The sequence below is a fragment of the Aquimarina macrocephali JAMB N27 genome (genome assembly GCF_000520995.1).
GTDB lineage: Bacteria > Bacteroidota > Bacteroidia > Flavobacteriales > Flavobacteriaceae > Aquimarina > Aquimarina macrocephali.
In genome coordinates, this window is record NZ_JACA01000053.1 from 1 (window position 1) to 57,671 (window position 57,671).

Sequence of the window (57,671 nt, forward strand, 5' to 3'; positions counted from 1 at the left end):
TTAAGATATTTATTCCCGTGAAGACGGGAATTTCCTAGCCAAGGTTAGCGAATCTGTTAAAAAGATTCCTTCCCTACGCAGGAATAAGCTTAAGGTGGTTATAGCATCGGGGCTCACCTCTTACCATTCCGAACAGAGAAGTTAAGCCCGTTAGCGCCAATGGTACTACAATCGTGGGAGAGTAGGTCGCCGCCTTCCTTGAAAACCCTTCATAATATTATGAAGGGTTTTTTTTATGCAATTTAAGAAGCTTTTGAAATTGTACTAGAAATATTTAATTCAATTTTTCGAAAAAACTCTTCGCTTTTGTAAGGCTTTCTCATGAAATCACTAAAACCAGAATCTGAATTAAGTATTGCTTTTATAGTATCTTGTGTATCTGAGGCCGTCAATGCTATAATAGGTACGTGAGAGTTAAATTCTCTAATTATTTTAGTAGATTCCATTCCACCCATGTTTGGCATATTTAAATCCATTAATATAAGGTCATACTTTTTTTCTTTCACCATTTCGATAGCTATAAGTCCATCATCAGCAATTTCAGAATAGTATCCCTTTGTTTTAAGAATGTTTTGTGTAACTATTTGATTTATTTTATTATCCTCAACAATTAGAATATTATAATCTTTAGTGTTTAATAATGAGATACAGTTTTTGGTGTTATTTGTTTTATTGTTTATCTCACTTACAGTATCAATTTCAAAAGAGATAGTGAAATAAAATGTAGAACCTTGTCCTGGAAAACTTTTTATTTTGATATCTCCTCCGTGTAAATTAACTAAGTTCTTAACTATATGTAATCCAAGACCAGTTCCTGTAGTATGATCTTTGGAATTGGCTTGAGAAAATTTATCAAAGATTATTTTTTGTTTCTCTAAAGGAATTCCTCTTCCATCATCTTTTATTTCAAAAGTGATTTCGACCATGCCATCAGTAATAATTGGGTTTATAAAATTCAACCAAATATTTCCTTTTTTGGTAAATTTGTTAGCATTACTGATAAGATTAATAAAAATCTGAGATAATCTCACGGAATCGCCAATAAGCAAATTTGGAATATTTGGATCAAAATTAAGATGCAAAGTATTGCCATTTTTATCAGCTTGATATTCGAATGAATTTTTAATATCATCTGCTAGATTTTTAATATCATAAGTGGATTTGTCAAGACGTATCTCATAAGACTCCATTTTAGAAACTTGAAGTACATCATTAATAAGATTTAATAGGTGATCTGCCGAAAATTTCATCAGTTTTATAAACTTATGATTTTCTTCATCTTTAATTCGTTCCATTAGAATTGATGATAGCCCTACAACTCCATATAACGGAGTTCTGAGTTCATGACTAACAGTAGATATGAATTTTGTTTTTACCGCCGCTAAGTGGTCAGATTTTTCTTTTGAAATTTTAAGTTGTTTATTTCGTAGAGCAAGAGATTTTCCAAGAATTTTTGTTTTTCTATGGTTGTAAATAAAGAAACAAAAGAGGATTAAACATAATAGAAGTAGAGAGACCGTAAAAATAGATATGGTCTTTGATTGTTGTGCTTTTTGAGTTTCTATAGTATTTTTTTCCTCACTTACAATTAATTGTTTTTTATATTGTTCGGCTTCTAATTTTTCTATATCAAGTGCTGTTTGGTGATGTTTAGTGTACTTTTTTAGAATTAAATAAGCCTTATCTTCTTTTCCGATTTTAACCAATAAATTTTCATATTTTTTGTAAATAGTCATCGCTTGTCTAAATAGTTGGTTTTTTTCAGCAATGGTAGCAGCTAATTCATAATACTTTATAGCAGTATTATACCTTTTATTATGATAATAATATTCACCATAACTGGTATATGTAGTGGCTAGTTTTGAAGGGTGTTGTTGTTGATTAATAAAATATTTCTTGCACTTTTCTAATAGATGATAAGCTTTATTGTAATTCTTTGTTTTTATATAAATATTCGCCAGGTTTAAAGCTAAAATATGTTGAGAGTTTTCATTTAGATCATCAGATTTTTCATAGATATGCTTTATTCTTCTAAGAGCTTTTTTGGGTTTATTAAACCCATTTATGTAAACCAGGGCAATGTTGTTATTTATATCTATGGCTAGTTCAGGGAAGCCTTCAAGTTCTTTTATGAATAATTCGGCAATTTTATAGTTTCTAAGTGCTTCTTTATAATCTTTAGTCGAAAAGTGAATTTTTCCAAGTAAATTGTATGAGTATCCTTTTAGATAATATTCTTGCTTAGGATTAAATTTTTCTGAAATATCAATTATTGTCTCAATAATCATGATGCCATTGGCTCTTCTTATTGTTGAATTTAAATGGTCTTCAGTGTGGATAATTGCATTTTCTAATTCCGAAAAAGACATTTCTTCATATTGTTGAGTATATGCAATAGAATAAAGCAAACTCATACATAATAAACATATGTAATGCTTCTTAATTTTGACAGTCTTCATTGTTCAACATAGATTAGGGGTGCTTAAATATATCAAAAAATTAACAAATAATCGGTTTAAATGCATAAAATCATGATTAAATAATAATATTCATTGATTTTTAAGATATAATTGTAGTCCTAAACTTACTTTTTATTAAAATAACCTGATTAAACTCTTGGAAAGGCTATAATTATAGTCTACCAGTCTGTATATCAGTTTTTAATTAAAAAGAGATAGGCTTTATATATAATGAATCAACTGATTTTAATCTTTTGGTAAGATATAGTGGTTATAAGGAAGGATTATGTATCAGATAAATTGATTGCCGAATATTTTTAGTCACTAATATATTTTTTATATCCCAAGAAGAATTCTTCAAGTTTATCCATGTTTTTTGATAAAAAAACCATAGTTTCTTCCCAGGTGCTTTTATTATGAATACTCACATTATCTATCTCTACATATATGCGAGATACAATTTTACCGTTATCAAGTTCATAGAATTGTTCATAGATAATGTCTTCTAAAAATTCAGTGGTAAGAATGTTTTTTAAACTAATGAGTTTGTCATAATAATATGCCTTGATTATCTCATCATAGGGTTCAATATCAATAGATACTTGAGCTTTTTTTGTTGTAAATGTAAATTTAAGAGTTACATCTTTAATTTTGGTATTATACAAAAGCCACTTACGAGGGTATCCTTTACCAAAGCTGGTCCAGAATTCCTGACGTATTTGTTTTGATTCTGATTTGCTAAACATTATATAAGATATGCTGTAATGGTAGCTATAAGAATAACCATAAGCTTTGTAATATTAAATTTATGGCCTTCATTGCTTTCAAAAAGAATTGTGGTCGATACATGTAGAAATATACCAATAACCAATGCAGTAATTTCTTTATAGTAATTCTGAACTGCAGTGAAATTTTCAGCAATAAAAGTTCCAAGAGGTGTCATTAGCGCAAATAACGTCAATGATATGATAATAACACTTTTTTTGATTTTGGTATTTAATAAAAAAGTAGTCAAAATCATTGCAATCGGAATTTTATGTATAATTATACCTAACAGAATCCCATCTGTATGATGTATCGGAAACCCTTCAAGTATAGCATGTAAACCTAAACTAATAAATAATAATTTTGGAATCTGATGAGTCTCTTCATTAAGGTGTATGTGTCCATGTTCTGCTCCTTTAGAGAAATATTCTAGAACTTTTTGAAGAAGAATACCAATCATAATCCAAACACCAGTACGTTTTGCAAAGAGGTTATCCTCAAATACCTCTGGTAATAAATCAAAAATGGTAATTGCAAGAAGGAAAGCACCACTAAAAGCTAAAAGTAGTTTTAAACTCTTTTGATTAGAAGTTTTAAAAATAAAAACTAATAAAGCTCCTATAAATACAGCAGTTATGGATAATATATAGTTGTACACTATTTAAAAATTAATATGAGTCTTGGCGAAGTAGTTTTATCAAATTTTTGAAGTTGGTAATTGCCAAAAATATCCAACAAGTTTACATTGGCATTTGCAAAATAATTTTCAAAATCACTTAGTGTAATGCTCTTAACACGTTCTGTAAATAAAAAATCCTCGTTATTATCCCTAAATCTAATTTCTTTAAAGATATATCCATCTTGAAAGTATCTCTTAATATTAAATGAGATGTTATTAACTACTTTTGTTTCTTCGGCGATGAGATTTTGAATGATATAATCAACATTCATAAAATCAATAACACCAAATCCTTTTTCATTTAAATCTGATTTAATTGCCTTAATCGTATTTAGATTATCTTCTTCTTTGTCAAAATAGCCAAAGCTGGTAAAAAGATTAAAAACAGCAGAGAATTTCTCAGAATATGGTTGGCACATATCGTGAACCTTAAATTTTAAGGTCTCATTTTCAAATTGTGAAGCATATTCAATACTGTTTTTAGAGAGATCTACACCAGTTACATCATAACCTAATGTATTTAAATAGATACTATGTCTACCTTTACCACAAGCTAAATCCAAAATTTTTTCACCAGTTTCTAAACTTAGATACTTAGTGATGTTATCCATAAAGTCTTTAGCCTCAGTGTGATTTCTATCTTTATATAAGATATGATAGTATGGTGTGTCAAACCATGATGCATACCACATTGTTGAATCTTTTAGCATAGGGCGCAAAATTAGTGTATTTTTACGGTTTAATTATAGAAGTCGTTTAAAGTTTTAAACCTTTACACTTAAAAATTTAAATACCTTCGTGTCGAAAATAAGAATAGTGAGTAATTCGTTTAAAATGGTAGCCAAAACCCTTTATGGTTTTGAAGAAGTTCTTGCAAATGAACTTAGAAAAATAGGTGCTCAAAAAGTAGAAATTGGAAACCGTATGGTTAGTTTTTACGGCGATACAGGTTTTATGTATAAGGCAAATTTGTGTTTAAGAACTGCAGTAAAAATTTTAAAACCAATTACTTCCCAAAAGGTAAGAAACGAAAAGGATATATATGATTTTATTCAAAGTATACGATGGCAAGAGTATTTAGGTTTAGAAGACACTTTTGCTATTTCTACTACAGTTAATTCTACCATTTTTAGTCATTCTAAGTTCATTGCATTAAAGACAAAAGATGCAATTGTAGATCAGTTTAGAGAAGAAACAGGTGAGAGACCAAATGTAGATACAGAACATCCTGATCTTTCGATTGATATTCATATCCAACGTGATCTATGTACAGTATCATTAGACAGTTCTGGTGGTTCATTGCATCATAGAGGATATCGCACAGCAACTAATATTGCTCCGATTAATGAAGTCTTGGCAGCTGGCTTGTTATTACTTTCTGGTTGGGATGGACAAAGCGATTTTCTAGATCCTATGTGTGGTAGTGGTACTATGGCTATCGAAGCAGCTATGATTGCTTGTAATATTCCTGCAAATATAAATCGTAAAGAGTTTGCTTTCGAAAAATGGTTGGATTGGGATTTAGACCTGTTTGAAAAAATAGAAGAAGCCTGTCTGAATAAAACAAGAGATTTCCATCATTCAATAATTGGAATAGATAAAGAATACTCTGCTGTTAGAAAGGCAAATGTTAATATAGAAAACGCTAATCTTACTGATTTTGTAAAAATAAAAGAAGGAGACTTCTTTGAATCTGAAAAAGAAGTCGAAGGACCACTTCATATTGTATTTAATCCTCCTTATGACGAACGATTAGAAATTAATATAGAAGAGTTTTATTCTCAAATAGGGGACACATTGAAACGAAATTACCCAGGTACCAACGCGTGGTTTATTACTGCAAATCTTGAAGCGTTAAAACATGTAGGACTTCGACCATCCCGAAAAATAAAAGTCTTTAACGGAAAATTAGAAGCCAGATTAGTTAAGTATGAAATGTATGCTGGAAGTAAAAAGGCAAAATATCAGAATTAAGCACTCTAATCTATGCACGCATCACAAATTCCTATCATTAGGAATTGAGTTTCTTGTATTTTAAAATCTTTAAGTTCTGGAACCTCTATTTTATGAGGTAGACAAGTTACTTTGTTACAAGATTTACATTGAAAATGGATATGATTATGCATTTCGTGTTTGATATCACAATCATTACAAAGTGCATAATAAGCTTTTCCATCCTCTCCTGTTACAAAATGTACTTTACCCTTTTCGGCAAACCGCTCTAAGATTCTATATACAGTAGTTTTATTGACTTTTATAGGCATTGCTTTTAAAATAGCCTCTACAGACATAGTATGCTTCGCATCTGTAAGTATATCAATAACAAAATCCTGTTTCTGTGTATTTCTTGTTTTTTTCATTCCCAAAATATAATTGAAAACTATATTTTTTGTATTATTGCAACACTGTTGCTTTAGCATAGTTTACTATTGAAAATTACAAAAAAAATCTGATTGCCACTGTACGAATTTTTAATTCAGATAAAAAAATAGTATTTAATATTAGAGTTAATAATAAAGTAGAGTTAAGAAGCTCTTGTTCTAAAAAATAAGGATAGGATTTATAACAATTGATCAATTTTATATTACTATGATACAAAAAACAATACGTATAAATTGGGATTTCATTGGGTTTTCTGCATCATTTTTGTGTATGCTTCATTGTATACTTTTACCAATATGTATAACTCTTTTTCCTTTGATGGGTATTGTTTTTCTGACTGATGATTTCTACGAATTTTTTTTAATAGGAGCCAGTTTGATGATTGCAATGTTTGCAATATATAATGGATATAGGAAATACCATGGTAAACCATTACCTGTTTTTTTGTACCTAGCAACATTAGCTTTTTTTAGTATTGGGTTTTTAATAGAAAACCATTTGGTAGAAAGGGTGTTACATTTTTTAGGAACGTTTTTTTTGATACTTGCACATTATTATAATTGGAAATTCACGAGAGATTATAAAAGTTGTAAGATTAAACAAATGCATCGATAGAATAGAATCATTATTACCTATGGTTTATTTATTCTCTTTTAAAACTTTGATATCTAAGTGATAAGGCTAAAAATAGGAAAATGTAAACCTGTAAAGTTTTATTTATACACTTTTATGTTTTTGTTAAGAGATTATTATTGAAATAACAATAATTTTCTATTTCTTTTTGAAGCTAACCATCAATTATACTCTCATGAAAACAAAATTCACACAATTCTTTTTCATAATATTTTTACTTGCATTTACTTTTTCAGTTTATGGGCAACGAGTTAAAGCAAAACAAGAAGCATCGACAGTACTCTCTGATTCAATATTCTCTGGATTAAAATTAAGAAACATAGGCCCGGCTTTTATGTCCGGTAGGATCGCTGATGTTGCTATTCACCCCAAAAACGAAAGTATTTGGTATGTAGCTGTTGCTTCGGGGGGAGTATGGAAAACTGTAAATTCAGGAACTACCTGGAAACCAATATTTGATGATCAAACATCATATTCTATTGGTTGTGTAACTATAGACCCCATTAATCATAATACTATATGGGTGGGTACCGGAGAGAATGTAGGAGGACGTCATATGGGATATGGTGATGGTATCTACCGTAGTAATGATGGAGGAGCTTCATGGACCAATATGGGATTAAAGACATCAGAACATATTTCTAAAATTATTATACACCCAGAAAATTCTAATGTACTTTGGGTGGCTGTTCAAGGTCCTCTATGGAAAAAAGGAGGAGATAGAGGGTTATATAAATCTAACGATGGGGGAAAAACATGGAAAAAAACCTTAGGAGACGATACTTGGGTTGGTGTTACCGATTTGGTAATAGATCCAAGAAATCCAGATCGACTCTATGCGGCTACATGGCAAAGGCATCGTACAGTTGCAGCTTATATGGGTGGAGGCCCGGGATCTGGTTTACATCGCAGTACAGATGGTGGGGAAACATGGGAAAAACTCAAAAATGGACTTCCCAAGTCCTGGATGGGCAAAATAGGGTTAACCATTTCACCACAACAGCCTGATATTTTATATGCGGCTATTGAACTGGATCGAAGAACTGGGGGAGTATATCGTTCTGCAGATCGTGGCACCACTTGGGAAAAACAATCTAATGCCGTTGCCGGTGCTACCGGACCGCACTATTATCAAGAATTATATGCATCTCCACATCATTTTGAAAGATTATACTTGGTAGATAATACGATGCAAATTTCTGAAGATGGTGGGAAGACGTTTAAAAGGATGAATGAAGAACATAAACATGGAGATAATCATGCTATAGCTTTTAAGAAAGAAGATCCTGATTACCTTTTGGTAGGAACAGATGGAGGACTATATGAAACTTTTGATCTTACTAAAAATTGGAGGTTTATAGAGAACCTTCCTGTAACACAATATTATAAAGTAGCTGTAGATGATTCTGAGCCTTTTTACAATATTTATGGCGGAACCCAGGATAATAGCACACAAGGTGGACCATCAAGAACTGATAACTTACATGGAATTCAAAATTCTGATTGGAAGATTGTACTAAATTGGGATGGCCATCAACCTGCTACAGAACCAGGAAACCCTAACATTATGTATGCAGAGCGACAAGAGGGGAATTTAACTCGTGTAGATTTAAGTACAGGAGAAGTGATTGATATCCAACCCCAGCCCGCAGCAGAAGAGAATTTTGAACGCTTTAATTGGGATGCTCCTATTTTGGTAAGTGCTCATGATCCTGCCCGTATCTATTTTGCTTCTCATCGTGTATGGAGATCTGATAATAGGGGAGATAAATGGACGACTATATCTGGTGACTTAACCAAAAACCAGGAAAGAATAGAATTGTCTATTATGGGCAAAAAACAATCATGGGATTCGCCCTGGGATTTCTTGGCCATGTCTAATTATAATACAATCACTTCGATAGCAGAATCTCCAAAACAAGAAGGTGTTCTTTATGCAGGAACTGATGATGGAATTATTCAAGCGACAGAAGATGGAGGAAAGAATTGGCGAAAAATTAATGTTGGTACACTCCCGGGAGTTCCGGCAACAGCTTTTGTTAATGATATTAAGGCAGATCTTTTTGATACAAACACAGTATATGTCGCTCTTGATAATCATAAATATGGAGATTTTAATCCCTATTTGGTAAAAAGTACAGATAATGGTAGAACTTGGAAATCTATTAAAGGAAATCTTCCGAAAAGAACATTGGTATGGAGAATTGTACAAGATCATATACAACCTAACCTTTTATTTGCTGCCACAGAATTTGGAATTTATTTCACAATAAATGGTGGCAGTCGTTGGGTAAAATTGAAAGGAGGTATACCTACAATTTCATTTCGAGATTTGGTAATTCAACGTAAAGAGAATGATTTAGTAGGAGCTTCTTTTGGGAGAGGCTTTTTTATATTTGATGATTTTTCTCTTTTGAGAAGTGTTTCTGAAGCTAAGCTGAAAGAAGAAGCTGTACTATTTCCAACACGAGATGCATGGTGGTATATTCCAAGACCTAGTTTAAGTTTTGATGATAAAAAAGGAAGTCAGGGAGCATCACATTATGTAGCTCCTAATCCTGATTTCGGAGCTGTATTAACATACTATTTAAAGGATGGATTAAAAACCAGCAAAGAAAACCGACAGGAAATAGAGAAAAAGAATAAAGGAAAAGATATTGTTTTTCCTGGTTGGGATAATGTAGAAGCAGAACGAACAGAAAGTAAACCTCGTATACTATTGGCAATAACAAATAGTGTGGGAAAGACTATTCGTAGAATTGAAGGACCTGTTAAATCAGGTTTTCATAGAGTGGCATGGGATTTACGATATCCAGCTACGGATGCAATTTCTTTAGAAAAACAAGAAAACTCATTTGGGCCGCCTAGAGGGTTTATGGTTGCACCAGGAAAATATACAGCCACACTATCCAAAGTTGTAAATGGAAAAGTGACTCAACTTTCAAATCCTGTTTCTTTTATGGTTAAGCGTATGTATAATGGTGCATTAAAAGGAGCTACACTTGAAAAAGTGACAACATTCTGGAGAAGTTATGAAAATACAATTGGTAGAGTTTCTACTCTAAATATGCAAGTGAACAAAGCAGGAAAACGTATTAAAGCCATGAAAGCAGCTTTGCAAAGAACAAATAGTGCTCCTGGAGATTTAGATAATCGCTTAAATACTTTAGAGGGAAGTATGGCAGATCTGAATAAGGAATTCTTTGGAAATAATTCTAAACAGCGAGTGGGCGAGAAGACAAAGCCTACCATTGAAAATAGAATGTTTTCTATTTATAAAGGCGTAGATAGATCTACCTATGGACCGACCAGTACACATTTGGAAACAATGAAAATAATTGATGATCAATTAAAAGTTATCACTTCTAAGTTTACTGTTTTGAACAATGAAATGAACTCATTTTCAAAAGCACTAAAGGAAGCAGGTGCTCCGTTTATTGAGGAGTAATTACTAGAAGTTTGTTATTAGGTTAATACCCAGCTGCCTGGCCATCTTTGCGAGATTCAGAAGCTCCATAGTAGACACCATCTTTTATCATAATGGCCTGGTAGCCACCATAAGGACCTAAAGCATACGATACGTTATGACCTTTAGAAAGCAGCCCTCTAATTGTCTCATAAGAAATTCCAGATTCAATATGTAATGTTCCTCCACTGGTCATTTCTTCTCCTGTGGGTTGAGACGATCCCATATGGTTTATTCTAGGAGCATCGCCAGCTTCTTGTAGATTCATTCCAAAATCAACCATATTAACAATAATCTGTACATGACCTTGGGGTTGCATACCTCCACCCATAAGTCCAAAACTCATAAAAGGTTTTCCGTCTTTAGTAACAAATGCAGGAATTATGGTATGAAAAGGTCTTTTTTTAGGCTCATAGGTATTAAAATGTCCTTCTTTCAACGAAAATAATTCACCTCTGTCTTGTAAAATAAAACCAAGTTCGGTTGGTGTCATTCCAGACCCCATACCTCTATAATTACTTTGTATTAAGGATACCATATTGCCTTCTTCATCTGCCACAGTGAGATATATGGTATCTCCATTATTAAGATTCCCGGCATCATATGTTTTTGCAGCTTTATTTTCATCAATAAGTTTTCGTCTTTTTGTGGCGTAGTCTTTAGAAACAAGCTGTTTTACAGGAATAGTATTAAAATCTGGATCTGCATAAAATTTTGCCCGGTCTTCATAGGCTAGTTTTTTAGCTTCAGTCAGTACATGTAGATATTCTGTTGTGCCAAATCCCATAGATTTTAAATCATATTCTTCGAGAATGTTTAGCATTTGCAGGGCAGCTATCCCTTGTCCGTTAGGAGGTAATTCCCATACATCGTATCCTCGATAGTTTGTAGATACAGGTTCTACCCATTCTGAAGTATGATTTTTTAGATCATCATAGCTAAGAAACCCACCATTTTCTTTCACATACTTTGCAATAATTCTAGCAATATCTCCTTTGTAGAAAGTATCTCTACCCTCATTTGCAATTTTTTCTAGTGTATTCGCTAAAAAAAGATTTTTAAAAACCTCTCCTTTTTTTGGAGCAGAACCCTTAGGCATATATGTTGTTTCAAAACCTGGATATTTTGATAAAAACTTAGCACTTAATTGCATATAATATGCAACCAATTCGGTTACAGGAAAACCTTCGCGAGCATAATTAATAGTTGGTTGTAAAATCTTTTTCATATCTAATTTACCAAACTTACCGTGTAGTTGATACCACCCATCTACACAGCCGGGAACAGAAACAGGAAGAGGACCATGAGATGGTATTTTAGTATGGTTGTTTTTCTTGAAATATTCTAAAGTTAACTTTTCGGGAGATCGCCCACTAGCATTTAATCCATATAATTTTTTTGTTTTAGCATCCCACACAATAGCAAACAAATCACCGCCTATACCATTTCCTGTTGGTTCCATTAATCCAAGCATTGCATTGGCCGCAATTGCTGCATCAATTGCATTACCTCCTTGTTTTAAAATATCAAGAGCAGTTTGTGTAGCCAGTGGATGACTGGTAGCTGCCATTCCGTGGGTGGCAATTACTTCAGATCGTGTGGCAAAATTTTTACCGGTAATTCGATCTTGGGAGAAAACAATACTTATAGGTACCAAAAATAGAATGCAAAGAGTATTAAATGATTTCATGTGAATGATTATGAGATGATAAAATATCCAAACAAGATAAGCAATACCCCATAATAATTGATAAGATACCTAGCAAAATGATTAATTGCAAGTTTATTATGAAGTGAGGCTATTGTGAAATATAGCCAAATGAATAACTAAAGTGAGAAGGAAGAACGGTTATTACTACTACTTTCTTTTCTTAAAAAACGGAATCAAATAACTTATAGAATATCCATAGCCTACACCGATACTACTGTAATCATTAGTACGACCAAATCCAGGAATATATAAATTATCGAATCTATCAGGTTTTTTTTCACTAACAAGACTTCTAAGAGATACATTAGCTCCCAGATATAGATTACTTATAAGTTCTACTTTAATACCAAGAACTAATTCTATCCAGCTGGCATTTAAGCCATCAGATTTGATGCTTCCGGTTATTTGATTTGGTCCAAAATAATCTGTGCTTGTAAAAATAGAATAATCATTCAGTGTTTGATCAAAAGTAGAAAACCCATACCGTAGCCCTACGTAGATGCTGTTTTGCATTCCGTACCAATTGTCATATATGTTATAATCTATACCTACTCTTGCATAGCTTCCAGAGCCTTTTGTGTTAATGTTTTCTTCATCTCTTATTAAGGATTCATTACCTATTTCGGCGGCGAGATAGAATTTTTTATAAAATCTATAATCCCCAACAATTTCGAATCCAGAATAGTTGTCATCAACTGCTGTTCGGATTAATCGACCGAGGTCAACTCCTGCTCTAAAACCATACTTTTCTGAGGGAGGAAGAGTGTCTTTTACACTAACCTTTGGTTCTTCTTGCCCATAGAAATAGCCGGTGATCAAGATGCTAATGAAAAATAAATACGTGTGCAGTTGTTTCATCGGTTACGTTCTCTCTTTGTATTGTTATATTTTTGATCCAACTCCCATCATCTCCAGCTTCTACGGGAGATACCGTTAGACCTTTGTAATTGATCTTAAATCCACAAGCACTACTTACATATTCTTCTTCTGTTGTGTATTGAAAACTTACAGTATCTTTATTAGGAAGGGGATCAGTATCACTATTATTAGTAATGTCAGAATTTATAGTAAATTCATAATCAGTAATAGATACATTATTTCTTAGCGGTATTAGAATAGAATCTGTTACTGTACCTAAAGTAAATGGAGTTTCTATACCAACTGCTTTTACCTGTAGCTCTAATGGAGCTTTTACTTGTGTACTTGTGTCAAAGTCAATAAATTTTATAACCAGAAAAGGTGTAGTAGGAGTACCTTCTGCACATATATCGTCTCGTTCACAACTTAAGTTTGAATATAAAACCAAGACTCCAATTAATATAAATAACGAATATTTGTATACTCTCATATAATATTTTTTTCTATCTCAACCACATTTTGATAAACATGGTTTTTCGCAACTATCCACAATATTACGAGAATAAAAATACGATTAGATGAATGCAAAAATATTGAAACAAAATAAGTTTCAAATTGCTATTTGCGTGACCAAAAATAAAAAAGATAAACCAATTCGTACTGGTTATTTCTCAAAAATAAAGGACTGGAATAAAGAGGGTGTGTTGCTACTTAAGCCATATTTGGATTTTAGTAATGGTTTTGATGATTATTATTTTGTTTTAAAAACCGGGAACCTTTGACAGCTCCCGGCCACCGCAATAGAAAATGTAGAAGATTGCTACATCAAGTTGCCATAATCTAAAGGGTGTAATTATTCCATAAAAACTAAATTCTGGGCTTTTGCCTTGCAGTTGTGGTTAAAAGTCACTGTACAACAGTAATAGTTTCTTCTATTTTCGCCTTTTTGGTTTATCCAATCCACATAATTGATAACGGTAAATGTAGAATCATTAACGATCCTAACATCTTTATCACTTTCTCCAAAAGAAATAATAGTTGATGATCGTAATCTTTTGTTGATTATAGAGTGTGATGCTGTTAATGCCTCGGATTTGTGAAAAAGAAATGTGTTTTTGTTGGTTTTTTTAGAATTTGTAATTTGACTGGTGTCGTTAAGATGTTGGGTGTAAAAAATAGCCCCGATTACTATTGTAATACACATAATTGGTATTACGAAGAGTTTTATTATAAACTCTCCTTTTTTAAAGTCTAATATCATGATTGTAAGCCTTGGTGGTAGTGAGATGGTTTGTGTGTGAAATATTATGGTAAGTTAACGTTAGCATTTTTTGCATCCCGTTCTTCTTGTTCTTTTATTTTTGTCCATCTAGCATAATTTTCTTTATCTCCACTTTGAAGAAAAGCTTCTGCAACGAATCCAGCATGTAATGATGCCTCTATTCCTGGGCCATTTCGCTTAACAATATTGTATTGTTTTATGGCTTCTTGCGCAACTTGATTTTTGGTTTCGTTAATTTGATGTTGACCAGTATCACTGGAACCGGTAGTAAATAAAAAATAAATTAAAATAAGAAGAATGAAGATCAGGGGTATTTTTACTACATTTCTCATAACTGTTAGTTTTGATAAACTTAGGTTTGACTATAAAATTTATTGTAGTAGCAATCTTCGGGTACAAATGTAGGAAATAACTCATGATATTAAATATGGTTTTTGAGTTAACTTTTTATGGTTTAACCGTAATTATTTTGATTTTACAAAACAAGATAAATCCTTGATATGTAGTGTTTAATGACTTTTTTGTTAAAAGGATTGGTTATGTGCTAATAAAGCATTTGAAGTTGATGAATTTATTGCGAATTGAATGCTTGAATATGTAATGAATAAAAAAATCGATGAAATACATAATAGTGTTATGTTTCATCGATTTTATTTATTATTGAATCAAATTTCTGGTTATCTGCAGATATACAAGTTTAATGCAGACTCATGTTTTGTCAGAAATTGATCATGAATCTATCTTTTTTCAAGTAATACAACGTTCTCTACGTGATATGTTTGCGGGAACATATCAACGGGTTGAACTTTACTTACTTTATACATCTCATCTAATAATGAAAGATCACGTGCTTGTGTTGCACTATTACAACTTACATACACTATTTTTTGAGGAGAAATGTTTAATAATTGCCCAACAACATCTTTATGCATTCCATCTCTTGGTGGATCTGTAATTACCACTTCGGGTTGACCATGTAGGGAAATAAAATCTTTGGTGAATACCTTTTTCATGTCACCAACGTAGAATTCTACATTATCAATATTATTACGTTTTGCATTTTCTTTTGCATCTTCTATAGCTTCGGGAACTGCCTCTACGCCGATTACTTTCTTTGCTTTTTTTGCAACAAACTGTGCTATAGTACCGGTTCCTGTATATAGATCATATACTAATTCTTCTCCTGTAAGATTGGCAAAATCTCGAGTTACTTTATATAATTCGTATGCTTGTTTAGAATTTGTTTGATAGAAAGACTTGGCATTAATTCTAAACCGCAATCCTTCCATTTCTTCTTCGATGTAATCTTTTCCTTTGTAACAAATAACCTCTTGATCATAAATTGTATCATTACCTTTAGGGTTAATTGTATACTGCAGAGAAGTGATTTCTGGAAATTCTGAAACCATATAATCTAATAATAGCGTTCTTTTTTCTACATCTTCATGAAAAAATTGAAACAAAACCATAATTTCTCCTGTAGATGCAATTCTAATCATCAATGTACGCAAAAAACCATGCTGATTCCTTGCGTTATAAAAAGAAAGGTTGTTTTCTGTGGCAAAAGCTTTTACTTTATTTCGAATATCATTACTTGGATCTTCCTGTAGATGACATTTGTTGATGTCCAGAATTTTATCCCACATTCCTGGAATATGGAAGCCCAATGCGTTTCTATTTTGAATTTCAGAATCACTTCTAATCTCATCTAGAGTTAGCCATCTGCTATCACTAAAAGAAAATTCCATTTTATTTCTATAGAAAAATTGATCTTCTGAGCCAAGTATCGAACTTACCTCTGGTAGCTCAATTTTACCTAATCGAGTTAGGTTATTTACAATTTCTTGTTGTTTATAAGCTAGTTGATGCTCATAACCCATAAACTGCCATTTACAACCTCCACAAGTTCCAAAATGCTCACAAGTGGGCTCAACACGTTTGTCTGATAGTTTGTGAAAAGTAGTAGCAGAACCTTCATAAAAGGCTTTACGTTTTTTGGTAGTTTGGATATCTGCTACATCTCCAGGAACTGCATTGTTAACAAAAATTACTTTCCCATCGGGGGCTTTAGCAATACTTTTTCCCTTTGCACCTGCATCAATAACTTCGATATTCTCAAAGATTTGTCTTCTGTTTTTCCTTGCCATAGCGCAAAAATAACAATAGAAAGCATATACTTATTAAATTTTCAATATATCTTAGAAAAAGAAATAAAAAAATGAACCTATTTATTATTTCTACGTCTATACTATAAAGGCCAATATGACAAACACCAATAAAACAATTGACTCTTTGTTGGTATTACAATGCCAATCAGGAAGTAAGAAAGCAGTAACTCTTCTTGTTAAAAGATGGCATACAAAACTATGTAAACAGGCGTATTGGTACACTCGAGATATGGAAATTTCAAAAGATATTGCTCAAGATAGCTGGAGTACTATTTTTTTAAAAATCAATAGTCTAAAAGATTCTAATAGTTTTGGGAGTTGGGCGTTAACTATTGTGACCAGAAATGCAATTAATTGGTTACGGAAACATAAAAAGGAAGTAGAACATTTACAAGCATATAAGGATTGTAATACAAATCGTATTGAGGATGATGTTCAAAATAACCAAAATACAATGGTGTTATTAAAGAGCTCTATTAAAAAATTACCTTATAATCAACAATTAGTACTTAACCTTTTTTACATAGAGGAGTATAGCATTAAACAAATAAGTGATATTATAAACGTTTCGACTGGTACTGTTAAATCACGTTTGTTTACAGCTAGAGAAAAACTGAAATTAATTTTAAAAAATAGAAATTATGGAAAATAAAATGAAAGATATCGATCAATTGATTAAAGAAACATTGAGCCAGGAAGAAGCAAAATTTTATGATGATCTAGATGAACAAAATCTTTTCGAAATGTTAGGAGGGCTTTTTAACACTAAACACAGATGGATTATTGTATTGATGAATATAGCAACTGTAATAGCTTTTGGTTTTTTTATCTATTGTATTATTCAATTTTTGAATACTGATAATACTAACGAACTTATAAAATGGTTTGCAGGAGGAGCGATCTGTATAATGATTATAGGAATGACCAAATTATTTGCCTGGATGCAAATGGATAAAAATGCAGTATTAAGAGAAATTAAAAGGCTAGAACTACAAGTATCTTCTATAGCTGGAAAAATATCACAATAAGATTTTAGAAAGAAGCTTATATTTAGTAATTTGCAACCAACTTCAGTAGGATGATTTCTCTCCCGAACTTTATGTCAAAGTAGGAATTGTAAAGTTTTATTTTTAATACGTGAATAATGGCAATCTTAGAGAAAAAGTCATCACAGCATTTAATTGAATTAGAAGACAAGTACGGAGCTCATAACTATCATCCACTACCGGTTGTTTTAAACAAAGGAGAAGGTGTATATGTTTGGGATGTAGAAGGAAAAAAGTATTATGATTTTTTAAGTGCATATTCTGCAGTGAATCAAGGACATTGTCATCCTAAAATAGTAGGAGCAATGGTTAATCAAGCACAAACATTAACGCTAACCTCACGAGCCTTTTATAATGATAAATTAGGTGAATATGAGAAGTTTGCGACTGAGTTTTTTGGTTTTGATAAAATATTACCAATGAATACCGGTGCTGAAGCTGTAGAAACAGCATTGAAACTTTGTAGAAAATGGGCATATGAGAAGAAAGGTATACCAGAAAATGAAGCACAGATTATTGTGTGTGAAAATAATTTTCATGGAAGAACAACAACAATCATATCATTTTCGAATGATGAAGTAGCCAGAAAAAACTTTGGGCCATATACTGCAGGATTTATAAAAATTGAATATGATAACTTATCTGCTTTAGAACAAGCTTTAGAAAGTAATGCTAATGTTGCAGGATTTTTGGTAGAGCCTATACAAGGAGAAGCTGGTGTGTATGTTCCTTCTGAAGGATTTTTGGCCAAAGCCAAAGCACTTTGCGAAAAACATAATGTACTATTTCTTGCAGATGAAGTTCAAACAGGGATCGCGCGTACAGGAAAATTATTAGCGGTAGACCATGAAAATGTTAAACCAGATATTTTGATTCTAGGAAAAGCATTAAGTGGAGGAGCATATCCTGTATCAGGAGTTTTGGCTAATGACACAATAATGAGTGTTATAAGACCAGGAAATCACGGTAGTACTTTTGGAGGTAACCCAGTAGCAGCAGCGGTAGCTATAGCTGCTTTAGAAGTGGTAAGAGATGAAAAATTAGCTGAAAATGCAGAAGAGTTAGGTCAGTTATTTAGATCAGAATTAAGTAAATATATTGAGGAGTCTAAAATAGCGAATTTAGTTCGTGGTAAAGGACTGTTAAATGCGATTGTAATCAACGATTCTGAGGATAGTGATACTGCCTGGAATATCTGTGTAGCACTTAAGGAAAATGGTCTTTTGGCTAAACCAACCCATGGTAATATTATTCGTTTTGCACCACCTCTGGTAATGGATAAAGAACAATTACTGGATTGTGTAAATATTATTATCAAGACCTTAAAAGAGTTTGAAAAATAGTGAAATACTATTCAAAATCTATATGAATAAAAAAAGGAGGCTATCATGCCTCCTTTTTTTATTTTATGTGAAAAAATTATTGATTTAGTATTTCAGACCAAGGCATTAGAGCGCCCATAAATATAATATACCCAATAATGATTAATAGGTACAAAGAACTTAATATAGTACCAATTATAGCACAAATTCTACCTGCATTTAGATTTTCATAACCTATGTATAATTCGGGGTTTGCTAGATATTGTTCTTTAGCTTTCTTAGCTAATACTAATGCAATGATACCAAATACCAATCCAAGAAATCCATAACAAAAACAGGTTACTATTGATGCGATTCCGAATATTAATACCAATGTAGCATTTGGTAATTGTTGTTTGTTTTCCATATAATGTATTAGAATTTTATAATATAATTTGTAATGATAAGTATACTATTTAAGATATAAAAATATTGAAGGGTTTTAGCTCCTTTTTTAAATTTTAGAAAAAGATGGGCAATTAAATATCCAAACATTAATAGTAATGGTATAAGTGCAGGATACATTAGAAATGACTCTATTAAATTACCATTAATAAGTAATAAAAAACTTCGTTGAAAACCACAGCCCAGACAATCAATACCAATTAGTTTTTTAGTTGGGCATTGTAATAGATTAGATTCAATATAATTAATAAACTGTTCCAAATTATAGTAGCAATAAATTTACCCTAAATAAAAGCTGTTCGAAATATAATTCCGAACAGCTTTTAAAAATTAAATTATTTACAGATTATCCTCCGTACTGTTCCATCATTCCTCTTTGCATCTCTAGGATACCATCATATCCTACTGTTGCAAATATGAAGATAACATAGACTAAATAGATAATACTTAATATTAGACCTACAATTGCTAGTATCTTACCTGTTTTAACATTTTGATATCCAGTATATAATTCTGGGTTTTCATTGTATAATGCAGTAGCTTTTTTTGCAAGTACTATAGCTACAATAGCCAGAATGATTCCTAGTACACCATAACAACAGCATCCTAAGATTGATAGAATACCAAAAACCAAGATTAGGGTAGAATTAGGTAATGTTTGTTTTTCCATAATTTAGATTGATTAGTTAAAAATAATTTTCATTTTGATTACATAACTTATAATGATAGTAAGTATGGCAGTGGCCATAAGACTCATTCTTATAAGTCTGTCATATTTAAATTTGATAAAAAAGTTGAATCCCAAAAATATAAGTAATAATAAAAGAGGATAAATTGCAGGATACATATAAAATGCCGCAACAAAATCTCCTTTAAATAAGAGAGAAATAGATCTTTGCATTCCACAGCCTAAACAATCAACGCCAAAAATTTTTTTGTTTAAACAAGGTAACATATAGGTCTCCAAAAGCGAAAATCTTTATAATTATTAATTGCAATATACATAATTAAGTTATTTAAAATATTTGGAGGTTCAAAAATCTATTATTTAATACTTTTGTAGCTGTAAAGAAAATGTCTTGAAGTTATTATTAGAAAAGAAATCAATTCTTATATATTAGATCGATATATTATTAATGATTAGGGATAATACTATCAGGTTAATAAAAAAAGGTTTAGGTAAATGAATTATAACAGGGTCAAAAAAATCATAAGTATACTTTTGGTAATTATAGGAGCTATTGCAATGATAAGTGAAATTTCTTCGGTAACTAAAAACTATTATATCCAGAGTGTTGGAGTGATTTTTTTAATGTTAGGAGTATTTCTGATTAACACTAAAGTGAAATCGAAGACGAAAATTGATTCTGATCCATACCTTGAAGAAGAAGAATAATTATGATTAAAATAGGGGATACTGTATCTGTTTTGGATGAACCAATTACAGGTAAAGTTATAGCAGTTACTGCAGATGAAGTAACAATTGAAACAGAAGATGGGTTTGATATGACATTTTTTATTCGCGAAGTGGTAAAAATTGAATCCGGAGAGCTTATTATACCTTCTTATGAAGAGATAAATAAAAACTTAAAGGATAAGGAGGTTTTTAAAAAGAAACCCAAAAGACCTATCGTTAAACCAAAAGAACGAGATGTACCACCAATGGAAGTTGATTTACATATTAATAAATTAGTAAAATCGGCAAAGAGAATGACAAATCATGATATGATAACTTTGCAATTGGATACGGCAAAAAGGCAATTGGATTTTGCAATTAGCAAACGTATTCCCAATGTGATTTTTATTCATGGGGTAGGGCAGGGAATTTTAAAAGAAGAACTCAAATACCTATTTGGGAGGTATGATAATATAAGAATATCTGAAGGTGATTATAAAAAATATGGGCTAGGGGCGATGGAGGTGTATATTGTTCAGAATCCAAAATAGTTATTTCAAAACAGTAATCTCGTCTTCACCTAGTTCTAATAACTCTTGTCGTATTGAAATCCCAGCTCCTTCAAGAGTGATATCGGTAAGAGTTATTGTTCTTGTATAGACGATTTCTGTGGCAGTGTCACTCTTTACAACATATTTTATTACAGCATTTCCATTAGAGCTTTTTAGCTCTTGAGTGATTGTAATGCCACTAGGAGGAACGCTACTACAAAAATATGCCGAGCCATCGATTTGAGCATTAAACTGTCTATACACTAAAGTATTTGTAGTGTTATTAAGCTCTATGGTTTGAGTAAGGCCCTCTGGAGCTGTATTTAATTCAAAAGTAGTACTTGTAAAACTAAGAGAAAGAGATTGATTAATTTGAGAATCAATTTTGAAAAAAACAAAAGTACTTTCATTTTGATTAGAACAATTCTCTAACGGAGCCGTGAAATTACTGATGTCATTTTCAATAACATCTCCTTCACTACAACTAACCAATACTGCAATAAAAATTATATAGTAAAAAAAATTATTCATAATAATGTGATATGAGCTACTCTTTTTTGGTTGTCTTAGGGATAGTAACATCTCTAAAACCAAATGAAAAATTCTTGTCTTCAAAATTTTGATTGTTACCATCAAAAACAAGACCGTTTATTGATACAGTGGTCCTAAATGTGGTTTTTATAGTATTATCAAGAACAGGATCTACTGCAACTGCTACATTGGTTGATGCTGCATCCAGATAAAATAGCTTTCCAGAAACGGCATCTCTATCATCTCTTGGGTTTCCATTCTCGTCGGCATCTTCATTACGGGTTAAGATTCCATCATTATCATCATCTTGTTCGAGATAATCAGGTACACCATCTTCATCTGTATCCCGTGGATTATCATCATCAGGAATATCATTTGGTAACTCAACACTAGTTAGAATGTTATCATTGTCGTCATCCTGATCTTTATAATTTGGAATTCCATCTCCATCAGTATCATCATCCTCAAGGTTGCCATTACCATTAAGATCTTCTTGTTCTGCCGGAATCCCGTCATCGTCATCTTCTGTAATGATTTCGGTTAAGATTTCAGATGTTCCTGTAACACCATTAAGTTCTTCAACAATTATAATTTCACTAGAGGGTACATTAGAACAAAAATAATCTACAGTTACGGGTACATTGAAATTTCTATATATTAAGTTATTAGAACCTTCGCTTAGTTTGATAGAAATAGGTGTGAGTGTTGCAATAGTATCAGAAAAAGTATCGTTGATAAAGTTATAAGAAATAGCCTCGTTTATAGTTTTACTAATCTTGAAAAAAACAAATTCATTTGCTTTTGCACCTTTGCAAAGTTGTAAATCAACATCATCAAACTCAAAACTGGTGATGACTATGTCACCATCATCACAAGAGGTAATAAATAATAATAAAAAGAGAAATGAAAACAACTTTTTCATGTCAGAATGAGTATTTTTTTTGACAAAAGTAAAGGAATTGAAAGATTATAACGTGTCTACTTGAAAATAATTTTATTTAGATTAGTTTTGTAGTCGGAAAATTGGGAATATTGTAAGAATTAAAGTTTTTACAAAAAATAAATAAATATCTATTTCAACAACTTAATTACTTTGTTTTATGCAAAAAGTTTATTTTGATAGTGCGGCTACCACAGAGGTAAGACCAGAGGTTATTGTTAAAATGGTTTCTGTATTGAAAGAAGATTATGGAAATCCTTCATCAATACATGGTTATGGTCGATCTGCTAAGAATCATATAGAACAAACTCGTAAAAATATAGCTGGTTATTTAGGAGTAAAAGCCTCAGAAATTATATTTACTTCTGGAGGTACAGAAGCTGATAATTTGGCAATAAATAGTGCAGTTAGAGATTTAGGGGTTACCCATATTATTACTTCTAAAATAGAACATCATGCTGTATTACATACGGTACAGGAAATAGAATCTCGTACAAATATAACGGTAAGTTATGTTGCTATAAATGCAGATGGCTCTATTGATTATAAACACTTAGAATCACTTCTTAGTGATTCTACAGAAAAGACATTGGTGAGTTTAATGCACATAAATAATGAAGTTGGAACTATATTAGATATTGAGCGTGTTGGAAACTTGTGTAATGAACATAAAGCACTTTTTCATAGTGATATGGTTCAATCAATAGGTCATTATGATGTAAGCTTAAGTAATTTACATGTTGATTTTACGGCAGTAAGTGCTCATAAATTTCATGGACCAAAAGGAGTTGGTTTTGCATATATTCGTAAAAACTCAGGTTTAAAACCGTTAATTTTTGGAGGAGAACAGGAACGAGGATATCGGGCAGGAACAGAAAGTGTACATAATATAGCAGGCATGGATGAAGCGTTGCGATTATCATATGAAAATTTGGAAGAAGAAAAGAATTACATTATAAATCTAAAGCAATACTTTATTGATACTCTTAAAAGTAACATTGAAGGAGTAAAGTTTAATGCTAGTTGTTGTGATTTTAAAAAAAGTACGTATACATTAATTAGCACATGTTTACCTGTTTCTGAAGAAAAAGCTGGCATATTGTTATTCCATCTGGATATTAATGGAATTGCCTGTTCAAAAGGGAGTGCTTGCCAAAGTGGAAGCGGTAAAGGGTCTCATGTGTTAACCGAAATTCTTTCTGATGAGGATATACAAAAACCATCAATACGTTTCTCTCTTTCAAAATTTAATACTAAAGAAGAAATAGATTATACAGTAGATGTATTAAAGAAATTTATAGAAGAATAATCTATTCTTAAAATTTCATTCCTAGTCGAACATTAAAAACCCGTGGCGTTAAATAGTTGGGGATAGCAAATTGACGTTGACTTGCTGCGTCTCTAACAAAAGTATTGGTGATTGTATTTTGATTATCAAAGATATTGTAGATTTCAAAACCAAGGTTTAGTTCTCTAAACATATTAAGAAAATGACCTTCTCTTAATCTTTTGTTTTGATCAACCACGACATATGATATTCCTAAATCGGCTCTTCGATAATCTCGTAGTCTGGTCTGAAAATTATATGGATCTGCATAACTGGGAGAACCTCCTGGAACTCCTGTTTGATAGACCATATTTAAATACATCTTTAAACTCGGGATTGAAGGGGCATAATCCTGAAATAATACTCCAATTTTTAGTCGTTGATCAGTTGGTCGAGAGATGTACCCACGCTTATCAATATTTTCTTCAGTTTTTAAATACCCAAAACTAACCCAACTCTCTGTACCAGGAACAAATTCTCCATTAAGTCTTAAGTCTATCCCTTGCGCATATGCTTCTGCATTATTTCTAGCACGATATCGTATTCTAACATTTTCAATAGTATACGGGTTTACATCGGTTAGTTTTTTATAATACAGCTCTGTGGTTAATTTAAATGGTCTTTTCCACATAGAAAAGCTGTAGTCATTGCCTAGTACGATATGTATAGATTGTTGCGCTTTAACATCTGGTCTTACAACTCCTAATGAATCTCTCAATTCTCTGTAAAAGGGAGGTTGATGATATAGTCCTCCAGAAACTCTAAAGATCATATCAGATTTCCAGTCAGGTTTAATAGCAACCTGAGCCCTTGGACTGAATACAATTTGCGAATCAGAACCTTCAACTGTGTTTCCATAGATATTCCAGTTATGTGCTCTGACACCTACGTTTGCCCAAATTTCATTTTCTTTTATATTAGAGCGAATGCTATATTGTACATACCCAGAAATACGGTCAATCTTAGTGTCATTTGTAGCTCTTACACTGGTAAAAGGAACAATAGGACTTGCAAAAGGAGTGTAAGGTTGATCATTTACAAAATCCAATACAGGAGGTCTGATAGAAAAACCAGCAGAATCAATGATTTCATATTCTTGTAAACGATCTCTAATATCTTCTGAAGTAAATTTAACACCCCAATCAAACTGATGTTGATCTGCAATATATGTTCCTTTGTGTTCGAGATTAAATATTAATGCATCCAGATCATTTCTTGCATGCGTTAATTGAGAACCTATTCCTTCGCTAAATTCTACTTCTCCTAAGTTCTCACTGCCAATGTCGGTATTTACAGTTCCTAGTGCATAAGCTGCAAAAATATCGTAATGTTCTTGTTCTTGGGTGTGATATCCCGAGGCAATTAATTTTAGGGTTAGATTATCATTAGCTCTGTAGGTTCCCTTAAGTGCTCCAAAATAGGTTTCGTATTTGTCTTTTTCTTGTCCATCATAACGAACAGTTAGTGCTTGCACTGTTTGTAATGTTCCAAAATTCACTTGTTCTGTTAGTGGCTCATAATCATAGGTGTTAAGTGCTAAATTACTTAAAAACCCTAATTCAAATTTACTAGAGAAGTTATAAGAAAGATAAGTTTGTACATCGGCAAATCTCGGTTGAAAATTAGTTTCTGTATTCTTAGCATCTACTAGTAAACTGTTATCTCTATATCGTACACCAATAATAGCGGCTAGTTTTTTGTTCTTAGAAATCCCTTCTGCAGAAACACTACCTCCTAGAAGACTTAGATCTGCTGTTGCTCCTAATCTTGTTGGTCTTTTGTAAGTAATATCTAGAACTGAAGAGAGTTTGTCTCCGTATTTAGCTTGAAATCCTCCTGCAGAAAAATCTACATTTCGAACCATATCTGTATTTACAAAACTTAAGCCTTCCTGTTGTCCGGATCGTACTAAAAAAGGGCGATAAACTTCAATCTCATTTACATAGACCAAATTTTCATCATAATTTCCTCCACGAACAGAGTATTGTGTGCTTAATTCATTATTAGAACTTACCCCAGGTAAACTTTTAAGAAGCCCTTCTACACCAGCATTAGCAGAAGGAGTTGTTCTAATGGTTTCGGGATCTAATGTTGTAATTCCTTCTACTATTTTACGTTCTCTACCCGATATAATAACTTCAGCTATCTGTTCAATATCTGTTTTTAGAACTGGGTTGAGTTCATATTCTTGATTTTCTTCGAGATTAATAACAAACTGTACATTTTTTAAACTAATGTGAGATATGTTTATTGTGATTTCTTGATTAGCAGGAATACTAAGCTGATATACGCCATTTTTATCAGATTGAGTACCAGAATTGTTATAGGAGATGTTAGCTCCCTGGATGGGTACGTTATTTTCATTAAGAACTACACCTTTTAGCGTTGCAGTCTGAGCCGAAGAAGAGATACTGAATATAATCAGTAAAATCAAAAGAGGAAAAAAATTAGGTTTCAAGAAGTAAGAGTATTTAAGGTTTTCTAAAAAATGTGGTTTCGAATGTTGCTCGATTACCTACTTTATCTAACACAACAAGTTTAAAATTATTTTCTGAGTCCACATGATTTTTATCATTAAAGTCATAGATTAACATTCCGGTCTTATAATCATATTCTAATAAAATGAATTTTCCATTTATAGTTCCTCGATAGCTTTTTATTCCAGATTCAGAGTCATTAATTTTCAGTTTTAAATGTGTGGCCTTTGATATCCATTTTTTGCTAGAAACATTAATGGGTATTATCGTAGGTTTCAGATTATCGGTAAATAAGGAGTATGTGCCAAAAGAACGCGTTCGGGTAGAGAATCGATTACCCTTTTTTGCTGTTCTAGAGTAGGATGGTGTTTTAGAACCATTTATACGCCCTATATATAGTTTTTTCTTATCTTCTTCATTATATCTGGATACATCAAAAACCAGTGTCATGTTTTTGTGTAATGGAGTCTTGTTATTGTGGATTTTGATTTTTTCTCCACTAACAGATATATCCAAATAAGTATTTTCATATAATGCTCCTTTAGGAATAAAAAGATCAAAAAAGCCTGAGCTGTATGTATAATTTTCAGTTGCCTTAGCGTATTCTGATGTTTTAGGAATATCTGTTTTTGTGATCGTTTCGACATATTTTCCTTGTACAGGAATATTAATTGTAGTTGTATTGTTTTTAAAATCTTTGATATGGATAGTGTAGTTATAAGAAAGGCTATCTTGAATATTAACAATGCCATTATTTGTTTTCTTTTTGAAAACGGTTAACGGATTGTTTTTTTCAACAAAGAGTTTCGTTATCCTACTTCTGTATTCTTTAAAATAGGAGTAATCAATAATTCTGTTCGCATACCGTGTTTCTGCAAAAGAAAAACGATTCATTTCTATTTTTAGATTTTCCAGACCATTAATTTGGGTGGTTATTTCATATACGCCATTATTGTTTTCGGCTAAATCTTGTTTATCTATAGTAGATACACCAAAACCAATTTTTCCATATGCATTCAGGCTCTCTGCTTTATAACTACCATCTTCTAGAGATGTAAGTTTTAATCTAACTGGTTTTTGCGAACCATTAATTTGTGCGTTTTTGTCTAAACTATATGCCCAAAGACTATTTATGATTGGTTTTCTGGTATCTTTTACTTCCATACCAAAATTCATTGGGTTCATTGGTCTGGATCTTGAATCTCTAATTTCAAAATGAAGGTGAGGGCCAGAACTTCCGCCTGTATTACCACTATATGCTATAATATCACCTTGCTTTACTAATAACGAACTTGATTTTGGGAAAAGCTCTATTTCATAAGATTCTTTTGCGTATTGTCTTTTTTTTACAAAAGCTTCAATTTCTGGAGAGAATTTTTTTAAATGGGCGTATACACTTGTGTATCCATTAGGATGTGCAATGTATAAAGCCTTACCATAACCGCCATGCGAAATTTTTATTCTAGTTATTCTACCAGATGCAGTAGCGTATACATTTAATCCTTCTTGGCCATTAGTTTTCATATCTAATCCAGAATGAAAATGATTCGATCTTAGCTCGCCAAATGTCCCAGAAACTACAGTGGGAATATCAAGAGGATGAATAAAATAGTCTTTAGGAAGGTCCTTTTGCCCATAGCAAAAAGAAAATCCAAGTAAAATAAAAACTATAATCTTTCTCATAAAAGGGGGTATCTATGTGTATGTTTATGAAATGTGTTTATAAAACTACTTATTTTTTTGGTAGGTTATACTATTTTCAATGCATGATTAATGGCATCATTTAAATATCCGCCAGAAATAATTTTTGTTCTAACCAGATCAACATTGGTTTTCATTTTTTTATATTCATCTAAAGATAAATTTTCAAGTTTGTCACTTAATTCGTCTAAATTAGAAACTGTAAAACCAATATTGTTATCTATTATAAAAGTACTAATGGCTGCTTTATCCCATACAATTACAGGTAATCCACATAAAATGTATAATGAAGTTTTATGAGGGTTGTTGTATTTTAAATACTGTCCATATTGTCCACTACATTCTTCTGTAGAGATACCATCCCATACTAATCCAAAAGATCCTTTGATATGATAAGCCACCACATCAGAAGGAAATGCTCCTTCATAGGAAAGTATTGATTTTTCTTTTTCGGTTTTTAGTTTTTGATAATCAAATCCCATACCATACAGGTTCATTCCGAAATTTTTTCTTTCGAGTTGATCAAGATCGTAGATGTATGAATTTTTACCGTCTCCAAATCCCCCGGCATATACTATTTCGTGAAGTTTTTCTCCTGTGACATTGTTGTTTTGATCTGGCAATCCTTTGTTTAATATATAGTCAAATATGCCAAGTACAATTATTGGAACTTTAACATCCTGTTCCAAGAACCAATCTTTCATCGAATCATTGTGCACAATAATGGCATTTGAAGAAGTTATCTTTTTTAATTCCTTATCTGCATCACTAGTTCTACCTTTTAAAAAACGAACATCATGAACTATGGTAATGATTTTACATCTTTTTATTTTTGCAACAAACAAGACATAATTTCTAAACTTATTTAGTGGATATTGTGTACACAGTGTTGATTTATATGGTAACCGTATTAAAGCAAAGGTGATACCGAAAAAGTTTTTTAGAGCTCCAATAGCAGAGTTAGGGATTGAAGATTGTTTGAAACCTAGGTTTTTAAACCCCATTTCGGTTAAAATAGACTCGCAATCAGTTTTTGCTTTACCTGCTGCATTAAAAAGAGATTTGTAATTTCTGGAGATGAAATATCCTTTCATATAAATGTATAAATTTAGCGGAGGAAAGATACATACATTTTATTTTTTATACCCTATTTTAAGAAGATTATCAATTGTGATTTTCTGATGTATAATTATTACATATAAAATCCTTTTAAAAATAGTAGTTTTGACAACTGAATTTTATAGAAACCGTTTCGAATCAAAAAAGTATACTAGTGAAAGAAAAGAGATATGATTATCTAATTGTAGGAGCAGGGTTGTTTGGGGGTGTTTTTGCTCACGAAATGACTAATCGGGGTAAAAAATGCCTTGTGATAGACAAGCGAGATCATTTAGGTGGAAACGTATATTGTGAAGAAAAAGAAGGAATTAATGTACATAAATATGGAGCTCACATTTTTCATACTAATGATAAAAAAATATGGGATTATGTAAATCAATTTGCAACTTTTAATAATTATATAAACTCTCCTTTATCATTGTCAAAGGGTAAATTGTATAACTTACCTTTTAATATGAATACGTTCTATCAGCTTTGGGGAACCAAGACACCGCAGGAAGCAAAAAATATTATAGATAAACAAGTAGCACAATATGGAGTAAAGTCTCCACAAAATCTAGAAGAACAGGCTTTATCTTTAGTGGGTAAGGATATTTATGAAACTTTTATTAAAGCGTATACTGAAAAACAATGGGGGAAAAAAGCAACAGAACTTCCTGCTTTCATTATTAAAAGACTTCCTGTTAGATATACGTATAATAACAATTATTTTAATGACATTTATCAAGGAATCCCTGTGGGAGGCTATAATGTGATTATTAATGGTTTATTAAATGGTATTGACACCAAAACAGGAGTAGATTTTTTTAAAGATAGAATAGATCTTGAATCTTTAGCAGATAAGATTGTGTATACTGGTAAGATAGATGAGTTCTTTGAGTATAAACATGGACAGCTAGAGTATAGGTCATTGCGATTCGAACACGAGCATCATAAGATAGAAAATTACCAAGGTAATGCTGTAGTGAATTACAATGATGCAAGTTATGCATTTACAAGGATTATAGAGCATAAACATTTTGAATTCGGAAAGCAAGATGGAACAATCATAACAAAAGAATATCCTGAGAACTGGGATAGAGGTAAAGAAGCATATTATCCTATTAATAATGATAGAAATCAAGAAATATTTAAAAAGTATAAAGAAGAATCACGAGAATTAGAAGGGGTGATTTTTGGAGGAAGATTAGCAGAATATCGCTATTATGATATGCACCAGATAATCGCATCATCTTTGTCCAAAGTAGAAGAAATATCAAGGATTAAACCACAATAAAGAAGGGGTTTAAAATTAGTTGTAAAACTATTGGGTTTTTTCAATTGGTATGTTAACTTTGTGTATCGAAGTATTGTGTAAATTTTATAATGAGTGATTTAATTGAAATTATTGATTCTCTTGAAAATAGAATAAGTAAGTTGCTTCATAAGTATGAATTGGTTAAGCAACAAAACCTAAGTCTAAAAGAGAAAATATCGAATTTGGAGTCTAATTCAGAACTTCAGATAGATCAATTAAAGCAGTGGGAAGAAAAATTCAGTGCGCTCAAAAATGCAAACGCAATACTAGGCAGTGACGAATATAAAAGGGAAACCAAGCTCAAAATAAACGCTTTAATAAGAGAGATTGATATGTGCATAGCACAACTTTCTGAATAAGTAAAATATGGCAGATAAGCTTAAAATTAAATTATCTATTGCAGATCGTGTATACCCATTAACGATTAATCCGGATCAGGAAGAAGGTTTACGAAAGGCTGCAAAAAAGATAGAAGCCATGATAAAGCAATTTGAGCAAAGTTATGCGGTTAGAGATAAGCAAGATGTATTGGCAATGTGCGCTTTACAATTTGCAGCACAAGTAGAACAAAAAGCTATAGATAAAGATGATGACACGGTTAATGTGGCTAATAGGTTAAATGAATTAAATAATTTGCTACACGAACATTTATCATAACGTTCTTTAAAATAAATAAGGTTACTGCCTGCACTAGTTGTTATTTTGATAAACTCAACAAGAATTAATTAAAAAGGGTGAGTTTAAGTTGTAAAAGCGCGCCGCCTTGAGCGGATTCTTGAGCAACTTGTTAGCCCTAAACCTGTTTTTACAGAGTTTATACAGAACCTTTGCTAGTGCAGGCTTTTTTTATATAAATACTAACATAAATTATGGATAATAATATTATATTTTTGATAGTTGCTGGGGTAGCAGGACTAATGATAGGGTTTATCATTGCCAAAGTTCTGGAGCGTAGCAAGGCGTCAGAAATTATTAAAAATGCTAAAAAAGCTTCCGAAAGTATTTTAAGAGATGCTAAAAGTGAGGGAGAGACAATTAAAAAAGACAAGATACTTCAGGCTAAAGAAAAATTTATTGAATTAAAATCAGAACATGAAAAGGTAATATTATCCCGAGATAAGAAGATGGCCGAAGCGGAAAAACGAACTAGAGATAAAGAATCTCAGGTTTCTAATGAATTATCTAAAAATAAAAAACTAAATATAGAGCTAGAAGAAAAGATTAAAGAAGGAGAGCAACGCAAGGATTATTTAGAAAAGAAACAAAGCGAACTTAAAAAACTTCATAAAAGCCAGGTACAACAACTTGAAGTTATATCAGGATTATCTGCAGAAGAAGCGAAAGAGCAACTTGTAGAATCTCTAAAAGGACAAGCAAAGACTGATGCTATGGCAGTTATTCAAGATACCATTGAAGAAGCTAAGCTAACAGCACAGCAGGAAGCTAAGAAAGTAATAATAAATACTATCCAAAGAATAGGTACAGAAGAAGCAATAGAGAATTGTGTCTCAGTTTTTAATATTGAAAGTGACGATGTAAAGGGTAGAATTATTGGTCGAGAAGGTAGGAATATTAGAGCTATTGAAGCTGCTACAGGAGTTGAGATTATAGTTGATGATACCCCTGAAGCAATAATTTTATCTTGTTTTGACTCTGTAAGAAGAGAAGTGGCTCGATTATCACTTCATAAATTAGTGACAGATGGAAGAATTCATCCTGCACGAATAGAAGAAGTAGTACGAAAAACGAGAAAACAAATTGATGAAGAGATAATCGAAGTTGGTAAACGTACCGTGATTGATCTTGGTATACATGGATTGCATCCAGAACTAATTAAGACTGTGGGTAGGATGAAATATAGATCTTCTTATGGTCAGAACCTTCTACAGCATTCAAGAGAAGTTGCTAAATTATGTGGTGTAATGGCTTCAGAATTAGGATTGAATCCAAAATTAGCCAAAAGAGCTGGGTTGTTGCATGATATTGGTAAAGTTCCGGATACAGAAACAGAAGTGCCACATGCTATTCTTGGAATGCAATGGGCAGAAAAATATGGTGAGAAACAAGAAGTTTGTAACGCCATAGGAGCCCATCACGATGAGGTAGAGATGACATCTTTAATATCTCCTATCGTTCAGGTATGTGATGCGATTAGTGGCGCCAGACCAGGTGCGAGACGTCAAGTACTGGATTCTTATATACAAAGATTGAAAGATTTAGAAGGGATTGCCTTTGGGTTTGATGGAGTCAAGAAAGCTTATGCGATTCAGGCAGGTAGAGAACTTCGTGTAATTGTTGAAAGTGAAAAGGTGAATGATGAAAAAGCGGCTAGCCTTTCTTTTGAAATTTCTCAAAAAGTACAGACAGATATGACATATCCTGGTCAGGTTAAAGTGACCGTAATACGAGAAACAAGAGCAGTAAATATTGCTAAATAATATTTATAGAAATACGTATAAGCAAAGCGATAGTACTTAAGGGTAATATCGCTTTGTTATTTTTGGTAATGAAATTCTTAGATTTAATAATGTTTCAAGTCTTAGGGGGTATAAAACATGTTTTCTGTTGATCGCTTGGTGAGTTTGCTTGGAGAATTAATTTGTTATAGGATTAATCTCTATACTTTTTAATAATATTGTCTTTCCATTCCAGGGCTAATTCCAAAGTGTCAAATTGTTTGAATTCTTTGTTGAAGAAAGTTTTTTCGAGCTTTATTTGTATCTTTTGTTTAGGATCTGCAGATACTACAGCAAAGCCAATCATGTTAGAGATTTTAGCTGTTTCTAGGTATATAGTAGGATTTACGGCATAAGAATTAATGCGGTGAGTAATGTAAACAAAAGGCTTGTTTTTAAAATGTTTTTCTACTATTTGTAGTAAAACATCGTTGTGTTCTGGTGATACTGTGACTCCTTCTTTCATTACAGCCTTTACATAATCTTCATATATTTCTATATGACAAAAATAAAAATTGTATGAAGTGATCATTAGGTTTTTGTTAGCTTTTAACATGTGTTTTAGATACAAAAACAGGGTGAAAATAAAACTTTTTCATGCTATTTTACCGTATAATATATGAAAAAAACATGAATTAATTAAGAGGCTAAAACATGTCTCATATTAAATTCATGGCTATATTCGTTCTGTTTATTTGGGGTTGATGTTATTTAGTTAAGTAGCTCAACGGCTTTTTAATAAAGTTTCTTGGATGGATTACAAAAAAGACTGTTATCTCTAAAATAACAGCCTTTTTTGTAATTGTTATGCTTTGATGATTAGGATTCAGTAGATTCTTCAGCTTTTTTGATAGTAATTGTTAATTCACCAGAATCGTCATCCATATCCATGAATATACTATCTCCTTCTCCAAGCTGAGAATTTATAATCTCTTCTGCCAAAGCATCTTCTATATATTTTTGAATAGCTCTTTTTAAAGGTCTTGCACCATACTGTCTGTCAAAACCTTTTTCGGTAATGTAGTCCTTAGCTTTTTCGCTTAAGGATAAGTCGTACCCAAGATCTTTAATTCGGCCATATAGTTTATCAAGTTCGATATCAATAATTTTATGGATATCCTCTCGTTCTAATGCGTTAAATACAACAACATCATCTACTCGGTTCAGGAACTCAGGAGCAAATGCTTTTTTTAATGCATTTTCTATTACTCCTTTAGCATAATCTTCTGCTTGGGTCTTTTTGGCAGAAGTTCCAAAACCAACTCCTTGTCCAAAATCTTTCAGTTTACGCGCTCCAATATTAGAGGTCATAATAATTATAGCGTTTCTGAAATCAATTTTACGTCCAAGACTATCAGTAAGGTATCCATCATCTAGTACTTGAAGCATCATATTGAATACATCAGGATGTGCCTTTTCGATTTCATCTAATAGAATAACTGCATATGGTTTTCTTCTTACTTTCTCGGTAAGTTGGCCTCCTTCTTCGTAACCAACATATCCAGGAGGTGCTCCAATAAGTCTCGAAACTGCAAATTTCTCCATATACTCACTCATGTCAATACGAATAAGTGTGTCTTCACTATCAAAAAGCTCTCTGGCTAAGACTTTGGCTAACTGTGTTTTACCAACCCCTGTTTGTCCTAAAAATATAAATGACCCAATAGGTTTGTTAGGGTCTTTTAATCCGGCACGATTACGTTGTATTGCTTTTACGACTTTGGTAACAGCTTCGTCCTGGCCAATAACTTTACCCATAATTAGATTAGGTAATTCGGCAAGTTTATTGCTTTCAGTCTGTGCAATACGATTAACAGGAATACCAGTCATCATAGAAACTACATCTGCTACGTTTTCTTCATCAACAGTTTCTTTATGTAATTTAGATTCTTTTTCCCATTGTTCTTGTGCAACTCCTAGTTCTTTCTCAAGATTCTTTTCGTCATCTCTAAGTTTTGCAGCTTCTTCGTATTTTTGTTTCTTGACTACACTATTTTTTAATTCTCTTACTTCTTCAAGTTTTTTCTCGAGATCAAGTACCTTCTTAGGAACATCAATATTAGTAATATGTACTCTAGAACCAGCTTCGTCCAGTGCATCAATAGCTTTGTCTGGTAAAAAGCGATCTGTCATGTATCTATTAGTTAGTTTTACACAAGCTTGGATAGCCTCTGGAGTATAACTAACATTGTGATGTTCTTCATATTTTTCCTTAATATTATTAAGAATTTCTATGGTTTCTTCAATATTTGTAGGTTCTACAATTACTTTTTGAAAACGTCTTTCTAATGCGCCATCTTTTTCTATATATTGACGATATTCATCTAGGGTTGTAGCTCCAATACATTGGATTTCACCTCTTGCTAAGGCTGGTTTAAACATATTCGAAGCGTCTAAACTTCCTGTAGCGCCACCAGCACCAACAATAGTATGGATTTCGTCTATAAAAAGAATGATATCATCGTTCTTTTCTAATTCGTTCATTACCGCTTTCATTCGTTCTTCGAATTGTCCACGATATTTGGTTCCTGCAACTAAGCTTGCCAGATCAAGAGTAACCACTCTTTTGTCAAATAGGATTCTAGAAACTTTTCGTTTCACTATTCTTAGAGCAAGTCCTTCTGCAATGGCAGATTTACCAACTCCGGGTTCTCCTATAAGGAGAGGGTTGTTCTTTTTACGTCTACTTAATATTTGAGATACACGCTCTATTTCTTTGGATCGTCCTACTACCGGATCGAGTTTTCCTTCTTCTGCCATTGCAGTTAAATCACGGCCAAAGTTGTCTAAAACAGGAGTTTTAGATTTTTTCCCTGCTTTACTTCCTCCAGAAGGAGAGTTAAAAGGATTTTCTTTGGATGAATCTCCTGTTAAATCATCATCATCTTCAGAGAAAGATTCTGCTTTTGGGTTATCTATATATTCTTCTTCGTTAGCAATCATAAACTTAAATTGGTCTTTAACATTATCGTAATCTACTTTTAAACGATTTAAAAGTTTTGTAGTTGGGTCGTTTTCATTTCTTAGAATACATAACAGAAGATGAGCAGTATTAATAGAAGAACTTTGAAATAGCTTAGCTTCCAAAAAAGTAGTTTTTAGTGCTCTTTCTGCCTGTCTGGTTAAATGTAAATTTTTTTTCTCGTTTGAGGCGACGGCTATATTTGGATTTGCAGGGCTAAGAATCTCGACCTTTCTTCTTAGATTGGTCAAGTCGATATCCAGCGCATCTAGAATATTAATAGCTTTACCACTTCCGTCACGTAGCAACCCTAGCATAAGGTGTTCTGTACCGATAAAGTCATGCCCTAATCTAAGAGCTTCTTCTTTACTGTACGCAATAACATCTTTTACTCTGGGCGAAAAATTATCATCCATAAAATTATTCTCTTTCTTTATAACTAAAATAGTAATTTTTAGAATTATATTGACAAAAACTATTCCTTTTAATCGATCATTAACATATATATTTTGATAATAGGGTATTTTGTCATGCAATTTCAAGCTTTAAAAAAAAACACTAGCTCCGAGACAGTGTCTTTTATGGTTTTTTTGCTTTTATTGGTAAATAGACAAAAAATGCTTTAATAATCAAAACCTATGATCGTAGACTTATTAACTATCTATATCCTTACTATTGTTAATAAATTACGTATATTAGATAGGTAATTAGCTGTTAAAACCGTCTTAATTTACTTAAATTAGCCCGTTTAATTAATCAATTTTTAGAATAAAATAATTTTTTATGGCTGATGGAGAAAAGCTTATACCTATCAATATAGAAGATGAGATGAAATCTGCATACATTGATTACTCAATGTCTGTTATAGTATCTCGTGCACTTCCTGATGTTAGGGATGGTCTTAAGCCCGTACATAGACGTGTTTTATACGGTATGTATGAACTGGGTGTTAAAGCAAGTAGTGCCCACAAGAAATCTGCAAGAATTGTAGGTGAGGTTCTTGGTAAATATCACCCGCATGGTGATACGTCTGTATATGATACGATGGTTCGTATGGCGCAAGAATGGAGTTTGAGATATATGTTAGTTGATGGCCAGGGTAACTTTGGTTCTGTAGATGGTGATAGCCCTGCGGCTATGCGTTATACAGAAGCAAGAATGCGTAAGATATCTGAAGATATGCTGGCAGATATTGAAAAAGACACTGTAGATCATACATTTAATTTTGATGATACTTTACAAGAACCAACAGTTCTGCCAACAAGAGTTCCGGGATTATTAATAAATGGAGCTTCAGGAATTGCAGTGGGTATGGCAACGAATATGCCTCCTCATAATCTAAGTGAAGTTGTTGATGGTACAGTTGCTTATATTGAGAATAACGATATCGAAATTGATGAATTAATACAATATATTAAAGCCCCGGATTTTCCTACAGGTGGAACAATCTATGGTTATGATGGTGTTAGGGAAGCTTTTAAAACTGGTAGAGGAAGAGTCGTTATACGAGCTAAAGCAAGTTTTGAAGAAGTAAACGGTAGAGAAAGTATAATCGTTACCGAGATTCCTTATCAAGTGAATAAGGCAGATATGATTAAAAAAACTGCTGACCTTGTTAATGATAAGAAGATTGAAGGGATTTCTACAATACGTGATGAGTCTGATAGAAACGGTATGCGTATCGTATATGTTCTTAAACGTGATGCAATACCTAATATAGTACTAAACCTTTTATATAAGTATACAGCCTTACAATCTTCGTTTAGTGTAAATAATATTGCACTGGTTAATGGAAGACCACAGTTGTTGAATGTAAAAGAAATGATTCATTATTTTGTCGAACACAGACATGAAGTAGTTGTTCGTCGTACAAAATATGAATTGAAAAAAGCCGAAGAAAGAGCTCATATTCTTGAAGGGTTAATTATAGCTTCTGATAATATTGATGAAGTGATCGCTTTAATTCGTTCTTCTGCAAATGCAGATGAGGCCCGCGAAAAATTAATAAAGCGTTTCAAACTTTCTGAAATACAGGCCAAAGCAATCGTAGAGATGCGTTTGCGTCAATTAACAGGTCTTGAGCAAGATAAACTACGTGCGGAGTATGATGAGTTGATGAAGACTATCGAAGACCTTAAGGATATTTTGGAAAAGAAGGAGCGTAGAATGCAAATCATTAAGGACGAGCTGGCAGAAATAAAAGAAAAATATGGTGATGAGCGTCGTTCTCAGATAGAATATGCAGGTGGAGACCTGAGTATAGAAGATATGATTCCGGATGAAAAAGTAGTAATTACGATTTCACATGCAGGATATATAAAAAGAACTTCTCTTAACGAATATAAGAAACAAAATAGAGGAGGAGTAGGACAAAAAGGAAGTACAACACGTAATGAGGATTTTCTCGAACATTTATTTGTAGGAACCAATCATCAGTACATGCTGTTCTTTACTCAGAAAGGAAAATGTTTCTGGATGAGAGTATATGAAATTCCGGAAGGAAGTAAAACTTCTAAAGGAAGAGCTATTCAAAATCTAATTAATATACATAATGACGATAAAGTGAAAGCTTTTATCTGTACTCAAGATCTTAAAGATGAAGAGTATATTAATTCGCATTATGTCATTATGGCAACGAAAAAAGGTCAGGTTAAAAAGACGTCATTAGAACAATATTCCAGACCGAGAACAAATGGTATTAATGCAATTACAATAAAGGATAATGATGAGCTTCTCGAAGCTAAGTTAACCGATGGTAAGAGTCAGGTAATGCTAGCAGTAAAATCGGGTAAAGCAATTCGATTTGAAGAAGAAAAGACTAGACCAATGGGGCGTGGTGCCTCAGGAGTAAGAGGAATCCGACTTGCCGATGATAAAGATGAAGTAATTGGTATGGTAGCTGTTAATGAAATGGAAAGTAACATCTTAGTAGTTTCAGAAAATGGTTATGGAAAACGCTCTAAATTAGAAGATTATAGAATAACGAATAGAGGAGGTAAAGGTGTTAAAACCATTTCTGTTACAGATAAAACAGGAAGCCTGGTAGCGATTAAGAACGTTACCGATTTAGATGATCTTATGATTATAAACAAATCAGGGATCGCTATTCGACTTGCAATAGAAGATTTACGTGTAATGGGACGCGCAACACAAGGTGTACGTCTTATTAATTTAAAAGGTAAAGATTCTATTGCCGCAGTAGCAAAAGTTATGCATGACGAAGACGATATAGATCAGGATGAAGATATAGAAGATGTTGATTCTTCTGAGACAGATACTGATAATGCTTCAGATGGCACGAATATTGATAATGAAACAAAACAATAATTAAATCCCATTTTAAAAAAAACTCAAGTAATGAAGACTAAATTTATCGTAGTACTATTTCTAGCTGTTGGTGCTTTTGGATTCGCTCAAAAGAAAATCACACCAAAACCAGCATTAAAAGCAGCTGCCAAAGCCTTGAAATCTGGTAATATGGATGTGGCAGCAGAAGCATTGCAAGCTGCAGAAGGACAGTTGGATGCTGCCGATGATAAAATGAAAGCGCAGTATTATTTTTATAAAGGACAAGTTGTTGCAGCTTCAGCAAATGAATCTTTAGAGAAAATTGAAAGTGCGGCTAATGCTTATAATAAAGCAATAGAAATTGAAGCAGCATCAGGAGCAGCTAAATATACAGTAGATGCATCACAAAAATTACAATTATTGCGTCAATCTTTAATCGAAAATGCAATTAAAGATCAGAATGCAAAAAACTATAAAGGAGCATCAGAAAAACTTTATTTAGGATATACAACTAATAAAGCTGATACTACATATTTATATTATGCAGCAGGTAACGCTGTTAATAATAAAGACTATGATACTGCTCTAAAATATTATAAGGAATTAAAAGACCTTGGTTTTAGCGGAGAAAAAAAGGAGTTTGTAGCAACGCATAAAGAAACTGGTAAGCTTGATGTTTTTGAATCTAAACAAATAAGAGACCTTTCTGTAAAATCAGGAGAGTATATTAAACCAGAAACTAAAACTTCTGAATCTAAAAAAGGGGAGATTGCTAAAAATATTGCCTTGATTTATATGAGCCAAGGAAAAGATGAAGAGGCTGTAGCTGCTATTGAAGATGCTAAAAAAGAAAACCCTGAGGATTCTGCATTAATGCAGGCAGAAGCTGATGTATATTATAAGTTAGGGAATATTGCTAAGTATAAGGAGATTATGGAACAGATCGTAGCTAACGATCCTGAAAATCCAGATTTACTATATAATTTAGGAGTTAGTGCTTCTCGTCTTGGAGACAATGATCAGGCAATGGGATACTATAAGAAAGCTTTAGAGTTAAAGCCAGATTATACTGCTGCTCAAATTAATATTGCTTCTATAATTTTAAGTGGAGAAACTAAGATTGTAGATGAGATGAATGGTTTAGGAACATCTTCAAGCGATAATAGGAAATATGAAGAACTAACAAAAAAGAGATCAGAACTATATAAAACAGCTGTTCCTTACCTTGAAGGAGCTTTAAAAAGTAATCCTGATAATGTAGAAGCTATTCGTACATTGATGAATATATTTTATCAATTGGATGATCCTAAAGCTGGTGAAATGAAAGACAGACTTAAAGCTTTAGAAGGAGGTAACTAATAATAGAGCTTCTTAATAATTATAAAAAAAACCGGAATATATATTCCGGTTTTTTTTATGATTTATTTGCATACTTATAGAATAGTACCCTAGATTGAATACTGTTATTTATCTAAGTTCGGCTCCTAATTTATTTTCAAAATTATACTGTAACTTGTTCATGATTTTATCGATTTGTTTATCGGTAAGTGTTTTATTCTCGTCTTGCAAAATGAAGCTTACAGCATACGATTTTTTCCCTTTTGGTAGGTTTTTACCTTGGTACACATCAAATAAGTTTACATCTTTTAAAATTTGTTTTTCGGTTTGCTTGGCGATAGTATGAATTTCTTCAAACTTTATAGAATCATCCAATAACAAGGCAAAATCACGACGCACTTCAGGAAACTTTGGGATGCCTGTGTACTTTATTTTATTGTGTTTTGCATATTCCAAGATAACATCCCAGTTAAAATCGGCATACAATACTTCCTGAGAAATAGAGAAATGTTTTAATACCGATTTTTTTAGTATTCCAAAATCAACTAATTGAGCTTTGCCAATACTTAAAGAAAGACCTTCTGCAAAAACATCATTCTTTATAGGAGAAGTTTTTAACCTTGTTAATCCTAAACGCTCCAAAACAGAGTATACTATTCCTTTTAGGTAAAAGAAATCACTTGTTTGCGAACTCATGGTCCAGGTTTCTTTGGATCTATCTCCGGAAACAATAATGCTTAAGTGTTTGTTTTCTATTCTTTTATCTTCGTAATTATGATATGTTTTTCCAAACTCAAATAATTTAAGATCCGATCGCTTTCTATTGCTGTTATATGATACAGCTTCTAATCCCGAAAATAACATAGATTGTCTCATTACTGCCAAATCATTACTAAGTGGATTTAGCATTTCGACATTATTTTCATCTTTAAGTTGTTCACTCAAGGCAATATAATGAGGAGAGGTAAGCGAGTTGGCTAACATCTCATTAAATCCCTGACCAACAAGTTGATTTGATATCGTGTTTTGCACATTATGGTCAGAAAACTTATCAATATTTGATATAGAAGCATTTAATTTCTGAGTAAAACCTATAGTATTATACCCGTATACTCTAAGGATTTCTTCTATAACATCAACTTCTCTTTGCACATCATTTCTGTATGCCGGAATAGTAAGGCCTATACCTGTCTCAGTTACACTATTGATTTTAATGTCTAACGAAGTGAGAATCCTCTTAATAGTATCTTGAGGTACTTCTTCGCCAATTAATTTTGTAGCATTTTCAAAAGATAAAATTACCTGAAAATCTTCAATCTTTTTTGGATATAAATCCATGATTTCGCTAGAAATATTTCCTCCTGCAAGTTCCTGTATCAATAGAGCAGCTCTTTTAAGGGCATATTCGGTGATATTTGGGTCAATACCTCTTTCAAATCTAAAAGAAGCATCTGTATTTAGACCATGTCGTTTTGCCGTTTTACGAATACTAATAGGATCAAAATATGCGCTTTCTAAGAAAATCGAAGTTGTTCTTTCTGTTACCCCCGAGTTTACTCCACCAAATACACCAGCAATACAAAGAGGTTTTACAGCATCACAGATCATAAGATCTTCCTGATGTAGTTCTCTTTCTAATTCATCTAGAGTTGTAAACTTAGTACCGGCATCTAATGTTTTTACTTCAATTTTATTTCCTTCAATATAATGTGCGTCAAATGCGTGTAATGGCTGTCCTAGCTCATGTAAAACATAATTAGTAACATCTACCACATTGTTTTTTGGAGTAATTCCAATCGCTTTCAATCTATGTTGCAACCAGGCGGGAGACTCACTTACTTTAATGTCAGAAATTGTTACACCACAATATCTAGGTGCTAGTACAGTATTTTTGACCTCTATGTCAATTTTATTTAGCCTGTTTTCTACTCTAAAATTACTTACTGATGGAGTAATGAGTTCTAAACTAATATCTTTTTGTAGTAATCCTGCTTTAAGATCACGCGCAGTACCCAAATGACTCATTGCATCTGCACGATTAGGAGTTAATCCAATTTCAAACACAGAATCATTTTCAATATCAAATATGTCCGAAGCTTTAGTTCCTACAGTGATATCAGTACTTAAAACCATAATCCCATCATGACTTTTTCCTAGCCCTAATTCATCCTCGGCGCAGATCATACCATGGCTTTCTTCGCCTCTTATTTTTCCTTTTTTTATGACCCATTCTTCACCTTTATCATTGTAAAGTTTTGTGCCAATAGTTGCAACAGGAACTTTTTGCCCAGCAGCAACATTAGGAGCACCACAAACAATCTGAACTGGCTCACCACTACCTAAATCTACTTTGGTGATTTTAAGCTTATCTGCATTTGGATGTTTTTCGCAATTAAGAACTTGCCCTACAATAACACCTTCTAGTCCTCCTTTTACACTTTGATAGGACTCTATTCCTTCTACCTCCAATCCTAAATCGGTAAGGAGTTCTCCGGTTTTTTCTGCATCCCAATCGATATTAATAAATTGCTTCAGCCAGTTATACGAAATCTTCATTTGTGATCTTTCTAAATTCAGGTGGTAAAGATAATATATTGGGCAGAGGATACAAATAGTTGTAAGTATATCTATAAATAAAATTATGGTATATTTAGAATAGTTTTATTCTAACCAAATTTTAATATTATGAAAACAGGAATTAAGTTATTTACTATTATGTTTCTTTTCGGAATAATTTCTTGTACAGATAAGAAAAAAGAAGAGGAAGAAACCAAAGCAGCTGTAGAAAAAATAGAAGCGGTTGAATCTGAATTAGATCAAATCTCAGAAGAAGTAGAAACCAAAGTAGAAGAATTGGAAGAATCTTTAGAAGATTTGGATAATATTTAAAAGACCTTTTAGTAATAAACCTTCATACCTTAATTATTCTAACATTAACTAAAAAAGACTATCATGAAACTTATAAAACTAGTATTGGTATTTGTTTTGATTTTCACTTTAGGGAATCAAGTTACTATTGCTCAAGGAAAATCTCAGGAAGCAAAAGAAAAAGTAGCTGAGAAAAAAGCAAAAGCAAAGGAAAAAGCTGAAAAAACTCAGGTAAAGGCAGAAAAAAAAGCAGAAAAAGCTCAAGAGAAGGCTGAGAAAGCCAGAGAGAAAGCAGAAAAAAAAGTTGAAAAACTAGAAGAAGCGAAGGATAAAGCTATTGAAAAGGCTGAAAAAGCTGAAGAAAAGGCTGAAAAGGCCCTAGAGAAAGCCGAAAAAAAGGTAAAAGGTAAAGCCTATGGCAAAAATAAAGAAGGATTAACTGGTAAGGAATTTGGAATGGCCAGAGCTGAAGAAGCTAAGAATATGGTGAAAGAACGTAATGAGGTGTTGAAAAAGAATGAAGAAAGGATAACTAGAGGTAAAGAAAAAATTGAAGCAGCAAAAGAACGCCTGGCAAAAGCAAAGGAAAAGGAGGGAGAAGAAGCTCTAACTCCTGAAGAAATAGCAGAAAAAGAAGCCAAAATCACTAAAGCCGAAGAAAAGCTAAAAGCCTTAGAAGAATCAATTAAAAAAGGAAAAGAAAAGATGAAAGAAGGAAAAGAAAAATTAGACAAATTATATACTAAGGAACAATAAAAGCCTAATAAAACTATAAAAAGAAAATCGTCCGGTAAGTTTTGAGTAACTTTCCGGACTTTTTATACGATAAAAATAATGAGAAAAACAGCCATATTTATTCTACTTGTAACCACTATTTTTTCTTCCTGTAAGAAAGAAAAACCATCTGATTTGATTGAGTTTAAAAGTGGACCCTGGAAAGCAACTTTAGAAGTTCAGGATAATAAAAAACTTCCTTTTTTGATTGAAGTAATGGAGGATCAAACCTTAAGAATTTTTAATGCCGAAGAAACAATCGATGTAGATGAAGTTATAATCAATAAAGATTCTATACTAATTAAGTTTCCTGTTTTTGAAGGGTATATAGCTGGTCGATTTATAGATTCGATGACAATTTCTGGAAGTTTTATTAAAAAAAGCCTGGATAGAGTGGTGCCTTTTACGGCAAATTATGGAGAACAGGATCGATTTGAAATTGTTTCAAAATCAAATCATGATATTACAGGAAATTGGGAGACAATTTTTAGTAAAGACAATGAAGAAGATAGGTATATAGCCAAAGGTACTTTTAAACAAAATGGAAATATGGTTACGGGTACATTTAGAACAACTACAGGAGACTATCGTTATTTAGAAGGCGTTTTAAATAATGATCAATTACAATTATCAACTTTTGATGGAGCTCATGCTTTCTTATTTACGGCACAGGTTACTGATAGTACATTAAATGGTTACTTTTATTCGGGTAATCACTGGAAAGAGCCTTTTGTAGCAAAAAGAAATGAGAACTTTAAATTACCTTCTGAAGATTCACTAACTTTTCTGAAAGAAGGATATGATACATTAGATTTTAATTTTCCTGATGTTGAAGGAAACCAAATTTCTCTTAAAGATGATCGGTTTAAAGATAAAGTGGTAATCGTACAAATTATGGGAACCTGGTGCCCAAACTGTATGGATGAGACCAAATATTATGTAGAATATCAGAATGAGCATAAAAACAATGGAGCCGAATTTGTTGCATTAGCTTTTGAATATGCAAAGACCGAAGAAAAAGCATTTAAATCCATAAAACGATTACAGCAAAAATTAAAGGTAACATATCCTGTTCTTTTAGCTCAATATGGAACTTCAGATAAGCAGAAAGCACAAGAAAAACTACCAATGCTAAACCATGTATTATCATATCCAACTACCATTTTTATTGATAAAAAAGGACAAGTACGTAAAATACACACTGGTTTCAATGGCCCGGCTACAGGCCAAAAATATGTAGATTTTAAAAATGATTTTGAAGGTTTTGTTAACCAGTTGTTAAAAGAATAATATGGTTTAACAATCAATTATGACTTTATTTTTGAGTTTAACACTACCGTAACATTAGGATTGAGATATACCTCTTACATTGTTTAAGTCAGAAATTAGATTTTTCTAAGTGATAATAATTAATCAAAAAAAAAGTCATGAAACAATTCAACTTAATTACAACTTGTATTGTGAGCGCAATGATGTTGCTCTCAATTCAAACAAATGCGCAACTTACTACACCTGAAGGAAGCCAACGTGCCCAAGTAATGCAACGTGTAGGAACTACAAATATCACAATTGATTATGGGAGACCAAGTGTAAAAGAACGTGAAATCTGGGGAAAACTAGTTCCTTATGGATATAATAACCTGGGTTTTGGAACATCTACAGCGGCACCCTGGAGAGCAGGAGCTAATAGCAATTCGACTATAGAGTTTACTCACGATGTAAAAATCGAAGGAAAAGATATTAAAGCAGGTACTTATGGCCTCCATATTGCGTTAAAAGAAGATGGTGGTGCTACTGTTATATTTTCTAATAATTCTAACTCCTGGGGAAGTTATTTTTATGATGAAAAGGAAGATGCTTTACGTGTAGATGTTAAAACCAAAGAGACAGCACATACCGAAATGCTAACTTTTTTATTTCCTAAAGTCGAAGCTAACAGTGCGGTAGTAGCATTGAGGTGGGAGAAAAAAGAAATTCCTTTCACGATCGGAGTTGATGTGAAAAATGTTGTAATGAAAGGCATTAAGAATGATCTTCGCAATTCTGCAGGTTTTACTCAGACAAATTGGGATAATGCTGCAAATTATGCATTTAGTGCAGGTGAGTTAGATCAAGCACTAGAGTGGGTTGATGCATCTATATCTGGTAGTTTTTTTAGTAAAGAAACTTTTGCTAACCTATCTCTTAAATCACAAATTTTGGCTAAACAAGGGAAAACAAGTGAAGCTATGACTTTTGTAGATAAAGCTGCCAAACTAGGAAGTACTTCACAGGTTTTTAGATTAGGAACAGGTTTAATAAGCTTAGGGCAAAAAGATAAAGCACTCCTTATTTTAAAGGATAACGTAAAAAATAGTAAAGGCGCATGGCCATCTAATTATGGATTAGCAAAAGCGTATTCGGCAACCGGGGATTATAAAAATGCTATAAAAGCGATAAATACATCATTAGACAGTGCTCCTGATCGATTTAAAGGAAGATTAAACGGTGATTTGGAAAAACTTAAAAATGGAAAAGATATAAATTAAAGGAATAATCTATAGCAATAATGAAAGACCGTCTAAATTTTATTAGACGGTCTTTGTGTTTTATTTCATATATAACTTAGTCAGTTAATTTTCTCATTATCCATTCAATAGGGCCATATTTTGAATACTTTTTATTAATCATTGAAAAGATAAGACATACTATAATAAAGAACAATGCGTATAAAAAGGAAAAGTTAACTGTATACTCTCCCATTTTTATAGGGCTAACAATTTCTATAAATCCCATTCCTATTATGACATGTGCAATATAGAACGTTAAAGCAAGTTGCCCCGTGTTTTTTAATATATGTATGAAAGTGGTATTCTCATATTTCTTTGAAATTAGAATACAAAATGAAATAAGGAATATGGCTACACTACTTCCAGAAATCATGTATAAAGGTAATGGTGGCATAGGATCTGTTCCAAGAATCGGAGTTAATTCTGAGATCATTTCTTGGTTTCCCATAGAAAAGAAAGCAATAGAAAAATAGGATATTATCTGTACGATTATAAATACTGTAAGGCTAACCCATAATGCTTTTATAACTACTTTAATATTACTTAATTGCACCTTGCCAAACCACATTCCTATAATCATAAATGCACTCCAGGGGAAGATGGGATGAAAACCATTAAAAAAAAGGTTTTTTAAAAAACCTTTTACAGTCCATAGGTCTATATAGCTCATTTTTGCATAGTCCCATCCATTATCATAATCCCATAATATCATAAGTATAGGATATAACATCACCATTCCTATTGCAATAAATGATAGTGTTTTTGGCTTACTTTTTATTAAAAATATTGCCAGAAGTATATATATCCCATAAAAGTGTAAAATATCTGCTTGCCAGATTGTGGAATAGGATATGCCAATTAAAAAAAGAAATAGAGCTCTTTTTAGAAGTTTGTATTTGTTTTGGTTTAGTTCATCTGCATTATTGCGATGTAATGCACCTTTTGTCATTAATGAGATTCCTACACCTGCCAGAACAACAAAGGTTGCAGCTGCTTTACCATCTAATAATCCTAAAATAGTATTCAAGAATGGATTACCATGATTTCCAAATACCATTTTAAAATTAACTATAATCATTCCAAAGATTGCCAGTGCACGTGCAACATCAATTCCAATAATTCTTTTTTGCATAGCACTCTTTTTTTTGCAAACAAATATAGATGAGCAGGTTAGAAGTGGTATTGTTCAATACAGACAATTATTATTTTACAGGAATATAAATCTCGGTAAGGAGTTCTTTTTCTGGAGTATTAGTTTCATCATTAAGATAAAACTCTAAAGTAGGTTTGTCTTCAAACTCTAATTGTACTTCGGTTATCCAGTACCCATAGATTAAATTGTAAGTATCTGTAGAACTCTCATGACTACCTTTGTGTAAGAACTTGGCATATTTTTGCTGTGCTATATGTTTGGTTTTAAATAACCCTTTTAAAGGAAAGTCTATTTCTTTTTCTAGAACAATCCCGGCATTATACCTGCAATGTACAGTGTCTGTGATTGCATCATCATCTAATATTTCACCCAATATAATTGTTTCGTCTTTTAATAAATCATGTTTTGAGGCGTATGAGACCAATTGTTTCCAGGTTTTTTCTATACCATTGATATTTTCATAAGATCCTTGATAGGTTAAATATAAAATATCAAAACCAGGAATTTCTTCGAGTTCATAATTAAGAACTTGTTCTTGAGTGTTTTCTAATGAGAAGATCGCTTTTTGGGTAATGTATTGTTTGACTTTGTTCGAATTTCGAAAAGAAGAAGGAGAACATTTAAACTGTTTTTTAAAAGCTTTACTAAAAGCAGCAATATCACTATATCCAATTTCATGGGCAATATCAGAGATGTTCTCAGATGAAAATTTCAGGTATTCTGCGGCCTTTTCTAATTTTATTCTTTTTATATATAGACCTATAGTTTCGTGATGCAGTGCAAGAAATATTCTGTTTATATTTCGATAAGAATAAAACGATATGTCTTCTATATCTTTTTTACTGATCTCATTTTTAAATTTCTCTTCTATATAGAGAATTAATTTTTTATAACGTTCCAGTTGTGTTGGATTTCCCATGTTTTATCATTTTAAAGGAAAGGTACTACGAAATAGTAGTATCAGAGTTGTCTTTTTAGGACAATTAGATATGTTATTCATAGCGTGAAATAAGAATTTTAATGCAATATAGAGATTATGCTTTTTTGTCTTAATAGGACAAACGACATACTGTTCATGCTTACTAGTTTTGGTTAAAATTTAATAGTAGAACATGAACAACAAAACAGGTATAAAAGCTTTAATGGTAATATTATTCATTTTTTCAATCTATAATGTCAAAGCACAAACTATAGATAAGAATAGCCTCTTAAAAAAATGGGATCTTGATACCTACAAGATTGGAGTTAAGAAATACCCACCATCTAAAAAAGAAAAAAATGACTATATCCTTTTTAAAAAGGATATGACCTTTATCTCTATGTCTGATGGGAAAATGGAGAGCGGTGCCTGGATGTTAAACACTAATGGCAGCTATATAATGATGACTGATGATAAAAAAGAAAAGGTAAAGGCACACATCGTCGTTTTAACATCAGTGAATTTGGTGTTGCGTTTTGATATTAAAGAGATTAGGGAGATAGAGGTTCATTATGCTTTTAATTTATAAAATCAAGTTTATAATGAAATCTATCTGGTATGTATCAATGTTTTTCTTGTCTTCTATAGTATTGTCTCAAGAAAAAATAGCCTTAAAAACTGTTCCTTTTCATACAGAAAACTCATCAATATACATAGAACAGGTTTTCGATACTCGGAAAGAGAAAAACTTAGGATTAGGGACCAATAAATTTGGAGAAAAAGTCATTTTTCAATTACACCCAAATGCACCAAGGGCTATTCTAAGTTTTATGAAAACTTCTTTTTCGCATGCTAAAGATGCAAAACCAATATATATAAAAGTTGAGAATTTAGAAATTCAACAATCTCAGAGTAGTATAAATCATATAACGACCAGGGTGTATATAGACTTGGTTTTTTATGAAAAAGAAAATGATAAACTGAAAGAACTTCATGCTGTACGGCACTATGAAGAAGAAATTTTTTCTATGTCTGATGGATCAAAAATATTTGAAACCTATGAAAAAAGAATCAGAGCTGCATTAGAATATTGTACCCTAAGTTTTATGAATCATTATAAAAAAAGGAACAAGCCAGAATCTATATCAAGAGGTATACAAACAAGCGTAGAGGATGTTTTTTATGAAAAATCCAAATCGAAACATGCAGAACGATTAGGAAAATGGTTTAACATGTTGACATATAAAAAAATATATAGCAAGCATAAAGAGGGATGGAAGATTAGTTATATAGGATTTGCTGATAGTGATAAAAACTTCATCATGCCCTTTGTAATATCTTATGATAGATATAGTATAAAACGAAGTTCATTGCTCAATAAAAACTATACGTCTGTAGATGCCTTTAGTATAGGAGGTGGTTTTGACGGGTATTTAAAAATAGTACCTGGGTTATATGCTAATATAAGTCTAGAAGTGCCTTTGGGACTTGAGATCGCAAAAAAAACAGAAGGTAAAAAACAGCACAATTTTCTTATCGGGATAAGCTCTAGACAGGGAATAAAAATTATCCCATGGAAAGATTATGGTATTGTGATTGGGGCCGGTGTTTTTCAACAAATACAAACTTCTAAAGTGTATACCAGGAACTTCGGATTTGAGCTCGAACTAGGGGTTAATTTTTAATCTGAAAACTGATTTCAGAATAGTAATGTATTCAATTAAAACAAACAAATAAATCAAAATGAAGAAAACAATTAAATTAATGTTATGTACAGTGTTATTGGGGATAGTAACTATAAGTGCACAAGAAAAACAAAAAGGGATAGAATTTGGAATTAAAGCAGGAGCTAACTTAACCGAATTTAGGAATACATCTTCTAAATTTAAAATAGGGATAATGGGAGGAGTCTTTTCTCAATACAGGCTATCCGAAAAATTAGCAATTCGATCCGAAATACTTTATTCTGCTCAAGGAGCAAAATCAAAGATTAGTTCTGGTAAAATAAAATTAAACTACATCAATATATTACCGGCGATCATAAAATTCTACCCTATTAATAAATTAAGCCTCGAAGCCGGGCCTCATGTAGGATATTTGTTAAGTGGTAAAGGAGCAGGTTTTGTAAAGAATAATTTTAAGAAAATCGATTACGGAGTAGCTTTGGGTATAGGATATTCCTTAACTGATAATTTAGAAGTTGGAATTAGATATAACCTAGGGCTAGTTGATATTACCAAAGCGAATACTACATCACTTAAAAATTCAGTATTTCAAGCTGGTTTAGCTTATAAATTATAACATTTATAATGATTGTATTGATCAAATTAGTAGTAGAACAGATTATATCATTTTTTGTATAAAGAATTTAAAAGCAGAAAAGACAGGAAGTAAGATGTCAAAAAGTTATATGATATAATAAAAGGTTTAGGGTAATTCTAAACCTTTTTTGCTGAAATGAAAACCGAATTGTTAATATTATATGACTATGATAGAAAGAAGTTTTATTATGCATTGATCTTATGTTAAATTACGGTATTAGCGTATCTTTGTACTACCAAATTGTTATACATGAGTAAAGCCGTTTATATTGCTACTATAGAACCTAATAGTGGTAAATCTATTGTTGTTTTGGGTATGATGCGTATGCTTCTGGGTAAAGTAGCCAGAGTAGGGTATTTTAGACCAATTATCGACGATCCTAAAGAAGGAGAAGTTGATAATCATATCAATACTGTAATATCGCATTTTGAATTAGATATTAACTTCAAAAAAGCCTATGCGTATACAAGAAGTGAAGTACTTCAAAAATACAATCAAGGTAAATCAGGAGAAATTATAGATGAGATTATCAAGAAATACAAAAATCTTGAAGAAAGATTCGATTTTATATTAGTAGAAGGTACTGATTTTTCTGATGAAGGTAATATCATTGAGTTTGATATTAATGTTATTATTGCCAAAAACCTGGGTATCCCAGCTGTCATTGTCGCAAGTGGGATTGATAAACAAAACGATGAAATTGTTAGTAATCTAAAACTAGCATATGATACTTTTAATAGTAAAGACGTAGAGGTATTGGCTATGGTAGCAAATAAGGTTACCCAAGGTTGTGAAAAACAATTAGAAAATAGTTTTGAAAAAGATTTTGGGAATGATGTCGATCGTATTATTATCCCAAAAATCAACTCTTTGATTAACCCTACTATCAAAGAGATTGTAAACGAATTAGAAGGTAATGTGTTGTTTGGTAAAGAATACCTCAATAATCAAGCTGGTAGTTTTGGAGTGGGAGCAATGCAATTGCGTAACTACCTTACACATCTTAAGGATAATAGCCTTGTAATTACCCCTGGAGATCGTGCTGATATCATTTTGGGAGTATTGCAAGCAAATATTTCTGATAACTATCCAAAGATTTCTGGAATTATACTTACTGGAGGAATTATTCCTGAATCACCAATACTTAAATTAATAGAAGGAGTTTCTTTATCTTTTCCTATTATATCGGTACCTAGTGGTACATTTTCTATTACCAATAAAATAGGGGCCATTAAATCTAAAATTTATCTAGATAATCTACAAAAGATAAACACGTCGATTAGCATATTCGAAAAATATGTTAATGAAGATCAACTAGCTGATAAACTGATTACATTTAAATCAGAAGGATTGACCCCACGAATGTTTCAATATAATTTATTAAGACGTGCTTTAAAACATAAAAAACATATTGTTCTTCCAGAAGGATCAGATGAAAGAATCCTAAGAGCTACATCCAGATTATTAGCTTCGGGAGTTGTGGATATTACTTTAATTGGAAACGAAAAGAAAATAAAGAGTAAAGCTATAAAACTCGATATTCCAATAGATTTTGATAAAATACAGGTTGTTTTCCCTACAGAATCTCCATATTATGATGATTATGTGCAAACATTTTATGAGCTAAGAAAGCATAAAAATGTAAACCTGGATATGGCCAAAGATATGATGGCAGACGTATCTTATTTTGGTACGATGATGATATACAAAGGTCACGCCGACGGAATGGTCTCGGGAGCAGTGCATACTACACAACATACAATAAGACCAGCTTTACAGTTTATAAAGACAAAACCAGGAGTAAAAGTTGTTTCTTCGGTGTTTTTTATGTGTTTAGAAGATCGAGTTTCAGTTTTTGGTGATTGTGCAATTAACCCTAATCCTAATGCAGAACAATTAGCTGAAATAGCAATTTCTTCTTCAGAATCTGCAGCAGCGTTTGGGATTGAACCAAAAGTTGCAATGTTATCATACTCGTCGGGAACCTCTGGTAAAGGAGAAGATGTAGAAATTGTTAGAGAAGCAACTGCAATTGTAAAAGAAAAACATCCTGATTTAAAAATTGAAGGACCAATACAATATGATGCGGCAGTAGATTTAGAAGTGGCGCAAAGCAAATTACCAAATTCTGAGGTAGCAGGCCAGGCCAGTGTTTTAATATTTCCTGATTTAAATACAGGTAATAATACCTATAAAGCTATTCAACGAGAAACGGGAGCACTAGCCATTGGTCCAATGTTACAAGGGTTGAATAAACCTGTAAATGATCTAAGTAGAGGATGTACTGTTGATGATGTATATAATACTGTAATTATAACGGCAATTCAGGCTCAGGGATTATAAAACAGAGTAAGGAAATACTTAATTTCTAATACTCTAAACTCTAAAAAAATATGCAAATACTAGTATTAAATTCTGGGAGCTCTTCTATAAAATTTCAATTATTTACTATGCCTGCCGCAAAGGTAATTTGTTCGGGCTTGGTAGAACGTATTGGTTTAGAAAATGCTAAAATCTCTTATACGTCAGAAAAAAATAAAATTGAAAAAACGGTAAGCGTAAATACTCACAAAGATGGATTACAATTAATAGCCAGTTATTTGATGGATGATGAAGTAGGAGTGATCCGATCGGCATCAGAAATTCATACCGTTGGCCATAGAGTAGTTCATGGAGGAAGCACTTTTGCAGAAACAGTTGAAATTACAGAAGAAGTAAAACAAAAAATCAAGAAACTTTCTGCGTTAGCACCATTACATAATCCAGCAAATTTGGAAGGAATTTTGGTTGCCGAAGAAATTTTTTCTGATGCACAACAAGTAGCTGTATTTGATACAGCTTTTCATCAAACTATTCCTGTGGAAGCCTATAAGTATGCTATTCCGAACAAGTTTTTGGATGAGCATAATATCAGAGTATATGGTTTTCATGGTACCAGTCATAAATACGTTTCAGAAAAAGCTATAGAATTTTTAGGGAAAGAGAAATCGATGTCCAAGATGATTACAATTCACTTAGGAAACGGATGTAGTATGACTGCTGTTCAGGATGGTAAAAGTATTGATCATACTTTAGGATTTGCACCCATGAATGGATTGATCATGGGAACTCGATCCGGAGATATTGACCCTGCAGTGATCTTCTACATGGTTAATTCCTTGGGGTACTCTCTAAAAGAAGTAAATGATCTTTTACAAAAAGAAAGTGGAATGTTGGGGTTAACAGGGTATAGTGATTTACGGGATATTGAATCTGAGGCAGAAAAAGGAAATAAAGACTGCCGGTTAGCTCTGGAAATGAATGCTTATCGTATCAAAAAATTTATTGGAGCATATGCCTCAATTATGAATGGTTTGGATGCTATTGTATTTACTGCCGGAATAGGTGAGAATTCTGATAAGATTAGAGACTTGGTGTGTAAAGATCAAGAATTTTTTGGAATTCAATTAGATGACGAAAAGAACAGTATTCGATCTAAAGAAATAAGAGGTATAAGTTTACCCTCTTCAAAAGTAAAAATATTAGTTATTCCTACTAATGAAGAATTAGAGATTGCCAAGCAATCGTTCAAATTATTAGCATAAAAGCATTGTAAAAAAGAAAACTAGAGAATCCCGATAGTAATGCATGTACATCCCGAAAAGAGGTATATATTCTTTTATGGTCAAAAGCTATTGTCGTTCAGCAAATTCTTTAAATTGTCTGAGCCATTTTTCGGCTGGTTTTCGATACATACTCGGAAATAAAATTGCCATCAATTTTGGCATAATCCAGTTTATACGAGTGTACTCGTATTCGAATTCATACTTTGTTTTGTTTTCGCTTAATGCAATAAAATTACATTTCATGGTATTGTCCATATGTTTATGATGATAACTAGCTTCAAATGAATGTGGAAGTTCATTTTTAGTTATTGTTTCGATCAATTCCATATCATGTTTTCCGTGTTTGTAAAACATTTTGGAAACAGTACCTACTTTACCTTTTTCTCCACTGACCAATTCTTTTTTAATAAACCCATCTTGATATTCTTTAAGATTATCCGGGTTTGCAAACAGCTCAGCCACTTTATTTAGAGGTTGATCAATCTCAATATAACCTTTATGTTTCATAAGAATTTAGTTTTAAATGGTTACAAATTACATTCAGATTTACTTTGCTTTAATTTATGATTTATAAGTTGGCTTCAAGTTTCTTTTCTATTCGTTTAATGGTATTCCAGTTACGAGTTGTGATATGCTTACCAAAATATCGTTCTAGAACTTCCATTCCTTTTGGGGTCTTAGTTATAGAAAGGTCTAAGACACTTACAATAGTTTTGTCGATCTTATCGATAATTTTAAAAGCATTATTATCACTTGTCCATGGTAATTGTAAATCGGTTTCAACATCTTCCTTCAAAAATGAAACATACAATCGAATATCTTTTGTTACCAGGATGTCTTTAAATGGATCTCGATCCAACAAATCATACATCATTTCAGATTTTCTTATGATGGTTGGGATAGGAAAACCAAAGGTCTTTGCTAAATGATCAGAAATCGTTTTTTCGAGACTCTTTGCATCACCTTTTGTTGAGTCAAATATTATATTTCCCGAATTAAGAATTGTAATTACTTTTTCGAAATTCAAATTTTCCATTTCTTTACGAAGTTCGGCCATAGGAACCTTGTGATGACCACTCACATTAATTCCTCGCAGTAAAGCAACATATTTACTCATTTCTTTAAATTTTATTTTAGTGTTTTTCTTCTTTTTTTAATTCATGTTTTAGTTTTTTTGTGTAATCAACAAACTTTTTTCCAATCATCTTATTTGCTTTTAAAGTCAAATCGACTTTATTTTTATCATTATCTAACCAAAGAAAGAGTTTCTCTTTGTGAAAATAATATCGATCTTCAATTATTGTGGTTTTATTTGAATCAAATTCTTCATTGTAGATTGGTATGTTGTAACGATATTGCTGGTCAAATGCAAAAAATAACTTTTTGTTTTTGAAATAATATTGAGTTATGTTTTTTCCGGTTTCTCCAAATTCAATTATTTCGATTAATTTTAAATCATCATTATCGAAATATGCAGTTATATGGCCTCCTTCGGTAGTATTTAATTCAATTTCTGAGGATCTTTTTATATAAAAATCCATATTGTTTCTTATCGTCTTATACTCAGATCTAATTTCTTTCAAGGTTGTTTCTTTCGATTGCGCCGAGATTGGTTCTAATCCAAAAAACAAAAGAGTCAATATAATTATAGTTTTTTTCATAATTGTTAGTGGCGTTATATATGAAAGTAGGATCTTGATAATTGTAATCTTTTTACCATAAATGTATTAAAAAAGCGCAAGCTTTGATGACTTGCGCTTAATTAGCTGTTTTAATGTATCTTATCGTAATACTATTCTTGTTGTATTAGATCTATTACAAAATTTAGTTGTGTGTCAACTTGATTGATATAGTCGGTATACGTTTGTGATACGTTATAATCTGGTATTATTCCTCTATTGTAAATTTGGTTTTCTTTTTTAGCAACATCTTGCTCCAAATTTACTACAGAAAAGAATAGTTCAATTTTGGATTTTGGTAAAATATAACCCAAAGTATTATGCCCGTTATGTCCATAATAGCCACCCATTGTTTCTTCTCCTATGGTGATTGCATTACTGTTTCCAGCAACCATTGCGGCAAATAAACTACCAGCAGAAGCCACTCGCGGACTAATCAATAGGTATATATTTCCTGTAAAGGCATTTTTATTTGGTGTTCTAATTTTATGATCAGCACTGGTCGAATCTTGATAAAATTTTCCGTTTTCTTCTTTTGGAAATTGATTTTGAAAGCTTTTATTGTATTTACCAACTCCAAGAGGTCTTAGAAATCTAGGGATTTTGGTGTATGCATATTTTAGATAAGGAATTTTGTTGAAACTTATCCATGCTTGTTTGTTCTCTGAAAAATTACGCTGTGTTAAATAAGAATATGTAACCAAATCGTTAGGGTCTGTTCCTCCGCCATTGTAACGAATATCAACAATTAAGTTTTTAATATTGTTATTTTTGATACCGGTAAAAACACTATCTAAAAAAGAAACATATCGTAAATGCATCGGATTCTTCTCACTTCCCATTCCAAAATCATTTATTGTTAAAATTCCGGTTTCATGGTCAATAGATTTGTAACTATAAATTTCATTTTCCTTCCAATCCTTATAATTAACTTCATCAAATGGTTTCGAATATCTATTCTTTATATTTTTATAATAAGCGTTAAAACTTATACTAGGTAAGACCTTTTGCTGAATTTTATCTGAATCATGAACTCGATACTTAACTTTAAAAGTGTTTTCAAGACCGTAGTGTAACCTATAATATCTGCTAAAATTATAATGAATTCCAATTGATTTCCCCGTAATATTTACACCATCTGTTGTATAATATTTGTGTAAACTTTGTAGTATTTCATTAATTTTTAAATTATTTATAGAAACTA

At 32.2% G+C, this 57,671-nt stretch carries 54 protein-coding genes, 1 rRNA gene and 1 other RNA gene (1 of these 56 running past the window's edge); 27 read left to right on the forward strand and 29 right to left on the reverse strand.

Features of this window, described 5'->3' with window-relative positions; genetic code table 11:
- Positions 1-90: 90 nt before the first annotated feature.
- Positions 91-198, forward strand: a 5S ribosomal RNA gene (rrf, locus tag Z054_RS0124075).
- A gap of 44 nt (positions 199-242) precedes the next feature.
- Here rrf and Z054_RS0124080 read toward each other — a convergent pair.
- From Z054_RS0124080 to Z054_RS0124095, 4 genes are all read right to left on the reverse strand, one after another.
- Positions 243-2,414: an ATP-binding protein gene (locus tag Z054_RS0124080; RefSeq protein WP_024772576.1), complete on the reverse strand. Its 2,172-nt coding sequence runs from the start codon at positions 2,412-2,414 to the stop codon at positions 243-245.
- Positions 2,415-2,776: 362 nt separating this feature from the next.
- A complete protein-coding gene (locus tag Z054_RS0124085) occupies positions 2,777-3,205 on the reverse strand; it encodes a DUF4268 domain-containing protein (RefSeq protein WP_024772577.1) in 429 nt (142 codons plus the stop codon).
- Positions 3,205-3,882: a ZIP family metal transporter gene (locus tag Z054_RS0124090; RefSeq protein ID WP_024772578.1), complete on the reverse strand. Its 678-nt coding sequence runs from the start codon at positions 3,880-3,882 to the stop codon at positions 3,205-3,207. Before Z054_RS0124090 ends, Z054_RS0124085 begins: the two co-directional genes overlap by 1 nt.
- On the reverse strand, positions 3,882-4,613 hold the full coding sequence (locus tag Z054_RS0124095) for a class I SAM-dependent methyltransferase (protein WP_024772579.1): 732 nt from the start codon (positions 4,611-4,613) through the stop codon (positions 3,882-3,884). The genes Z054_RS0124090 and Z054_RS0124095 overlap by 1 nt, the downstream gene beginning before the upstream one ends.
- 106 nt (positions 4,614-4,719) lie before the next feature.
- Between Z054_RS0124095 and Z054_RS0124100 the strand changes: the two genes are divergently transcribed.
- The gene (locus Z054_RS0124100; protein WP_024772580.1) at positions 4,720-5,877 is read left to right on the forward strand and encodes a THUMP domain-containing class I SAM-dependent RNA methyltransferase; all 1,158 of its coding nucleotides are present in this window, start codon (positions 4,720-4,722) and stop codon (positions 5,875-5,877) included.
- Between the two features lie 5 nt (positions 5,878-5,882).
- Here Z054_RS0124100 and Z054_RS29160 read toward each other — a convergent pair whose 3' ends face one another.
- Positions 5,883-6,263 (reverse strand): Fur family transcriptional regulator, encoded by a 381-nt coding sequence (locus tag Z054_RS29160; RefSeq protein ID WP_161635333.1) that lies wholly within the window; start codon positions 6,261-6,263, stop codon positions 5,883-5,885.
- A 229-nt stretch (positions 6,264-6,492) separates the two neighbouring features.
- Between Z054_RS29160 and Z054_RS32760 the strand changes: the two genes are divergently transcribed.
- Together Z054_RS32760 and Z054_RS0124115 are read left to right on the forward strand one after the other, a co-directional pair.
- Entirely contained in the window at positions 6,493-6,900 is a 408-nt protein-coding gene (locus Z054_RS32760) for a MerC domain-containing protein (protein WP_084050572.1), read from the forward strand.
- 193 nt (positions 6,901-7,093) lie between these two features.
- Positions 7,094-10,366 carry a VPS10 domain-containing protein gene (locus tag Z054_RS0124115; RefSeq protein WP_024772583.1) on the forward strand — a complete coding sequence of 1,091 codons (3,273 nt, stop codon included), beginning with the start codon at positions 7,094-7,096 and terminating at the stop codon, positions 10,364-10,366.
- Between the two features lie 22 nt (positions 10,367-10,388).
- On the opposite strand, the gene ggt is transcribed toward Z054_RS0124115, so the two are convergent.
- The 3 genes from ggt to Z054_RS0124130 all read right to left on the reverse strand — a co-directional run bounded on the left by ggt (position 10,389) and on the right by Z054_RS0124130 (position 13,443).
- Positions 10,389-12,074: a gamma-glutamyltransferase gene (gene ggt, locus Z054_RS0124120; RefSeq protein WP_051473888.1), complete on the reverse strand. Its 1,686-nt coding sequence runs from the start codon at positions 12,072-12,074 to the stop codon at positions 10,389-10,391.
- 168 nt (positions 12,075-12,242) lie between these two features.
- The gene (locus tag Z054_RS0124125) at positions 12,243-12,953 is read right to left on the reverse strand and encodes a DUF6048 family protein (RefSeq protein ID WP_024772585.1); all 711 of its coding nucleotides are present in this window, start codon (positions 12,951-12,953) and stop codon (positions 12,243-12,245) included.
- On the reverse strand, positions 12,919-13,443 hold the full coding sequence (locus tag Z054_RS0124130) for a DUF6452 family protein (protein WP_024772586.1): 525 nt from the start codon (positions 13,441-13,443) through the stop codon (positions 12,919-12,921). Before Z054_RS0124130 ends, Z054_RS0124125 begins: the two co-directional genes overlap by 35 nt.
- An 88-nt stretch (positions 13,444-13,531) precedes the next feature.
- Here Z054_RS0124130 and Z054_RS0124135 point away from each other — a divergent pair, with 88 nt between their 5' ends.
- Positions 13,532-13,735 (forward strand): hypothetical protein, encoded by a 204-nt coding sequence (locus Z054_RS0124135; protein ID WP_024772587.1) that lies wholly within the window; start codon positions 13,532-13,534, stop codon positions 13,733-13,735.
- A gap of 71 nt (positions 13,736-13,806) precedes the next feature.
- Here the strand turns inward: Z054_RS0124135 and Z054_RS0124140 are convergent, their stop codons facing one another.
- The 3 genes from Z054_RS0124140 to rlmD all read right to left on the reverse strand — a co-directional run bounded on the left by Z054_RS0124140 (position 13,807) and on the right by rlmD (position 16,382).
- A complete protein-coding gene (locus Z054_RS0124140; protein WP_152538668.1) occupies positions 13,807-14,214 on the reverse strand; it encodes a hypothetical protein in 408 nt (135 codons plus the stop codon).
- Between the two features lie 44 nt (positions 14,215-14,258).
- Positions 14,259-14,567, reverse strand: a complete 309-nt coding sequence (locus Z054_RS0124145) for a hypothetical protein (protein ID WP_024772589.1) — start codon at positions 14,565-14,567, stop codon at positions 14,259-14,261.
- Positions 14,568-14,972: 405 nt separating this feature from the next.
- Complete coding sequence (gene rlmD, locus Z054_RS0124150; protein WP_024772590.1) at positions 14,973-16,382, reverse strand: 23S rRNA (uracil(1939)-C(5))-methyltransferase RlmD; 1,410 nt, start codon at positions 16,380-16,382, stop codon at positions 14,973-14,975.
- A 115-nt stretch (positions 16,383-16,497) separates the two neighbouring features.
- Here rlmD and Z054_RS0124155 point away from each other — a divergent pair, with 115 nt between their 5' ends.
- From Z054_RS0124155 to rocD, 3 genes are all read left to right on the forward strand, one after another.
- Positions 16,498-17,055 carry an RNA polymerase sigma factor gene (locus Z054_RS0124155; RefSeq protein ID WP_024772591.1) on the forward strand — a complete coding sequence of 186 codons (558 nt, stop codon included), beginning with the start codon at positions 16,498-16,500 and terminating at the stop codon, positions 17,053-17,055.
- Complete coding sequence (locus Z054_RS0124160) at positions 17,045-17,431, forward strand: DUF6768 family protein (RefSeq protein WP_024772592.1); 387 nt, start codon at positions 17,045-17,047, stop codon at positions 17,429-17,431. The genes Z054_RS0124155 and Z054_RS0124160 overlap by 11 nt, the downstream gene beginning before the upstream one ends.
- Before the next feature lie 116 nt (positions 17,432-17,547).
- Positions 17,548-18,792 carry an ornithine--oxo-acid transaminase gene (gene rocD / locus Z054_RS0124165; protein ID WP_024772593.1) on the forward strand — a complete coding sequence of 415 codons (1,245 nt, stop codon included), beginning with the start codon at positions 17,548-17,550 and terminating at the stop codon, positions 18,790-18,792.
- A gap of 76 nt (positions 18,793-18,868) precedes the next feature.
- Here the strand turns inward: rocD and Z054_RS0124170 are convergent, their stop codons facing one another.
- The 4 genes from Z054_RS0124170 to Z054_RS0124185 form a co-directional block, all read right to left on the reverse strand.
- Entirely contained in the window at positions 18,869-19,177 is a 309-nt protein-coding gene (locus tag Z054_RS0124170) for a CCC motif membrane protein (RefSeq protein WP_024772594.1), read from the reverse strand.
- A gap of 8 nt (positions 19,178-19,185) precedes the next feature.
- Positions 19,186-19,476 (reverse strand): DUF2752 domain-containing protein, encoded by a 291-nt coding sequence (locus Z054_RS32765; protein WP_051473890.1) that lies wholly within the window; start codon positions 19,474-19,476, stop codon positions 19,186-19,188.
- Between the two features lie 85 nt (positions 19,477-19,561).
- Positions 19,562-19,885 carry a CCC motif membrane protein gene (locus Z054_RS0124180; RefSeq protein WP_024772596.1) on the reverse strand — a complete coding sequence of 108 codons (324 nt, stop codon included), beginning with the start codon at positions 19,883-19,885 and terminating at the stop codon, positions 19,562-19,564.
- A 12-nt stretch (positions 19,886-19,897) separates the two neighbouring features.
- Complete coding sequence (locus Z054_RS0124185; protein WP_051473892.1) at positions 19,898-20,170, reverse strand: DUF2752 domain-containing protein; 273 nt, start codon at positions 20,168-20,170, stop codon at positions 19,898-19,900.
- A 228-nt stretch (positions 20,171-20,398) separates the two neighbouring features.
- Between Z054_RS0124185 and Z054_RS0124190 the strand changes: the two genes are divergently transcribed.
- Positions 20,399-20,611: a DMT family transporter gene (locus Z054_RS0124190; RefSeq protein ID WP_024772598.1), complete on the forward strand. Its 213-nt coding sequence runs from the start codon at positions 20,399-20,401 to the stop codon at positions 20,609-20,611.
- A gap of 2 nt (positions 20,612-20,613) precedes the next feature.
- Positions 20,614-21,162, forward strand: coding sequence for a hypothetical protein (locus tag Z054_RS0124195; protein WP_035093387.1), 549 nt, complete (start codon positions 20,614-20,616; stop codon positions 21,160-21,162).
- Here Z054_RS0124195 and Z054_RS0124200 read toward each other — a convergent pair whose 3' ends face one another.
- Together Z054_RS0124200 and Z054_RS29165 are read right to left on the reverse strand one after the other, a co-directional pair.
- Positions 21,163-21,693 carry a hypothetical protein gene (locus Z054_RS0124200; RefSeq protein WP_152538669.1) on the reverse strand — a complete coding sequence of 177 codons (531 nt, stop codon included), beginning with the start codon at positions 21,691-21,693 and terminating at the stop codon, positions 21,163-21,165.
- A 16-nt stretch (positions 21,694-21,709) separates the two neighbouring features.
- Positions 21,710-22,615: a hypothetical protein gene (locus tag Z054_RS29165; protein WP_024772601.1), complete on the reverse strand. Its 906-nt coding sequence runs from the start codon at positions 22,613-22,615 to the stop codon at positions 21,710-21,712.
- 178 nt (positions 22,616-22,793) lie between these two features.
- Here Z054_RS29165 and Z054_RS0124210 point away from each other — a divergent pair, with 178 nt between their 5' ends.
- Positions 22,794-23,942 (forward strand): cysteine desulfurase family protein, encoded by a 1,149-nt coding sequence (locus tag Z054_RS0124210; RefSeq protein ID WP_024772602.1) that lies wholly within the window; start codon positions 22,794-22,796, stop codon positions 23,940-23,942.
- A 7-nt stretch (positions 23,943-23,949) separates the two neighbouring features.
- Here the strand turns inward: Z054_RS0124210 and Z054_RS0124215 are convergent, their stop codons facing one another.
- The 3 genes from Z054_RS0124215 to Z054_RS0124225 form a co-directional block, all read right to left on the reverse strand.
- Positions 23,950-26,418 (reverse strand): TonB-dependent receptor, encoded by a 2,469-nt coding sequence (locus tag Z054_RS0124215; protein WP_024772603.1) that lies wholly within the window; start codon positions 26,416-26,418, stop codon positions 23,950-23,952.
- A 13-nt stretch (positions 26,419-26,431) separates the two neighbouring features.
- Positions 26,432-28,120, reverse strand: a complete 1,689-nt coding sequence (locus Z054_RS0124220) for a M23 family metallopeptidase (protein ID WP_024772604.1) — start codon at positions 28,118-28,120, stop codon at positions 26,432-26,434.
- Between the two features lie 65 nt (positions 28,121-28,185).
- On the reverse strand, positions 28,186-29,232 hold the full coding sequence (locus Z054_RS0124225) for a hypothetical protein (RefSeq protein ID WP_024772605.1): 1,047 nt from the start codon (positions 29,230-29,232) through the stop codon (positions 28,186-28,188).
- A gap of 179 nt (positions 29,233-29,411) precedes the next feature.
- Here Z054_RS0124225 and glf point away from each other — a divergent pair, with 179 nt between their 5' ends.
- From glf to rny, 5 genes are all read left to right on the forward strand, one after another.
- Positions 29,412-30,533: a UDP-galactopyranose mutase gene (glf, locus tag Z054_RS0124230; RefSeq protein ID WP_024772606.1), complete on the forward strand. Its 1,122-nt coding sequence runs from the start codon at positions 29,412-29,414 to the stop codon at positions 30,531-30,533.
- 89 nt (positions 30,534-30,622) lie between these two features.
- Positions 30,623-30,913 (forward strand): hypothetical protein, encoded by a 291-nt coding sequence (locus tag Z054_RS0124235; RefSeq protein WP_024772607.1) that lies wholly within the window; start codon positions 30,623-30,625, stop codon positions 30,911-30,913.
- A 7-nt stretch (positions 30,914-30,920) separates the two neighbouring features.
- Positions 30,921-31,211, forward strand: a complete 291-nt coding sequence (locus tag Z054_RS0124240) for a cell division protein ZapA (protein ID WP_024772608.1) — start codon at positions 30,921-30,923, stop codon at positions 31,209-31,211.
- A 52-nt stretch (positions 31,212-31,263) separates the two neighbouring features.
- Positions 31,264-31,370, forward strand: a non-coding RNA gene (gene ssrS, locus Z054_RS31135) — 6S RNA.
- Positions 31,371-31,423: 53 nt separating this feature from the next.
- Complete coding sequence (gene rny, locus Z054_RS0124245; RefSeq protein ID WP_024772609.1) at positions 31,424-32,992, forward strand: ribonuclease Y; 1,569 nt, start codon at positions 31,424-31,426, stop codon at positions 32,990-32,992.
- A 172-nt stretch (positions 32,993-33,164) separates the two neighbouring features.
- Here the strand turns inward: rny and Z054_RS0124250 are convergent, their stop codons facing one another.
- Together Z054_RS0124250 and Z054_RS0124255 are read right to left on the reverse strand one after the other, a co-directional pair.
- On the reverse strand, positions 33,165-33,566 hold the full coding sequence (locus Z054_RS0124250) for a hypothetical protein (RefSeq protein ID WP_241461446.1): 402 nt from the start codon (positions 33,564-33,566) through the stop codon (positions 33,165-33,167).
- A 263-nt stretch (positions 33,567-33,829) separates the two neighbouring features.
- On the reverse strand, positions 33,830-36,388 hold the full coding sequence (locus Z054_RS0124255; RefSeq protein WP_024772611.1) for an ATP-dependent Clp protease ATP-binding subunit: 2,559 nt from the start codon (positions 36,386-36,388) through the stop codon (positions 33,830-33,832).
- Positions 36,389-36,755: 367 nt separating this feature from the next.
- Here Z054_RS0124255 and gyrA point away from each other — a divergent pair, with 367 nt between their 5' ends.
- On the forward strand, positions 36,756-39,299 hold the full coding sequence (gyrA, locus tag Z054_RS0124260; protein WP_024772612.1) for a DNA gyrase subunit A: 2,544 nt from the start codon (positions 36,756-36,758) through the stop codon (positions 39,297-39,299).
- Positions 39,300-39,329: 30 nt separating this feature from the next.
- Positions 39,330-40,619: a tetratricopeptide repeat protein gene (locus Z054_RS0124265; RefSeq protein WP_024772613.1), complete on the forward strand. Its 1,290-nt coding sequence runs from the start codon at positions 39,330-39,332 to the stop codon at positions 40,617-40,619.
- 108 nt (positions 40,620-40,727) lie between these two features.
- Here Z054_RS0124265 and pheT read toward each other — a convergent pair whose 3' ends face one another.
- Positions 40,728-43,154 carry a phenylalanine--tRNA ligase subunit beta gene (gene pheT, locus Z054_RS0124270; RefSeq protein ID WP_024772614.1) on the reverse strand — a complete coding sequence of 809 codons (2,427 nt, stop codon included), beginning with the start codon at positions 43,152-43,154 and terminating at the stop codon, positions 40,728-40,730.
- Positions 43,155-43,283: 129 nt separating this feature from the next.
- Between pheT and Z054_RS0124275 the strand changes: the two genes are divergently transcribed.
- The 4 genes from Z054_RS0124275 (at position 43,284) to Z054_RS0124290 (ending at position 46,768) form a co-directional block, all read left to right on the forward strand.
- On the forward strand, positions 43,284-43,487 hold the full coding sequence (locus Z054_RS0124275) for a hypothetical protein (RefSeq protein ID WP_024772615.1): 204 nt from the start codon (positions 43,284-43,286) through the stop codon (positions 43,485-43,487).
- Positions 43,488-43,550: 63 nt separating this feature from the next.
- A complete protein-coding gene (locus Z054_RS31890) occupies positions 43,551-44,222 on the forward strand; it encodes a hypothetical protein (RefSeq protein WP_024772616.1) in 672 nt (223 codons plus the stop codon).
- Positions 44,223-44,300: 78 nt separating this feature from the next.
- Positions 44,301-45,530 carry a peroxiredoxin family protein gene (locus Z054_RS0124285; protein ID WP_024772617.1) on the forward strand — a complete coding sequence of 410 codons (1,230 nt, stop codon included), beginning with the start codon at positions 44,301-44,303 and terminating at the stop codon, positions 45,528-45,530.
- Between the two features lie 137 nt (positions 45,531-45,667).
- Positions 45,668-46,768: a DUF2911 domain-containing protein gene (locus Z054_RS0124290; protein WP_024772618.1), complete on the forward strand. Its 1,101-nt coding sequence runs from the start codon at positions 45,668-45,670 to the stop codon at positions 46,766-46,768.
- A 76-nt stretch (positions 46,769-46,844) separates the two neighbouring features.
- Here Z054_RS0124290 and Z054_RS0124295 read toward each other — a convergent pair whose 3' ends face one another.
- Complete coding sequence (locus Z054_RS0124295; protein ID WP_024772619.1) at positions 46,845-47,921, reverse strand: DUF418 domain-containing protein; 1,077 nt, start codon at positions 47,919-47,921, stop codon at positions 46,845-46,847.
- A 70-nt stretch (positions 47,922-47,991) separates the two neighbouring features.
- A complete protein-coding gene (locus Z054_RS0124300; protein WP_024772620.1) occupies positions 47,992-48,861 on the reverse strand; it encodes an AraC family transcriptional regulator in 870 nt (289 codons plus the stop codon).
- A 193-nt stretch (positions 48,862-49,054) separates the two neighbouring features.
- Between Z054_RS0124300 and Z054_RS0124305 the strand changes: the two genes are divergently transcribed.
- The 5 genes from Z054_RS0124305 to Z054_RS0124325 all read left to right on the forward strand — a co-directional run bounded on the left by Z054_RS0124305 (position 49,055) and on the right by Z054_RS0124325 (position 54,767).
- Complete coding sequence (locus Z054_RS0124305) at positions 49,055-49,450, forward strand: lipocalin family protein (RefSeq protein WP_024772621.1); 396 nt, start codon at positions 49,055-49,057, stop codon at positions 49,448-49,450.
- A gap of 13 nt (positions 49,451-49,463) precedes the next feature.
- Positions 49,464-50,546: a hypothetical protein gene (locus tag Z054_RS0124310; RefSeq protein WP_035093404.1), complete on the forward strand. Its 1,083-nt coding sequence runs from the start codon at positions 49,464-49,466 to the stop codon at positions 50,544-50,546.
- Positions 50,547-50,604: 58 nt separating this feature from the next.
- The gene (locus Z054_RS0124315; RefSeq protein WP_024772623.1) at positions 50,605-51,162 is read left to right on the forward strand and encodes a porin family protein; all 558 of its coding nucleotides are present in this window, start codon (positions 50,605-50,607) and stop codon (positions 51,160-51,162) included.
- Positions 51,163-51,432: 270 nt separating this feature from the next.
- Positions 51,433-53,526 carry a phosphate acetyltransferase gene (gene pta, locus Z054_RS0124320; RefSeq protein WP_024772624.1) on the forward strand — a complete coding sequence of 698 codons (2,094 nt, stop codon included), beginning with the start codon at positions 51,433-51,435 and terminating at the stop codon, positions 53,524-53,526.
- A 50-nt stretch (positions 53,527-53,576) separates the two neighbouring features.
- Positions 53,577-54,767: an acetate/propionate family kinase gene (locus Z054_RS0124325; RefSeq protein WP_024772625.1), complete on the forward strand. Its 1,191-nt coding sequence runs from the start codon at positions 53,577-53,579 to the stop codon at positions 54,765-54,767.
- A gap of 87 nt (positions 54,768-54,854) precedes the next feature.
- Here the strand turns inward: Z054_RS0124325 and Z054_RS0124330 are convergent, their stop codons facing one another.
- The 4 genes from Z054_RS0124330 to Z054_RS0124345 all read right to left on the reverse strand — a co-directional run.
- Positions 54,855-55,295 carry an SRPBCC family protein gene (locus Z054_RS0124330; RefSeq protein ID WP_024772626.1) on the reverse strand — a complete coding sequence of 147 codons (441 nt, stop codon included), beginning with the start codon at positions 55,293-55,295 and terminating at the stop codon, positions 54,855-54,857.
- 61 nt (positions 55,296-55,356) lie between these two features.
- The gene (locus Z054_RS29170; protein ID WP_024772627.1) at positions 55,357-55,905 is read right to left on the reverse strand and encodes a DUF1697 domain-containing protein; all 549 of its coding nucleotides are present in this window, start codon (positions 55,903-55,905) and stop codon (positions 55,357-55,359) included.
- Positions 55,906-55,921: 16 nt separating this feature from the next.
- Positions 55,922-56,449 carry a hypothetical protein gene (locus Z054_RS0124340; RefSeq protein WP_024772628.1) on the reverse strand — a complete coding sequence of 176 codons (528 nt, stop codon included), beginning with the start codon at positions 56,447-56,449 and terminating at the stop codon, positions 55,922-55,924.
- Between the two features lie 131 nt (positions 56,450-56,580).
- Positions 56,581-57,671: the 3' portion of a S41 family peptidase gene (locus Z054_RS0124345; protein WP_024772629.1), read on the reverse strand. Its footprint extends 424 nt past the window's final position; only the last 1,091 of its 1,515 coding nucleotides appear in the window; its start codon lies beyond the right edge, outside the window — the gene reads right to left on this strand; it ends in the stop codon at positions 56,581-56,583.

Coding starts and splice junctions, on each gene's coding strand:
- Z054_RS0124080 (WP_024772576.1), bottom strand. CDS start 2,414: ATGAGTTTGCTTTATTCTATTGCATATACTCAACAATATGAAGAAATG.
- Z054_RS0124085 (WP_024772577.1), bottom strand. CDS start 3,205: ATGTTTAGCAAATCAGAATCAAAACAAATACGTCAGGAATTCTGGACC.
- Z054_RS0124095 (WP_024772579.1), bottom strand. CDS start 4,613: ATGCTAAAAGATTCAACAATGTGGTATGCATCATGGTTTGACACACCA.
- Z054_RS29160 (WP_161635333.1), bottom strand. CDS start 6,263: ATGAAAAAAACAAGAAATACACAGAAACAGGATTTTGTTATTGATATA.
- Z054_RS32760 (WP_084050572.1), top strand. CDS start 6,493: ATGATACAAAAAACAATACGTATAAATTGGGATTTCATTGGGTTTTCT.
- Z054_RS0124115 (WP_024772583.1), top strand. CDS start 7,094: ATGAAAACAAAATTCACACAATTCTTTTTCATAATATTTTTACTTGCA.
- ggt (WP_051473888.1), bottom strand. CDS start 12,074: ATGAAATCATTTAATACTCTTTGCATTCTATTTTTGGTACCTATAAGT.
- Z054_RS0124125 (WP_024772585.1), bottom strand. CDS start 12,953: ATGAAACAACTGCACACGTATTTATTTTTCATTAGCATCTTGATCACC.
- Z054_RS0124130 (WP_024772586.1), bottom strand. CDS start 13,443: ATGAGAGTATACAAATATTCGTTATTTATATTAATTGGAGTCTTGGTT.
- Z054_RS0124135 (WP_024772587.1), top strand. CDS start 13,532: ATGAATGCAAAAATATTGAAACAAAATAAGTTTCAAATTGCTATTTGC.
- Z054_RS0124140 (WP_152538668.1), bottom strand. CDS start 14,214: ATGATATTAGACTTTAAAAAAGGAGAGTTTATAATAAAACTCTTCGTA.
- Z054_RS0124145 (WP_024772589.1), bottom strand. CDS start 14,567: ATGAGAAATGTAGTAAAAATACCCCTGATCTTCATTCTTCTTATTTTA.
- rlmD (WP_024772590.1), bottom strand. CDS start 16,382: ATGGCAAGGAAAAACAGAAGACAAATCTTTGAGAATATCGAAGTTATT.
- Z054_RS0124155 (WP_024772591.1), top strand. CDS start 16,498: ATGACAAACACCAATAAAACAATTGACTCTTTGTTGGTATTACAATGC.
- Z054_RS0124160 (WP_024772592.1), top strand. CDS start 17,045: ATGGAAAATAAAATGAAAGATATCGATCAATTGATTAAAGAAACATTG.
- rocD (WP_024772593.1), top strand. CDS start 17,548: ATGGCAATCTTAGAGAAAAAGTCATCACAGCATTTAATTGAATTAGAA.
- Z054_RS0124170 (WP_024772594.1), bottom strand. CDS start 19,177: ATGGAAAACAAACAACAATTACCAAATGCTACATTGGTATTAATATTC.
- Z054_RS0124180 (WP_024772596.1), bottom strand. CDS start 19,885: ATGGAAAAACAAACATTACCTAATTCTACCCTAATCTTGGTTTTTGGT.
- Z054_RS0124185 (WP_051473892.1), bottom strand. CDS start 20,170: ATGTTACCTTGTTTAAACAAAAAAATTTTTGGCGTTGATTGTTTAGGC.
- Z054_RS0124190 (WP_024772598.1), top strand. CDS start 20,399: ATGAATTATAACAGGGTCAAAAAAATCATAAGTATACTTTTGGTAATT.
- Z054_RS0124195 (WP_035093387.1), top strand. CDS start 20,614: ATGATTAAAATAGGGGATACTGTATCTGTTTTGGATGAACCAATTACA.
- Z054_RS0124200 (WP_152538669.1), bottom strand. CDS start 21,693: ATGAATAATTTTTTTTACTATATAATTTTTATTGCAGTATTGGTTAGT.
- Z054_RS29165 (WP_024772601.1), bottom strand. CDS start 22,615: ATGAAAAAGTTGTTTTCATTTCTCTTTTTATTATTATTTATTACCTCT.
- Z054_RS0124210 (WP_024772602.1), top strand. CDS start 22,794: ATGCAAAAAGTTTATTTTGATAGTGCGGCTACCACAGAGGTAAGACCA.
- Z054_RS0124220 (WP_024772604.1), bottom strand. CDS start 28,120: ATGAGAAAGATTATAGTTTTTATTTTACTTGGATTTTCTTTTTGCTAT.
- Z054_RS0124225 (WP_024772605.1), bottom strand. CDS start 29,232: ATGAAAGGATATTTCATCTCCAGAAATTACAAATCTCTTTTTAATGCA.
- Z054_RS0124235 (WP_024772607.1), top strand. CDS start 30,623: ATGAGTGATTTAATTGAAATTATTGATTCTCTTGAAAATAGAATAAGT.
- Z054_RS0124240 (WP_024772608.1), top strand. CDS start 30,921: ATGGCAGATAAGCTTAAAATTAAATTATCTATTGCAGATCGTGTATAC.
- rny (WP_024772609.1), top strand. CDS start 31,424: ATGGATAATAATATTATATTTTTGATAGTTGCTGGGGTAGCAGGACTA.
- Z054_RS0124250 (WP_241461446.1), bottom strand. CDS start 33,566: ATGTTAAAAGCTAACAAAAACCTAATGATCACTTCATACAATTTTTAT.
- Z054_RS0124255 (WP_024772611.1), bottom strand. CDS start 36,388: ATGGATGATAATTTTTCGCCCAGAGTAAAAGATGTTATTGCGTACAGT.
- gyrA (WP_024772612.1), top strand. CDS start 36,756: ATGGCTGATGGAGAAAAGCTTATACCTATCAATATAGAAGATGAGATG.
- Z054_RS0124265 (WP_024772613.1), top strand. CDS start 39,330: ATGAAGACTAAATTTATCGTAGTACTATTTCTAGCTGTTGGTGCTTTT.
- pheT (WP_024772614.1), bottom strand. CDS start 43,154: ATGAAGATTTCGTATAACTGGCTGAAGCAATTTATTAATATCGATTGG.
- Z054_RS0124275 (WP_024772615.1), top strand. CDS start 43,284: ATGAAAACAGGAATTAAGTTATTTACTATTATGTTTCTTTTCGGAATA.
- Z054_RS31890 (WP_024772616.1), top strand. CDS start 43,551: ATGAAACTTATAAAACTAGTATTGGTATTTGTTTTGATTTTCACTTTA.
- Z054_RS0124285 (WP_024772617.1), top strand. CDS start 44,301: ATGAGAAAAACAGCCATATTTATTCTACTTGTAACCACTATTTTTTCT.
- Z054_RS0124290 (WP_024772618.1), top strand. CDS start 45,668: ATGAAACAATTCAACTTAATTACAACTTGTATTGTGAGCGCAATGATG.
- Z054_RS0124295 (WP_024772619.1), bottom strand. CDS start 47,921: ATGCAAAAAAGAATTATTGGAATTGATGTTGCACGTGCACTGGCAATC.
- Z054_RS0124300 (WP_024772620.1), bottom strand. CDS start 48,861: ATGGGAAATCCAACACAACTGGAACGTTATAAAAAATTAATTCTCTAT.
- Z054_RS0124305 (WP_024772621.1), top strand. CDS start 49,055: ATGAACAACAAAACAGGTATAAAAGCTTTAATGGTAATATTATTCATT.
- Z054_RS0124310 (WP_035093404.1), top strand. CDS start 49,464: ATGAAATCTATCTGGTATGTATCAATGTTTTTCTTGTCTTCTATAGTA.
- Z054_RS0124315 (WP_024772623.1), top strand. CDS start 50,605: ATGAAGAAAACAATTAAATTAATGTTATGTACAGTGTTATTGGGGATA.
- pta (WP_024772624.1), top strand. CDS start 51,433: ATGAGTAAAGCCGTTTATATTGCTACTATAGAACCTAATAGTGGTAAA.
- Z054_RS0124325 (WP_024772625.1), top strand. CDS start 53,577: ATGCAAATACTAGTATTAAATTCTGGGAGCTCTTCTATAAAATTTCAA.
- Z054_RS0124330 (WP_024772626.1), bottom strand. CDS start 55,295: ATGAAACATAAAGGTTATATTGAGATTGATCAACCTCTAAATAAAGTG.
- Z054_RS29170 (WP_024772627.1), bottom strand. CDS start 55,905: ATGAGTAAATATGTTGCTTTACTGCGAGGAATTAATGTGAGTGGTCAT.
- Z054_RS0124340 (WP_024772628.1), bottom strand. CDS start 56,449: ATGAAAAAAACTATAATTATATTGACTCTTTTGTTTTTTGGATTAGAA.